Genomic DNA, 56,137 nt, shown 5'->3' with positions numbered 1-56,137 from the left:
GCACCTGCTGGTGGAGAAGTCCGACGACGGGACCGTCACCAGCAGCGGCGTCACCGCCCTCGACCGGGAGGGCCGGGTCCGGGAGCTGTCCCGGATGCTCGCCGGCCTGGAGGACTCCGAGCTCGGCCGCGCCCACGCCGAGGAGCTGCTGGAGATGGCGTCCGCCGAGCGCTGACCGCCGGTGCGGGCCCCGGCACGGCCCCACACCCCCCGGAAGATTACAGAGGGTGCCTGATCGGACACGCCTGGACGTTCGCCGGTTCCGATGTTTCGCTCCCGTGCTCTGGCAGGATGGCAGGCGATGAACGACCCGTCACCCACCACAGAGCCGCCCGGCGCCGAGCCCGCCGCCGCGCCCGGCCCGGAGCCCGGCGGCGAGCCCGTCGGCGACCCCGGAACGGAGCCCGGGGCGGCGGCCGGGACGGAGCCCGGGACGGAGTCTGGGACACGGCTCGGGACGGAGCCCGGCGTGGAGCCCCGGATGGAGCCCGGGGCGGAGCGGCGCGTCCGGCTGGCCCAGCGGCTGCCGCGGCGCGTGCTCACGCTCGGCCTGGCCCGCGACGACGGGCTGCCCGGCGTCACCGCGACGGCCCGACTCGACCGCCGCACCAAGGACCTGACCAAGCGGCTCCAGCCCGGCGAGGTCGCGGTGATCGACCACGTCGACCTAGACCGGGTCAGCGCCGAGGCGCTGGTGTCGTGCGGCGTCGGCGCGGTCGTCAACGTCGCGCCGAGCATCTCGGGCCGCTACCCGAACCTCGGCCCGCAGATCCTGCTGGACGCCGACATCCCCCTGCTGGACGACGTCGGCCCCGAGATCTTCACCCGGCTGCGGGAGGGCGACCAGGTCCGCGTGGCCGGGCGCGTCGTCTACAAGGGCGACGAGGTCGTCGCGAAGGGCACCGAGCAGACGCCCGAGACCGTCCTGGTGGCGCTGACCGAGGCGAAGGCGGGCCTCGCGACGCAGCTGGAGGCGTTCGTCGCCAACACGATGGAGTACGTCAAGCGCGAGCGCGACCTGCTCATCGACGGCGTCGGCGTCCCCGAGGTGACGACGAAGCTCGCCGGGCGGCACGCGCTGATCGTCGTCCGCGGCTACCACTACCGCGAGGACATCGCGACCCTGCGCCCCTACATCCGCGAGTACCGCCCGGTGCTCATCGGGGTGGACGGCGGCGCCGACGCGCTGCTGGAGGCCGGCTACCGGCCGGACATGATCGTCGGCGACATGGACTCGGTGTCCGACGACGCGCTGACCTGCGGCGCGGAGATCGTCGTGCACGCCTACCGGGACGGCCGGGCGCCCGGCCTGAAGCGCGTCCACGAGCTCGGCCGCGAGGCTGTCACGTTCCCGGCCACCGCCACCAGCGAGGACATCGCGATGCTGCTCGCCGACGACAAGGGCGCCACGCTCATCGTCGCGGTCGGCACGCACGCCAACATGGTGGAGTTCCTCGACAAGGGCCGCGCGGGGATGGCCAGCACGTTCCTCACCCGCCTGCGGGTCGGCAGCAAGCTCGTCGACGCCAAGGGCGTGAGCCGCCTCTACCGCAGCCGGATCTCGACCTGGTCGCTGCTGTTCCTCGTCCTCGGCGCGTTCATCGCCATCGTCACCGCCGTCGCCATGTCCCCGGCGGGGGACGTCATCAGTCCCCTGCTCGCCGACCGCTGGCACGCCTTCGTCTTCTGGCTGACCGGACTCTTCACGTGATCGATTTCCGCTACCACCTCGTCTCCATCGTCGCGATCTTCCTCGCGCTGGCGCTCGGCATCGTGCTGGGCTCCACCACGCTGTCCAACTCGGTGAGCGACACGCTCCGCCAGCAGGCCAACTCGGCGGCGAAGTCCGCCCAGCAGGCCCGCAACCAGCAGCGCGACCTGGAGCGCCAGGGCAAGGGCGAGGAGCAGTTCTCCCGCGGCCTCGGGCCCCAGCTCGTCACGGACCGGCTGAAGGGCCAGTCCGTGGTGCTGGTCGAGACGCCCGGCGCGGGCGACGACAGCATCGAGCAGCTCGGCGAGCTCGCGAAGAACGCGGGCGCGGCGGTGACCGGGCGCGTCACCGTCCAGAAGAAGCTGCTGGACGACGACCAGCGCGCCACCGTCGAGGAGCTCGCCACCCAGCTCAAGGGCGACGGCGTCGAGTTCGCCGCGGACGCCACCGCCTACGACAAGGCGGGCCTCGTCCTCGCGAGCGCGCTCGTCACCAAGGACGGCGCGAAGTCCGGCCGCGAGGACGCCGCCGGCGGCGCCGTGCTCAACGCCTTCAGGCAGGGCGGGTACATCACCACCAGCGGCAAGGTCGGCCAGCACGCCACCCTCGCGATCATGGTCGCGCCGGCGGGCCCCTACGCCTACGACGGCGGCGGCGACGACAACAAGGCGCTGATCTCGCTGGCCGCCGCACTCGACGGCGCCGGGCGCGGTACCGTCGTCGGTGGCCCGTCGACCTCCGCGCAGGAGGGCGGGCTGATCGCGGCGCTGCGCGACGCCGACGCCAAGGAAACGGTCTCCACGGTCGACGTGGTGGACACCGCCTCCGGGCAGGTCGTCACGATCCTGGCGCTGCAGAACGAGCTGGGCGGCAAGTCCGGGCAGTACGGGACGGGCGCCGGGGCGAGCGGCTACCTGCCCTCGCCCGCGCCCACGGCGGGGAAGAACGGGTGACCTCGATGAAGCGACGCAACGGCCCTGGTCGGACGGGCGCCCTGCGGCTGCTGGCGGGCGCGGGCCTCGGCGCCGTCGCCGCCCGCGCCGCCTACACCGCGCTGACCCGGCGCCCCCCGGGGCTGAACGGGCTGCCCGGCGAGGACGTGTGGGGACGCACCAACCACCGCGGCGAGCCGGTGACGCTGCTGGAGGGCCCCGCGTTCGTCGCGGGCGCCGCCGCGGCCGGGCTGCTCGCCCCCGGCGCGTCCGGCCGGGTCCGCGCCGCCGCGCTGCTCGCCGGGGCCGGATCGGGGCTGCTCGGCGGCTACGACGACCTCGCCGGGTCGGCGTCGTCGCGCGGCTTCAAGGGCCATCTGACCGCGCTCGCCCGCGGCGAGGTCACGAGCGGCGCGGTGAAGATCCTCGGGATCGGCGCGACCGGCCTCGCCGCCGCGGCGGTCGCCGGGTCGCCCGCGCCGTCGCGCGCCGGGCGGGGCTTCGACGTCCTGCTCAACGGCGCGATCGTCGCCGGGAGCGCCAACCTCATGAACCTGTTCGACCTGCGTCCCGGACGCGCGATCAAGGTCGGGCTGATCACCGGGACGCCGCTGGCGCTGACCCGGTCCGGGGCCGCGGTCGTGGCCGCGCCGCTCGGCGCCGCCGCCGCGCTCCTCCCGGAGGACCTCGGCGAGCGCGCGATGCTCGGCGACACCGGCTCCAACGCGCTCGGCGCGCTGCTCGGGCTCGCCGCGACCCGGCTCGGCCGGGGGCCGCGGCTCGCCGTCCTCGTCGGGCTCGTCGCGCTGAACGGGGCCAGCGAGTTCGTCAGCTTCACCAAGGTCATCGCGGGGAACCCGGTGCTGAACCGCGTCGACATGCTGGGCCGCCGCCCGGCCGCCGCGCCCGTCCCGCAGCCCGCCCCCGCCGCCGACAAGCCCGCCGCCGACAGGCCCGCCGACGACAAGCCCGGCTCGGACGACGCGTTCAGCCCCGGCGTCCCGCCGCAGGGCGGCGCGCCGGACGCCGCCCCGGGCGCCGCGGACGCGGGCCCGGCGGGCAACGGCGTCGCCGCCGGTCCGGCCTGACCGCGCGGCGGAACCGTCCCCCCGCGACCTCCACGAGCGTGCCTTCGTCAACCGTGCCACCCGAGCAGGGATCGCCGCCGGACCGGCGGCCGTCCGCGCTGCGCCGGCTCACCGGCGGGCTCGCGGGCGCCGCCGTCGTCATCGCCTTCATCACGGTCCTCGCGCGGCTCGCCGGGTTCGGGCGCACCTACGCGTTCTCCCAGACGGTCACCACGTCGTGCCTGAGCCAGGCGTACTTCACCTCGACGCAGTTCCCCAGCATCGTCTACGAGATCGTCGCGGGCGGCGCGCTCGCCAGCATGGTCGTGCCGGTGCTCGCCGGGCCCGCCGAGCGCGGCGACCGCGAGGAGGTCCGCCGGATCGGGTCCGCGCTGCTCACCTGGATCGTCGTGCTGATGGTCCCGCTGTCGGCGCTGATGGCGCTCGGGTCGCGGCCGATCATGGAGGTGCTGGTCGGCGCCGACCTCAAGGGCTGCTCCCGCGCCGACATCGTGGACGTCGGGTCGTTCATGCTCGCCATCCAGTCGGTGCAGATGGTGATGTACGGGATGGCGGTCGTCCTGTACGGGCTGCTCCAGTCGCACCGCCGGTTCGTCGCGCCCGCCCTGGCCCCGCTGATGTCGAGCCTGGTGGTCATCGCCGCCTACGTCGTGTACGCGCCGCTCGGCGCGGGCCATGAGAACGACCTCGCGGGCCTGCCGCTGGACGCCGAGCTGACCCTGTCGGTCGGGACGGCGCTCGGCGGCGTCGCGATGGCCGCGACCGCCGGGTTCGCGGCGTGGCGGCTGCGGCTCGGGCTGCGTCCGGCGCTGCGCTTCCCGGACGGCGTGGCGCGCCGCGTCCGCCGCCTCGCCCTCGCCGGGCTCGCCACGGTCGCCGCGCAGCAGTTGTCGGCGCTGCTCGTCGTCCGGCTGAGCTACGAGGGGACGGGCGGCGCGCTCGCCAACTACCAGTACGCGTGGGCGATCTACCTGCTGCCGTGGGCGATCCTCGCGGTGCCGATCGCGACCAGCGCGTTCCCGATGCTGTCGGCGCGGATGAGCGCGGGGGAGCTGGACAGGTTCGACCAGGTCACCGCGTCCACCACCCGCGCGGTGATCCTCGTGTCGTGCGCGGGCGCGGCGGCGCTCGCGGCCGTCGCGGTGCCGATCGGCGCGGTGTTCAACCCGGGGCACCCCGACCAGCAGGACGTCCTGACCCGCGCCGTGCTCGCGTTCGCGCCCGGGCTGCTCGGCTACGGGCTCGTCGCGCACCTCGGCCGCGTCCTGTTCGCCTGCCGCAAGGGGCGGATGGGCGCCGCCGCCGTCGTCACCGGCTGGGTCGTCGTGATGGTCGCCGACGTGGCGCTGGTCCTCGCCGCCGACCGGCAGTGGGTCGTCGCTGCCCTCGGCGCGGGGAACGCCGCCGGGATGACCGTCGCGGGCGCGCTGCTGCTCGGCACGCTCGCCCGCGCGCGGGGCGCCGCGGCCGTGGCCGGGATCCCGCGCGCGCTGGCCGCGGGCCTCGCGGGCGGCGCGGCGGGCGGCGCCGCCGGGTACGCCGCCGCCGCGCTCCTCCGGACCGGCGGCACCGGCCCGGCCGCCGAGCTCCGCAACGTCGGGACGGGCGCGCTCGCCGCGCTGGCCGCCGCCGCCGTGTTCGTCATCGTCGCGTTCGTGATCGACGGCCGGGACCTGCGGGCCGTCCTCAGCCGGAAGGTCACCCGCAATGCCTGACAGCCCCGCCGCCAAGGATCTTCAAGGACTGCGCGTCGCGCTCGTCCTCGGCACCAGCGCGGGCGGCGTCGGACGGCACGTCCGCTCCGTCGCCGAGGGCCTCGCCGAACGGGGCGCCCGCGTCCTCGTGTGCGGGCCCGCGCCGACCGAGGAGCTGTTCGGGTTCGCCGCGTTCGGCGCCCGCTTCACCGAGGTGGACCTCGCGGACCGGCCGCGCCCGCTGAGCGACGCGCGGGCCGTCGCGCGGCTCCGGACGCTGCTGCGCGACGCGGAGATCGTCCACGCGCACGGCCTGCGGGCGGGCGCGCTCGCGGCGACGGCGTGCGCCCGCGTCGCGCCGGGCCCGCTGCGGTTCGCGAAGGGCGGCCCGCCACTGGTCGTCACGCTGCACAACGCGGTGATCGCGGGCGGCCGGACCGCCGCCGTGTACGGGGCGCTGGAACGGGTCGTGGCGCGCGGCGCGGAGACCGTCCTCGGGGTGTCGCCCGACCTGGAGCAGCGGATGCGGACGCTCGGCGCCCGCTCGGTGGGCCACGCGATCGTCCCGGCGCCCGCGCCGCAGGCCCCGCCGGGCCCGGCCGCCCGCGCCGACCTGCGCGCCGAGCTCGACGTGGGGGAGCGCCCCCTGATCGTCACGGTGGGGCGGCTCGCCGACCAGAAGGGCCTGCCGACGCTGCTGGACGCGGCCCGCGACTGGGCCGGGCGCACTCCGCCGCCGCTCGTCGCGATCGCGGGCGACGGTCCCCTGGAGGACGAGCTGCGGGCCCGGATCGCCGCCGAGGAGCTGCCCGTCCGGCTGCTCGGCCGCCGCTCCGACGTCGCCGCCCTGCTCGCCGCCTGCGACGTCGCGGTCGTGCCGAGCGTGTGGGAGGGGCAGCCGCTGGTCGTCCAGGAGGTCCTGCGGGCCGGGCGGCCGCTCGTCGCGACCCGGGTCGGCGGCATCCCCGGCATGGTCGGCGCGGCGGACCGCCCGGCGGGCGGCGGCGCGGGCGGCCCGCTGCTGCACGGCCCGGAGAGCGAGGCGGCGCTGCTCGTCCCGGTAGGTGACGCGGACGCGCTGGAACGGGCGGTGAGCCGCGTCCTCGACGACCCGGCCCTCGCCGCCCGGCTCGGCTCGGCCGCCGCGCGGCGGTCGGCGGAGCTGCCGGACGAGTCCGACGCCGTCGACCAGCTCGCCGGGATCTACCTGCGGCTGGCGCGCGGCGAACGCGCATAGGCGCGGCGAACACGCATAGCACGAGGTCGGGAACTTCTGGCCGGGTGCCGGCGTTGGTTGAGGAATGGAGGGGAGTATCCCCCTACACGGTTCCCGTCAGTACGGTCGGCCCATGCCGGCCCGGGTTCCGCGGCCTGCGCTCGCGTAGGCGGGAGAGACCTCCAGCGCTCGTTCACGTCCGCTGGAGGTGTTCATCTTGTCCGTCTCTCCATTGGTGTGGGTGCTGACCATCGCGGGGATCCTCGCCGTCATCGCCGCCGACCTGTTCGTCATCCACCGCAACGACACGCGCGAGTTCACGACGCGCAGGGCCGCGTTCTGGTCCGTGATCTACATCGGCCTCGCCGTCCTGTTCGGCGTCGGCGTCTGGGCCTTCTCCGGTGGCCGGTACGCCGCCGAGTACTTCGGCGGCTTCGTCACCGAGAAGAGCCTCAGCGTCGACAACCTCTTCGTGTTCATGGTGATCCTGACGCGGTTCGCCGTCCCGAAGCAGGCCCAGCACACGGTGCTGATGGCGGGCATCGTGATCGCGCTGCTGCTGCGCGGCGCGTTCATCGCGGTCGGCGCGGCGGCGATCTCCACTTTCACGTGGGTGTTCTTCATCTTCGGCGCGTTCCTCGTCTGGACGGCGATCGGCCTCGTCCGCGGCGGGGACGAGGACGAGTTCAAGGAGAACGCGCTGCTGCGCTGGGCGAAGCGGGTCGTCCCGACGTCCGACGAGTACCACGGCACCCGGTTCCTCGCCCGCAGCGGCGGTCGCCGCGTGCTCACCCCGCTCGCCATCGTGATGATCGCGATCGGCTCCACCGACGTGCTGTTCGCGCTCGACTCCATCCCGGCGATCTTCGGGCTGACGACCGAGCCGTACCTGGTCTTCACCGCGAACGCGTTCGCGCTGATGGGCCTCGTCCAGCTGTTCTTCCTGCTCGGCGGGCTCACGGACCGGCTCGTGTACCTGGCGCACGGGCTCGCGTTCATCCTCGGCTTCATCGGCGTCAAGCTGATCCTGCACGCGCTGCACGAGTACGGCGTGGGCTGGGCGCCGGACGTCCCGATCTGGCTGTCCCTCGCCGTGATCGCCGGGACGCTCGTCGCCACCACGGTCGCGAGCCTCGCCGCCGGGCGCCGGTCGTCCGGCGGAGCCGCGCTCGAGCGGGCGGACGACGCGACGACACGCGCCGAATAAGCGCTCGGGTACCGCACCACTCGACCGAACCCTGTTCTAGAATCGTGGTCAAACAGGGTTCGGAGAGAGGTTCGACGCATGGCCATCGGGCTGACCGAGGAGCATGAGGCGCTCGCCGATTCGGTGCGCGGGTTCGCCGAGCGCAACATTCCGGCGACGGCCGTCCGCGCCGCGTTGGACGCGGACGACGAGGCGAGGCCCGGGTTCTGGCCCGCGCTGGCCGAACAGGGCCTGCTCGGCCTGCATCTGCCCGAGGAGCACGGCGGCCAGGGCTACGGCCTGCTGGAACTGGCCGTCGTGCTGGAGGAACTGGGCCGGGCCGCCGCGCCGGGCCCGTTCCTGCCGACCGTCCTCGCGAGCACGGTGATCGACGCGTCCGGGAACGCCGAAGCGCGGGCGGGGCTGCTGCCCGGCCTCGCGGACGGCTCGCGGACCGGCGCGGTCGCGCTGGACGGCGGGCTGACCGGCCGCGCCGACGGCGACTCCCTCGTCGTGTCCGGGACGTCCGGCACCGTGCTCGGCGCGGGCCTCGCCGACCTGCTCGTCCTGCCCGTCGCGCTGGACGACGGCGTCCGGTGGGTCGTGGTCGACGCCGCCGACGTGACCGTCGCCCCGGTCGCGAGCCTGGACCGGGTCCGCCGGGTCGCGGCCGTCGAGGCGTCCGGCGTCGCGGTGCCCGCGGGCCGCGTCCTGGACGGCGTCACCCCCGCCCGCGTCCGCGACCTCGCCGCCGCCCTGTTCGGCGCCGAGGCGGCGGGCCTCGCCGGGTGGCTCGTGTCGACCGCCGCCGAGTACGCGAAGGTCCGCGAGCAGTTCGGGCGCCCGATCGGGCAGTTCCAGGGCGTCAAGCACAAGGCGGCCCGCGCCCTGATCGCGCTGGAGCAGGGCCGCGCCGCCGCCTGGGACGCCGCCCGCGCGCTCGACGAGGACGCCCCCGACGCCGGTTTCGCCGCCGCCGTCTCCGCCGTCGTGGCGGTCGACGCGGGCGTCCGGACGGCCCGCGACGCCATCCAGATCCTCGGCGGCATCGGCTTCACCTGGGAGCACGACGCGCACGTCTACCTGCGCCGCGCCTCGACGCTGCGGGCCCTGCTCGGCCCCGCCGCGGGCTGGGCGGGCGAGGTCGCCCGGCTCGCCCTCGCGGGCGGCCGCCGCGAGGTCGTCCTCGAACTGGACGACGACGCGCGCCCCCTCCGCGAGCGGGTCCGCGCCGAGGTCGCCGAGCTGGCCGCGATCGAGGAGAAGTCCGCGCTGCACGCCCGGATGGGCGACGAGGGCTGGACCGCCCCGCACCTGCCGAGGCCGTGGGGCCGCGAGGCGGGGCCGGTCGAGCAGATCCTCATCCAGCAGGAGCTGCGGGCCGCCAAGGTCAAGGGCCCGAACCTCGGGATCGGCGCGTGGCTGACGCCGTCCCTCATCCGCTACGGGACCGACGAGCAGAAGGAGCGCTTCCTGCGCCCGACGCTGCGCGGCCAGATCGTGTGGTGCCAGCTGTTCTCCGAGCCGGGCGCCGGGTCCGACCTGGCGTCGCTGTCGATGAAGGCCGAGCGGGACGAGGGCGGCTGGCGGCTCACCGGCCAGAAGATCTGGACGTCCCTCGCCCAGCACGCCGAATGGGGCTTCTGCGTCGCCCGCACCGATCCCGACGCGCCCAAGCACGACGGCATCACCTACTTCATCGTGGACATGAAGGCCGAGGGCGTGGACGTCCGCCCGCTGCGCGAGCTGACCGGCGACGCCCTGTTCAACGAGGTGTTCCTGGACGGCGTGTTCGTCCCCGACGAGCACGTGGTCGGCGAGGTGAACCGGGGCTGGCAGGTCGCGCGGAACACGCTGTCCAACGAGCGGGTGTCGCTGGCGACCGGCGGCGGACTCGGCATGGGCGTCCCCGAGCTGCTGAAGTTCTACGCCGGGCGGGACGTCGACGAGGTCGGCGCCGCCGAGGTCGGACGGCTCGTCGCGCAGGGCCAGTCGATCGACCTGCTCGGCCTGCGCACGACGCTCAAGCAGCTGAACGGCGTGGAGCCGGGGGCGGAGGCGAGCGTCCGCAAGCTCCTCGGCGTCCAGTTCAACCAGGACGTCGCGGACCACTGCTGGGCGGCGCAGGGCGCGGCCGCCGCCACCGAGGTCCCGCTCGCGGAGAGCGGCATCATGGCCCGCGCGATGCTGTTCAGCCGCGCCATGACGATCTACGGCGGCACCACCGAGGTGCAGCTCAACATCATCGGCGAGCGCATCCTCGGCCTTCCCCGGGACCCGGAGCCCGGGAAGTGACGGTCAGCGCGGCCGGAAGGTGTAGCAGACGTAGATGACCACGATCGCGGTGAGCGTGACGAAGAGGCCCGCGAGGCCGCCGTTGACGACCGCGATGGCGCTCAGCGGGATCGCGGCGAGCAGCGACAGCACGGCCATGAGCAGCGCGTGGTCGCGCTCGCCGCGCCGCGGCTCCGGCGCCCGCCTCGGCCGGGCCCGGGGCGCCGCGCGCGAGTCGAAGACCTCCTCGATGCGGTCGACGACGGTCTCGATGAAGGCGTCGTCATAGTCCGGGCCGAGCTCGCGGCGGGCCGCCATCGCGGCGGCGAGGTCCTCGCGCGGCAGTCGTGGGATCGTCATGATCCGGTTATAGGAAACGGCGCGCCCCGCGCGCGTCACCCGGCGGGGCGAACCGCGGGCTACCCCGGAGGTAGCACGCGGGCCTCGCGTAAACTGCCGGTCCGCCCGAGATCGTCCCGGAGGTCCGTGTGAGCCGTCCGACCGACGGAGCGTTCGCCTCGCCCGCCGACGCGGGACGCAGGCTGGCCGAGGTCCGCTACCTCGCCGACGAGGCGATCGCGACGACCGTGTTCCTCGCGCAGGCGCTCGGCAAGCCGCTGCTCGTCGAGGGCCCGGCCGGGGTCGGCAAGACGGAGCTGGCGAAGGCGGTCGCGGCGGCGACCGGCGCCGAGCTGATCCGGCTCCAGTGCTACGAGGGCCTGGACGAGGCCCGCGCGCTCTACGAGTTCAACTACAAGAAGCAGCTCCTCGCCATCCAGGCCGCCCCGGCGGACCGGGCCTGGCAGGAGACCCACGACGACATCTTCTCCGAGGAGTTCCTGCTGGAGCGGCCCCTGCTCGCGGCGATCCGGCGGGCGGAGCCGACCGTGCTGCTGATCGACGAGGCGGACAAGGCCGACGTCGAGGTGGAGGGCATGCTCCTGGAGGTCCTGTCGGACTTCCAGGTCACGATCCCCGAGCTCGGGACGGTCGCCGCCGTCCGCCGCCCGTTCGTGGTCATCACGTCCAACGCGGCGCGGGAGCTGTCGGAGGCGCTCAAGCGCCGCTGCCTCTACCTGCACCTCGACTACCCGGCGGCGGAGCGGGAGCGCGACATCGTCCTCGCGCAGGTGCCGGGGATCGAGGCGGAGCTGGCCGAGCAGATCGTCCGGACCGTGGGGACGCTGCGCGACCTGGAGATCAAGAAGGCGCCGTCGATCGCGGAGACCGTCGACTGGGCGCGGACCCTGCTCGCCCTCGGCCTGGACGCGCTGGACGAGTCCGCCGTCGCCGGGACGCTCGGGGTCGTGCTGAAGCACGTCTCCGACCACGAGCGGGCGATCAAGGAACTGGGGCTGTGACCCTGTGACCGGCTCCCTCGTCGACCGGCACACCGGGTTCGTCGCGGAGCTGCGCCGCGCGGGGCTGCCGGTGTCGGTCGCCGAGGGACTGGACGCCGTGCGCGCCGTGCGGCTGGTCGACCTGCTCGACCGTGAGTCGCTCCGCGCCGCCTACGCCGCGACCGTGGTGAAGCGGCCGCAGCACCGCCCGACGTTCGACACGCTCTTCGACCTGTGGTTCCCGCTGGCGGTCGGCGACGGCGCGGGCACCGCGCCCGACCCCGAGCGCCCGGCGCGGACGCTGCGGGACGACGGCCGTCCCGTCCCGTCCGCGCTGGACCCGCGGGTGCGGGCGCGGCGCGACGAGCTGGCCGGCCTCCTCCTGTCCGGCGACGACGCGGGCCTGCGGCGGTTCGCCCGCCTCGCCGTCGCCGAATACGGGCGGACCCCGGGGCAGGAGTCGTGGTTCTCCGCCGGGGTGCTGCGCGCCATGTCGCCGGAGACGCTCATGGCGCGGCTCCTCGCCGCCGTCCTGGAGGGGCGCGAGCGGGGCGGCATGGCCGAGCGCGTTGCCCGCCGGACGTTCCGCGACCGCATGACCCGGTTCGAGGACCTCGTCGCGGGCGAGGTCCGCCGCCGTATCGCCGAGGACACCGGCGCCGAGCGGACGGCGCGGCTCGCCGTCCGGCCGCCGCTGGAGCGGCTCGACTTCGCCGCCGCCGGACGCGCCGAGCTGGCCGCGCTGCGCCGCGAGGTGTACCCGCTGGCGCGCAGGCTCGCGTCCCGGCTGGTGCAGAAGCAGCGGCGGGGCAGGCGCGGGCGGCTCGACTTCCGCCGGACGGTCCGCGCGTCCCTCGCCACCGGCGGCGTGCCGCTGACGACCCGGCACCGGCCGCCGCGCCCGCACAAGCCGGAGCTCGTGATCCTGTGCGACGCGAGCGACTCGGTGTCGGCGTTCGCGCACTTCACGCTGCTGCTGACGTTCGCGCTGCGGGAGCAGTTCAGCAGGGTCCGCGCGTTCGCGTTCATCGACGCCGCCGACGAGATCACCAGGTACTTCGCGCCGGGCGCGGACGTCGCGGACGCGATGGCGCGGATGGCAGCCGAGGCCGACCTCGTCTGGATCACCGGCCGCTCCAATTACGGTCACGCCTTCAAGGTGTTCGACGAGCGGTACCGGGACGCGATCACTCCGAAGACGTCCCTGCTCGTCCTCGGCGACGCCCGCTCCAACTACGGCGAGCTGTCGCTGCCCGTCCTGCGCGCCATGGCGGGCCGCGCCCGGCACGCGTACTGGCTCAACCCCGAGCCGCGCGCCCAGTGGGACACCGGCGACTCGGCCGCGTCCCCGTACGGGGAGATCGTCCCGATGTACGAGTGCCGCAACCTGGCACAGCTCACCGCCTTCATCGAAGAACTCGCCTAGCGTTCGCGAATCACCATCATGAGCGCCGCCCCGGCCAGGGCGACGGCGGCGGAGACGAGCATCGCGACGTTCGCGCCGTGGGCCAGGCCGGACGTGCCGCCGCCCTGCCCGGTGGCGATGGCGCCGACGACCGCGACGCCCACCGACGCGCCGACGTACCGGGCGGTGTTGTTGGCGCCCGAGCCCATGCTCGCGCGGTCGGCGGGGACGCTCCCGACGGCGAGCCGGGCGAGCATCGCGTTGGCGAGCCCGCTGCCGATCCCGGACACGGCCAGCCCGGGGGCGAGCCGCCACCAGTGCCCGTCCGGGCTCATCCCGAGCATGGCGAGCTCCCCGGCGGCGCTGAGCGCGAGGCCCGCGCCGAGCAGCCGCCCGGCGGGCAGCCGGGACGGGAGCCTGCGGGCCTGCAGCGCGGCGGCGAACGACAGCCCCGACCAGATCGCGAGGACCAGCGCCGACGCCAGCGCGGACAGCCCGAGGACGAGCGTCATCAGCGTCGCCAGGTAGCTCATGACCCCGATGACGGCGAGCCCGGTGACGAGCGCTCCGACGATCGACAGCTGGAACGCCGGGCGGCGGAACAGCCCGAGGTCGAGCATCGGTTCGCGGCGCCGCGCCTCCACGGCGGCGAACGCGGCGAGCAGCACGGCCGCCGCCGCGAACAGCCCGAGCACGGACGGGCGCGTCCAGCCGAGCCGTCCCATCGTGATCGCCGCGACGAGGGCGCCGATCCCGAGGACCATGGTGAGCAGGCCCGGCAGGTCGAGGCCGCGCGGCCGGGCGGCGCGGGACTCGGGCAGCCGCAGCGCCGCGAGGCCCACCGGCGCCGAGGCGGCGGCGCACACCCAGTACCAGAGCCGCCAGCCGCCGAGCTCGGCCAGCCCGGCGGACGCGATCGGGCCGAGCGCGATCCCGAGCCCGATCATCGCGCCCCACACCCCGGTGGCGTGCGCCCGGCGCGGGCCCGGCTCGAACGACGCGGCGACGATCCCGAGCCCGGTCGCGATGAGCGCCGCGCTCGCCGCGCCCTGGACGATCCGCGCGCCGACGAAGAGCGGGGCGTCCGTCGCGAGCGCGCAGACCACGCTGGAGACGGCGAGCGCCGCCGCGCCGAGCACGAACACGCGCCTGCGGCCGTGGTCGTCGGCGAGGCTCCCGACGGCGAGCAGCGCCGCCGCGAGGCCGAGGCTGATCGAGCTCATCAGCCAGATCTGGGCCGTCCCGCCCGCGCGCAGGCCCCGCGCGGTGTCGGCCAGCGTCGCCATCGGCGCCGTGTAGTTCATCAGGGCGAGCAGCGTCGCGGCGGCGGGCACGGCCAGCGCGGCGGACGGGCCGGGCGCGCGGCGCGCGGCCCGGGTCGGCGCCAGAGTCGTCATACGGAACTCCAAGTTCAGTGAACGAACCGAATGAAGCGACCGTAGCACGATCGGTTCGTTCACTGAACTTGCGATTGGATACTGTGGTGCACATGGCACTCGGCAAGGACTACGCCGCCCAGGACTGCTCGCTCGCCCGCGCCCTTGAGGCCGTGGGGGAGCGCTGGACGCTGCTGATCGTCCGCGACGCCTTCTACGGCGTGCGCCGCTTCAGCGACTTCCACGTCCACCTGGACATCCCGCGCGCCGTGCTGTCCGCGCGGCTGCAGTCGCTCGTCGACACCGGCATCCTCGTCAAGGACGGCCACGACTACGTGCTCACGGACATGGGCAAGGAGCTGTGGCCCGTCGTCCACACGCTGGCCCGGTGGGCCGAGCGGCACCTGTCCGCCGAGCCGAGCCGCGTGTTCGTGCACGTCGCCTGCGGCGCCCGCGTCGGACCGGACGGGACGTGCGCCGCCTGCGGGCGCGCCGCCCCGCCGGAGGAGCTGGAGATCCACGCCGGGCCCGGCGTCCGGCGGCGCACCGACCCGGTCAGCCTGGTCCTCCGGACGCCGCACCGGATGCTCGACCCGATCCGCACCTGAGCCGATCGGCACGGCCGTGACCCTCCGTGACGGAGTGAGCAAGACCTCGCCGGGGCGGCGTCCCCGGAGGGAAAGACGGGCGATATGACCGGCTAATCTGCACGCTCATGGAGAACGGCCAGGCTGAACCCGCCTTCGATTCGCCCCCGCGGCGGAGGCGGACCGTGTTCGGCCCCCTGTGGCGGTTCATCGACGGCGCCCCGGACGACTCGCGCGCCAGGATCGCCCGCCGCGCCCGGATCCTCGTCACCGCCGCCACCGGCCTCGCCAACCTCGTCGGCGCGCTCGTCGTGCTGGCCTTCGCCGTCGTCGTGCCCGATCCGGTCGGCCCCGTCTCCGACCGGCTCCAGCTCTTCAACCTGGCCGTCTTCACCGCCTACGTCGCCGCCGCGCTGCCGGTCGGGCTCGTCCTCGGCGAGCGGTTCTTCCGCCGCGTGCGGCGGCTGGTCGAGCGGCACGACGAGCCGGACCGGCACGAGCGGTCCCTGCTGCTGTACGGGCCGCTCCGGCTGATGGCCGTCCACCTGACGCTCTGGGGCATCGGGACGGTCGGCTGGGTCGCCGTCAACGCGCCGTTCTCCGGCCTCCTCGCGATCAAGCTCGGCCTGACGAGCCTGCTCGGCGGCCTCACCACCTGCACCGTCGTGTACCTGCTGACCGAGCGGCTGCTGCGGCGCGCGGTGACCACGGCGCTGCGCAGTGAGACGCCGCGCCGGACCGGGCTGCCCGGCGTCGTCGCCCGCTCGGTGCTCGCCTGGGCGCTCGGTACCGGCGTCCCGATCCTCGGGCTGATCACCCTCGCGGTCGGCTCGTTCCTGATCGCGCGCATCACCGTCCGGGACTTCGCGTTCGCCGTCCTCGCGCTCGGCGGCATCGCCCTGGTCGTCGGGTTCGGCGTCACCTACGGCGCGGCCCGCGCCATCGCCGACCCGGTCGAGTCGGTGCGGGTCGGGCTGGCCCGGGTGCGGCGCGGCGACCTGGACGTCGAGGTCCCCGTCTACGACGGCAGCGAGGTCGGGCTGCTCCAGGCCGGGTTCAACCACATGGCCGCCGGGCTGCGCGAGCACGAGCGGCTCCAGGACCTGTTCGGCCGCCAGGTCGGCGAGGACGTCGCCCGCGTCGCCGTCGAGCGCGGCATCGACCTCGGCGGCGAGCTGCGCGAGGTCGCGGTGCTGTTCGTGGACCTGATCGGCTCCACCCGGCTCGCCGCCGAGCGCCCGCCCGCCGAGGTCGTCCGGCTGCTGAACGCCTTCTTCGCCGTGGTCGTCGAGGTGGTCGGCGCGCACGGCGGCTGGATCAACAAGTTCGAGGGCGACGCCGCGCTCGCCGTCTTCGGCGCGCCCCTCGACCTGCCCGGCGCGCCCGGCCGCGCGCTCGCCGCGGCCCGGGAACTGGCCGGGCGGCTGCGCGCGGACGTCCCCGAGCTGCGCGCCGCGGTCGGCGTCTCGGCGGGCGAGGCCGTCGCCGGGCACATCGGCGCCGAGGAGCGCTTCGAGTACACCGTGATCGGGGACCCGGTGAACGAGGCCGCGCGGCTCACCGACATGGCCAAGACCACGGAGAAGCGGGTGCTGGCGTCCGGGACGCTCGTCGCCCGCGCCGACCCGGACGAGGCCGCCCGCTGGGCCCTCGACGGCGAGGTCACCCTGCGGGGACGCACCGAGCCCACGCGGCTGGCCTCTCCGCGCGGTTGCGGAACGGTCCCGCCGGACGGGGGCTAGGACGTTCCGAGGGTGGCGCCGTTCAGCGTCGTGTAGAACGGCGAGTCGGCGAACCGGGAGCCGTGCTCCTCGCCGATGTAGACGTCCGCGTGGTTCCGACCCCCGTAGCCGGGACGGAACAGGTCGGTGACCGTCCAGCGGGCCTTCTGGAACCTCTCGCACACCTCGCGCTCGACGGCGCGTCCGCCGCCCTCCTTGCCGCACGCGACGATCGCGAACCGCTGGTCGCGCGCGAGCACCGACTTGTCGGCCGCCGCCGACGACCACGCCTTCAGCGGACGTCCCCGCGAGTCGCGGGTGGTGTCGTCCAGCCAGTAGCCGACGCTGTGCGACCAGTTCAGGTACCGGCCGCGCTGCGGGCCCGCGGTGATGCGCCCGCTGCCCTCCGTCTGGATCACCTTCAGGAAGTCGGCCGGGTACGAGCCGAGCGGGGTCTTGCCGTGCGAGCAGTGGAACTCGGCGCAGCCGCGCACCGCCTTGCGTTTCCCCTGATAGAGGCTCTCCAGCGCCGTGTAGTACGTGGTGATCCGCCAGCCGCCGGGGCGTCCGAGCGGCACCGGCGCCACCCGCTCCGGCAACGGCGACTCCGGGGTCTCCGGCGATGGGACGGCGACGGGCGGAGACGCGACGGGCGGAGACGCGACGGGCGGAGACGCGACGGGCGGAGACGCGACGGGCGGAGACGCGACGGGCGGAGACGCGACGGGCGGAGACGCGACGGGCGCGGTCGGCGGCGGGGCGTCCGCGCCCTCGGCGTCGCGTCCGCAGCCCGCCGCGACCGCGCACGCCGCGCACAGTAAGAGCGCGAGCGGTGCCCTGCGCCGCATCGCACCCCCTCGATCAGGCTCGGTCAGGCTCGGTCAGGCTCGGTCAGGCTCGGTCGGGACGGCCGTTCCGCCAGGGGGAGACTAACCCGTCCGGGTCAGTGGCCGCGGGCGATCCACTCGTCCAGATGCGGGGCCTCGGCGCCGATGGTGGTCGCGTCGCCGTGGCCCGTCCGGACCTCGGTGGCGGCCGGGAGCGTCAGGAGCCGGTCGCGGATCGAGGCGATGATCGTCGGGAAGTCGGAGAACGAGCGGCCGGTCGCGCCCGGCCCGCCGTTGAACAGCGTGTCGCCGGAGAACACGGCGCCGAGCCCCGGGGCGTGCAGGCACACCGCGCCGGGGGAGTGGCCCGGCGTGTGCAGGACGGTCAGCTCCGTCCCCGCCACCGGGATCACCTGGCCGTCGGACAGCTCGCCGTCCGGGTCGGTGCCGGGATGGCGCTGCTTCCACAGCATCAGGTCGTCCGGGTGGAGCAGGACGGGCGCGCCCGTGCGGGACCGGAGCCCGGGCGCCGCGTCGATGTGGTCGTCATGCCCGTGCGTGGACACGATCGCGAGCAGCCGCCGACCGCCGACCGCCGCCGCGATCGCGTCCGCGTCGTGCGCCGCGTCGATGACGATCGCCTCGGCGTCGTCGCCGACGATCCAGACGTTGTTGTCGACCTCCCACGTCCCGCCGTCGAGGGAGAACGTCCCGGACGTGACGACCCGGTCGACGCGCGCCGCCGTCATCAGAGCACCACCACCGAGCGGAGGACGTCGCCGTGGTTCATCTTCTCGAACGCGGCCTCGACGTCGTCCAGCCCGATCGTCTCGGACACGAAGGCGTCCAGGTCGAGGCGCCCTTGCAGGTAGAGGTCGATGAGCATGGGGAAGTCGCGGGACGGCAGGCAGTCGCCGTACCAGGACGACTTCAGCGACCCGCCGCGCCCGAACACGTCCAGCAGCGGGAGCTCCAGCCTCATCTCCGGGGTGGGGACGCCGACGAGCACGACCGTCCCGGCGAGGTCGCGGGCGTAGAACGCCTGCTCGTAGGTCTCCGGACGGCCGACCGCGTCGATCACGACGTCCGCGCCGAACCCGCCGGTCAGCTCCCGCACGGTCGCGACGACGTCCCGGTCCCGGGCGTCAACGACGTGGGTCGCGCCGAGCGCGGACGCGGTGGTGAGCTTCCGCTCGTCGAGGTCGACCGCGATGATCGTCGCGGCCCCGGCGAGCCGCGCGCCGAGCACCGCCGCCGCGCCGACGCCGCCGCAGCCGATGACCGCGACCGAGTCGCCCCGGCCGACCCCGCCGGTGTTGAGCGCCGCGCCGAGCCCGGCCATCACGCCGCAGCCGAGCAGCCCGGCGACCTCGGCCTTCGCCGCCGGGTCGACCTTCGTGCACTGCCCGGCGGCGACGAGCGTCTTGTCGGCGAACGCGCCGATGCCGAGCGCGGGCGACAGCCCGGTGCCGTCCTCCAGGGTCATCTTCTGCGTCGCGTTGTGGGTGTCGAAGCAGTACCAGGGGCGTCCGCGCAGGCAGGCGCGGCACTGCCCGCACACCGCCCGCCAGTTCAGGACGACGAAGTCGCCGGGCGCCACCTCGGTCACGCCGTCGCCCACGGACTCGACCGTCCCGGCGGCCTCGTGCCCGAGCAGGAACGGGAACTCGTCGTTGATGCCGCCCTCGCGGTAGTGGAGGTCGGTGTGGCAGACCCCGCACGCCCGGACCCGGACGACCGCCTCGCCCGGTCCCGGGTCCGGGACGACGACCGTCTCGATCCGCACCGGCTGCCCCTTGCCCGGTGCGACCACCCCGCGTACCCGCTGCGCCATGCTCCCGCCTCTCCGCTCGACCTGCCACTCCGCTCGACCTGCCACGACCCTACAGAGGAACTACGCGCCGGCCGCCCATCCCATGCCTGGGTAGCGGTGCGGAGATCACCGTCCGGCGCGATGCGGGTCCGGCGCGTCCGGCGAAACGCTGGAGCCCATGACACGCACCGCAACCCGCCTGACCGCGGGGCTCGTGGCCGCCGCCGCGGTCCTGGCCGCCGGGGCCGCGCCCGCGAACGCCCTGCCCCGGCCCGCCGCCGTCGGCCACCACGCCGAGCGCGGCCGGCTCGTCTCCGCGACGCACCTGAAGACGATGACCGCGGCCGAGGTCCGCACGTGGCTGGCGTCGGAGAAGTTCGACGCCGCGTCCGTCCGGTACGGCGTGGACACATACCGCCTCGTCTGCCGGACGATCGACACCCGAGGCCGCGCCACCACCGCCAGCGGCCTGCTCGTCCTGCCCCGGAGCGGCGAGCGCCGCCTGCGCACGGTCTCCTACACGCACGGGACGGAGATCTACAAGGGCGACGCCCCCTCGACGTCCGACGACGTCTGGGGCCCCGGCCCGGCCGTCACCTACGCCGCCGCCGGGTTCGCGGCCGTGGCGCCCGACTACCTCGGCCTCGGCGAGGGGCCCGGCGCGCATCCGTGGAAGCACGTGCCGTCCGAGACGTCCGCCGCGCTCGACATGCTCCGCGCGGCCCGCCAGTACGCGCCGCGCCGGGGACGCGCGCTGGACGGCGACGTCCTCGTCACCGGGTTCTCGCAGGGCGCGTCGTCCGCCCTCGGGCTGGCCCGCGCGCTCCAGGGCGGCGCCGACCCGCGCTTCCGGCTCCGCGCGGTCGCCCCGGTCAGCGGCGCCTACGACTTCGGGGGCGCCGAGCGGCGCGCCGTCCTGGACGGCGGCATGCCCGAGGAGTACGCCGTCGTCTACGTGTCGTACATGTTCGTCTCGTGGAACCGCGTCCACGGCGGCATGTACCGGACGCCGTCGGACGTGTTCCGCGAGCCCTACGCGAGCCGCGTCGAGAAGCTCTTCGACTCCACCACGCCCGGATCGGTCGTGGTGGAGAGCCTGCCGCGCAGCCTCGGCGAGCTGCTCACCGAGGACGGCATGGACGCGCTGCGCCACCCGTCCGGCACGTTCGCGGCGGCGCTGCGCGAGGACGCGGAGGTCTGCACGGCCTGGACGCCGCGCGTCCCGATCCGCCTCTACAAGATCAGCGAGGACGAGCAGGCCGTGACCGCGAACGCCGACCGGTGCGCCGCCTGGTTCGCCGAGCGCGGCGTGCGCGTCCCGATCATCGACGTGGGCGACACGGTCCACGAGGGGTCGCGCCACCTCGGGTCGAACATCGCGGGCACCGCGCGGATCGTCCGGTGGTTCAGCGCCCTGCGGTGAAGTGGATGGCCCGGAGCCTGTCGGCGGCGTCGCGGTCGAGGACGGTGACGCCCGCCGCGGGCGGGGGCGGGTCGCCGTCCCGGGCCCGGTCGACGATCGGGCCCCAGCGGCGGCAGTGCCGGGCGAACGCGGCGGACGTGACCGCCCGCCCCCGCGCGACCTGGCCCGCCCGCGCCGTCTCCGGGTCGACGTCGATGAGGATGAGGTGCAGCCGGTTCCCGCGCCGCCGCGCCAGCCACGCGAAGCAGTACAGGACGTGCGGCCAGGTCCCGCGCGTGTGCGCGACGACGCCGTGCCCCGCGAGGATCGCGCGGCCGATGCGCCAGACGTGCGTCGCGTGGACGAGCGGCGTCCGCAGCCGGACGGGCAGCGGCCGCAGGAACCGCGCCCACCAGTTCCGCGACTGGCGCGAGTCGATCACCCGGACGTCGCCGTCCGGCACCGGCGACGTCTCGTCGCCGCGCAGCCCGTACAGGCGGTCGAGCAGCGTGCTCTTGCCGGCCCCCGGAAGCCCGGCGACGAGCACCAGTGAGCCCGCGGGGTAGCGCAGCGCGGGGCCCGGAGCGGGCTCGTGGCGTTCGCGGATGGTCGTCTCCCGGTGTCGGCCCCCGTGTCGAGTGCTTTGGCAAACGAACGCCCCGGTCCGCTTGTTCCGGCGGCCCGGGTGGGATTGTTCCGGTGGTCCGGGCGGTGACCCGCGGTGTCACCAGCCCCGGTCGCGCCACTGGGGGAGCGAGGGGCGCTCGCGGCCGAGCGTCGAGTCCTTGCCGTGGCCGGGGTAGAACCAGGTGGCGTCCGGGAGCCGGTCGAACACGCGCCCCTCGACGTCGGCGAGGAGCCGCCTGAAGCGCGTCGGGTCGCCCCAGGTGTTGCCGACGCCGCCGGGGAACAGGCTGTCGCCGGTGAACAGGTGCGGGCGGTCGGCCAGCTCGCCGCCCGCGTCGTACAGCAGCGCGATCGAACCGGGCGTGTGCCCGCGCAGGTGGATGACGTCGAGCGTCGCCCGCCCCACGCGGACCGTCGCGCCGTGCTCGACGGGCTCGGCGACCGGCTCGGGCAGCGGCTCGGCGTCCCGGGGATGGGCGACGACGGGCGCGCCGGTCGCCCGCGCCACCTCGCTCAGCGCCTGCCAGTGGTCCTGGTGGCGGTGGGTGGTGACGATGCGCGCCAGCGGGCCGTCGCCGATCAGCTCAAGCAGCCGGGACGCCTCGTTCGCCGCGTCGATCAGCAGCTGCTCCCCGGTCGCGGTGCAGCGCAGGATGTAGGCGTTGTTGTCGTACGGCCCGACCGCCACCTTCGTGACCCGCAGGCCGGGCAGCTCCCGGACGTCGGGCCTGCCGCCGACTTCGACGTTCCCGGTGTAGGTCATGGGTCCTCCCCGTCGCTGGTGCGGAGACCATCTTCCATCATCGGCCGCCGCGCCCGGCCCGCCGCCCGGTGCCTCAGGCTGAATGCGTCACCAGACGCAACCGAACCGTGCGCCCGGGGACGGAAATCCTTTTCCCACCGGCGCACCATGGACGTGGAAAGATCAGGACATGCGGGAGGACGGTGAAAGGTTTGGTGATCACGTTCCGTCCCGGCCCGGACCGGGACAAGCCGGACAAAGAGGGTGCGAGCGAGGAGCGGGCCGCCGGGGAGCGGCCGGAGGAGCTGCTCCAGCACGCCTGCACGCTGGTCCGGCTCTGCGGCCGGGACTCCGCCGTCGCCGCGGTCTTCCTCGCGCTGGTGCTGGCCGGGACCGCGTCCCGGCTCGCGGCCGGCTCGCCGGGCCCGGCCGCGCTGGCGCTGCTGCCCGTCCTCGCCGCCTCGTTCGCCGTGTCCGCGGGCTATGCGGTCCGGTCCCGGCGGACGCTGCTGACCGTGCTCGCCGGGGTCCGCGGCCGGACCGGCGCGCCGCTCGACCCGTCCGCGCCGTGGACGCCGTTCGGCTCCGCCACCGCGCTGGACGCCCGCGTCCGCGACGCCGAGCTGCGCCGGCTGCTGTCGGCGGCGCACCGCTGCGGCGAGCTGTCCTGGCAGGCCGTCGCGTGGTCGGTGGCGACGTCGGTGCTGTTCCTGTTCTGGACGCTGGCGGCGTCGATGACGTGACGGGAGGGTCGATGACGTGACGGGAGGGATGACCGGGTGATCGGCCACGGCCTCGACCACGGGCTCGACGACGGCCGGGACGGCGGCGCGGCCCCGCGCTTCAGCCTGGACGTCCGGCCGGGCAGCTTCTGGGCGCGGCTCGCCCCCACCGACCGGCAGGCGCTGCGCGCGATGGGGCGGCGCACCGACATCCCGCCCGGCGGCATGCTGTGCCACCAGGGGTCGGTCGCGCCCGCCGTGTACGTGGTGTTCAAGGCGTCGCCGCGGGCGGCGAGCAACGCGGTCGCCAAGGAGTTCGTCGACTCCAGCGACGGCGACGAGTCGATCATCGACCTGTTCGGCGCGGGGGACCTCGTCGGCGTCCTCGGCCCGTGGGGGCATCCGCAGCGCGGCACGGTCGCCGCGCTCGACCACGTCGCGGCGCTGCGCGTGGACCGCCGCAAGTTCCGCAGCCTGCTCGCCGCGAGCCCGCAGGTCGCCGAGGCGATGATGCACGCGCTCGCGGAGAGCGTGACGTTCGGCGGGCGGCGGCACGCGGTGCGGGCCGCCGACCATCCGCAGCGGCTCGCCTACCACCTGCTGGAGCTCGTCCACCGGTTCGGCGAGCCTGCGCCGGGGCAGGGCGTCCGGATCCCGCTGCGGCTGAGCCAGGCGGAGCTGGCGAACTGGGCGGGGATCTCGCGCGAGACGCTCGTCCGCTGGTTCCGGCTGTGGCGCACACGGGGCATCCTCGACCGGCGGCCGCGGCCGCTGACCGTCCTCGACGTCGAGCGCCTGCGCCTCGCCGCGAGCCCGTGGGGGGACGAGTGGCCCGCCGCCGAGGCGGAGGCGGTCGCGGCGCGTCCCGGGCCGGAGGGGGACGCGGGGATCGCCGCGCGCCAGCCGGTCCGGCTCGAGGACGGCCGGGCCGGCGGCCGGCCGGGCGGCCGCGCGGGCGGCCGGGCCGCGGAACGTCCGGCGCGGGTCGTCCGGCTGCCCGCCGACAACCCCTACTTCGCGGGCCGGACGATCAGCCTCGGCAAGCTCGACCTGCTGGTCGGCCAGTCGCAGTGGCCGCGCGCGGTGATCGTCCAGGGGATGGCCGGGGTCGGCAAGACGACGCTCGCTGTGCACTGGGCGCACCGGGTCGTCGACCGGTTCCCGGACGGCGTCCTGTTCGCCGACCTGCGCGGCACGGCCCGCGGCTCGGTCACCCCGGCGGAGGCGATGGGCCAGGTGCTGCGCGCCGCGGGCGTGCCCGGCGACCAGCTCCCGCGCGCCGAGGCCGAGCTCGCCGCGCAGTGCCGGTCGCTGCTCGCCGACCGGCGGATGCTGCTGATCCTCGACAACGCGGCCCGGCCGGAGCAGATCAGGCCGCTGCTGGCGGCGGCGACGTCCGGGCTGGTCGTGGTGACGAGCCGGCGGCGGCTGCCCGCGCTGCTGGAGGGCGCCGACGTCCGGACGCTGGAGCTGCGCGAGATGGCGACGCAGGAGGCCGTCGACCTGATCTCCAACGTGCTCGGGCCGGGGGACGCCCGCGTCCGCGACGAGGACCGCGCCGTCGTCCGGCTGGCCCGGGAGTGCGGGCACCTGCCGCTGGCGCTCGGCGTCATGGCGGGCCGGCTGGCGGAGAACCCGGGCGAGTCGATCGCGGCGACCGTCCGGGAGCTGGCCGCGCGGGACGGCGGCGACGCCCCGCCCTACGGCGAGGGCCTCGCGGGGACGGGCCTCGCCGAGAGCACCGCGCACGGCGCGTCCGGACCGGGCCTGCACGCGGTGCTCAGCCCGACGTTCGACGTCGCCTACCGGAGCCTGCGCCGCGACCAGCGGGAGGCGTTCCGCCGCCTCGGCCTGGTCGCGGGCCCGGACTTCACCGCGTCCGCGCTCGCCGCCCTCCAGGACCGCACCGTCGCGGAGGCGAGCGAGTGCCTGGAGGGCCTGCGGCAGGCGTACCTGGTCCACGACGTCGGGCCCGGCCGCTACCGGATGCACGACCTGCTCCGCGACTTCGCCCGCCAGCGCGGCCTGCGCGAGGACTCCGACGGCGAGCTCCAGGCGGCGCAGCGGCGGCTGCTCGCGGGCTACCTCGCCGAGGCGCGCGCGGCGGGCGCGGCGCTCGCCGGACGGCCCCGCCCGGCCGTGCACCGGGGCGAGCGGCGGGAGCGGCCGCCCGCCGGGGACGAGCGCGCCGCCGCGCTCGCCTGGTTCGAGGCCGAGCGGCGGAACCTGGTCGCCGCCGTCCACCAGGCCGCCCGGCTCGGCCTGCACCGGACGTGCTGGGAGCTCGCCGACGCCCTGTTCGACTTCCAGGAGTTCCGCCGCTACAGCGAGGACAACATCGCCGTCCACCAGGCGGGCCTGCACGCTGCCCGCACCGAGGAGGACTGGGCGGCCGCCGCCGTCATGCTGCACAACCTGGCGATCGCGCACTTTGAGCTGGGCGACTCCGTCCAGGCCATCGGGTACGGGGAGGACGCGCGCCGCGGGTTCCGCGCCGTCGACCCGCCGAACCGGTACGGGCAGGCGGCGGCGCTCGCCACCCTCGCCGACGTGCACGTGGCGCTCGGCCGCTACCTGACTGGCATCGAGCACGCGCGCCGCTCCCTCGCCATCCACGAGGAGCTGCGGGAGGGGGAAGGCGGGGGCGGCGAGGCGGGCGTCGCGCGGGCCCACGACACCCTCGCCCGCGCCTGCCTCGGGCTCGGCGACTACGAGGCCGCGCTCGCGCACGCCGCCGAGGCGCTCGGCGCGCGGCGGCTGATCGGCGACGAGCCGGGCGTGGCCGAGACGCTGCTCACCGTCGCGCAGGTCCACCGGCGGCAGGGGAACGTCCACGAGGCGGTGTCGCACGCGCTGGAGGCCCTCTACATCCGGCAGGAGCTCGCCGACATGCACGGCGCGGCGCAGGCGCTGACGGAGCTGGCCCGCATGAACGCCGCGCTCGGCCTCCGCGACATGGCCCAGCAGGACGCCGAGCAGGCCCTGCGCACCTACCGCGCCGTGGGCGCGCGGCACGGCGAGGCCCGCGCGCTGACCACGCTCGGCATGCTGATGTGCGACGCCGCGAAGTTCGCCGAGGCGTTCACCTACTGCGGGCAGGCGCTGCGGCTGCACCGCGAGACCAGCGACCGGCACGGCGAGGCGGAGGCGCTGTCGCAGATCGGGATCGTCCACTGGCGGCTCGGCCGGTACCGGGAGGCGCGCGAGCACCTGCTGCGCGCCCTGGAGATCCGCCGCGAGATCGGCGACCAGCACGGCGAGGCCAACGACCTGGAGCACCTGTCGGTCGCCATGCGGCGGCTCGGCCGGCACCGGGAGGCGTTCGTCCTCGGCCTGGAGGCCCTCGACCTGTGGCACCGGCTGGGCGCGCAGGGCGGCATGGCCGGGACGCTCGGCAGCCTCGCCCGCACCTACTCGCGGCTCGGCCTGCCCGAGGACGCCGAGCGCGCCGCCCGGCAGGCGCTGAAGATCCGCCGGGAGGGCGGCGACTGGTACGGCCTCGGCGTCGGCATGGACACCCTCGCCGCCGTGCTGCGCCGCGCGGGACGTCCCGAGGAGGCCCTCGAACGCGAGTTGGAGGCGCTGCAATACCTGGGGGAGGTCGGCGACCGGCACAGCGAGGGGACGGCGCTGGTCCACCTCGCCGCGATCCACCTCGACCTCGGCCGCGCCGACGACGCCCTGGACGCCGGGCGCCGCGCCCTCGACCTCGCCACCGAGCTCGGCGACACCCGCGAGCAGGCGTACTCGCTGCACACCATGGCCCGCGCGTGCCGGCTGCTCGGCAAGCACGCCCGCGCGGTCGAGCACGTCAACGCCGAGATCGTCGTCCGCCGCGACATGGACGACCAGCGCGGCCTGCGGCGGGCGCTGGAGCTGCTGCGCGACTCCCACCTCGCGCTCGGCGACCACGTCGCGGCGGCCGACTGCGTCCGCCGCGTCCGCGCCCTCGACAGCTGGCTCGAATCGGACGGCTCCCTCGACATGTGACGCCCCGACTTGTGACGAAAGACGTAGTCCGCCGGCCCGGCGCCGCGTTCACTGGACCACGGGGCACGAGATCATCGAACGGATCTGCGGGACCGTGCCCCCGCCCGCGGCGGAGGAGGCCGGATGGAGACCACCCCCTTCTGGGACGCGCTGCCCCCGCGCGCACGGGAGGCGCTGCGGGACGCGGGCGCCCCGGTGGTGATCAGGCCGGGCGCGTTCCTGACGCGCGAGCACACCCGCGCGTCCCAGGTGTTCGTGCTGCGCGCCGGGGCGGTCAAGGTGTGGGCGGACCGGGACGGCGAGACCGCGATCCTGGACGTCCTCGGCCCCGGCGACCTGGTCGGCGAGGTCGAGGCCGCGGACGGCGGCGTCCGGCACGCCAACGCCGAGGCGCTCACCCGGGTGGAGGCCCTCGTGCTGCCCGCCGCGCGGTTCCGCCGCGTCCTCGACGCGCATCCCGGCGCGGTGTGGGCCGTCGCCGCCGTCCTCGCCGGGCGGCTCCGCGACTCCGACGAGCTGCGCCTCGCGCACTTTCCCGACGCCCCGGAGCGCCGCCTCGCCGGGCGGTTGCTCCGCCTCGTCGCCCGCTTCGGCGCGCCCGTCAAGGAGGACCGCCCCGACGGGGTGGCCGAGCGGCCGGCCGCGGCGGACGGCGGCGTCGAGGTCCGCGTCCCGCTGTCCCAGCAGGACCTCGGCCGCTGGGCCGGGATGGGCCGCCGGAAGGTCGCGCAGATCCTCGCCGCCGAGCCGGTCCGCGGCGGGCTCACCGTGGCGCGCGGCTCGATCGTCGTCCGCTCGGTGGACGCCCTGCACCGCCTCGCGGGCCACGACGCCGACTGACCGCGCCGCGCCGGTTCAGAGGCGCGCGGCCGAGAAACCCGAGGGCTCGTGCGGCCAGGGCGGCGGGACGGGCAGCGGGCCGTCCGGGCGCAGGCTCACCCCGGCGCCGTCCGAGCGGCCGGACAGCCAGCCGAGCACCGCCCGCCCCGACCCGGACGCCTCCGGCCCGCCCGGCGGCCTGCCGAGGTCGGCGGACTCGCCGTAGTCGGTCGCGGTGATCCGGTGCCCCTCCAGCTCGCCGCGCAGCTTCGGCGACAGCGCGGCGATGTCGGCGAGCGTCGCGCCGAGCGCCCACCGGACGTACGGCTCGGGCCAGTCGGCGGGGCCGTACCCGGCGGCGAGGTCGACGTGGTGGGCCTCCACCTCGTGCCACCGCCGGTACAGCGTGTACCAGGCCGGATGCGCGTAGCCCGCCATCGCCTTGACGGTCGCGTCCCAGGCGGCGTCGGGCAGCGTCCGCGCCTGCTCCGACAGCCGCGCCGCCGTCGCCCGGACGTCCTCGACCAGCGCGTCCCGGTCGCGTCCGGCGCCCGCCTCGACGTCGGCGTTGCGGGCGTCCACGCTCGGGTACTGCGGGACCTCGACGCCCGTCCGCGCCCATTCGAGCAGGTTCCAGAGCGAGTCGGCGTTGCGCGCGAGGTGCGTGGCGACGTGGCCGCGGCTCCAGCCGGGCAGCGCGGACGGGGCGCGCATGTCCTGGTCGCCGAGTCCGGACAGCGTGGCGACGACGCGCGCCGCGCCCGCGTCCAGCCGATCGATCATCTCTTCCCAGGCCATGGCGCCCCCAACTTCATCGAACGGGCCTCCATCCTGTCGCACCGGCCGCGCCCGATGCCACAGAATGGCGATCATGGACCTACCCATCTGCGTGACCTGCGGCGTCCAGTACGGCGAGGCCCGTCCGGACTGCCCGATCTGCGAGGACGAGCGGCAGTACGTCGGCTGGGACGGCCAGCGCTGGACGACCCTGGAGGCCCTGCGCGCCGACCACCGCGGCCGGATCGCCGAGGAGGGCCCGGACGTCGTCGGGATCGGCGTCGAGCCGCCCACCGCGATCGGCCAGCGGGCCCTGCTCGTGCGGGCGCCGTCCGGCAACGTCCTCTGGGACTCGACCACGCACCTGGACGACGACATGATCCGGGAGGTGAACGAGCTGGGCGGGGTCTCCGCCATCGCGATCAGCCATCCGCACTTCTACGGCAGCATGATCGAGTGGGCGCACGCGTTCGACGCGCCCGTCTACATCCACGCGGCCGACCGGCGGTGGGTGGCCCGTCCCGACGACGCGGTCGTCTACTGGGAGGGCGACACCCACGAGCTGGCCGAGGGCCTCACGCTGATCAACGCGGGCGTCCACTTCGCGGGCGGGCAGGTGCTGCACTGGCGGGACGGACGCGCCGTGTTCTCCGGCGACATCCTCCAGGTCGTCAACGACCGCGACTGGCTGAGCTTCATGTACTCGTACCCGAACTTCATCCCGGAGCGCCCGCGGACGGTGCGCCGCGCCCTGCGGCTGCTGGAGCCCTACGACTTCGACCGCGTGTACGGCGCCTGGTGGAGGAAGATCGTCTACACGGACGGGAAGGAGGCCGTCCGCCGCTCCGCCGACCGCTACCTGTCCTTCGCGCTCGACGACGGGTGACTTACGCCACCGCCGCGGCGATCGCCGCGTGGTCCTGGTACTCGCGCCAGTGGACGACCCGCCCGCCCCTGGCCCGGACCACCGCGACGAAGTTCGCCGACGCCCGCCTGCCCGTCGCCGGGACCGAGGCCACGATCTCGTACTCCGCGACGATCACCTCCGGGTCGGCGGTCTCGTGGATCACCACGTCCCGGAACTCCTCGAACACGACGGGCAGCGCCGCGCGGCCCTCGCGCAGCCGGGCCGCGATGGCCGCGCGTCCCTCCGCGCGACGCCCTTCGCCGCCGGGCGCGAACGGCATCTCGACCACGACGTCCTCGGCCAGCATCCCCTCGTCCAGCCCGGCCCGCCCTTCGAGCGCGTTGCGCTGGAACCGCTCGAACAGCTCCCGAGGACCCGGCATGGACGTAGACGTGGACGGGGACGTGGACATGGCGTACCTCCGGTCGCGACTAAGATGAGCTGGGACTCATCTTGCAAAATATGAGTCGGGACTCATCTTGTCAACGGACGGACCAATGACACCGAGCAGGCCCATGCGCGCCGACGCCCGCCGCAACCGCGCCCGCATCCTCGCCGCCGCCGAGGAGGTCTTCGCCGAGCGCGGCGCCGCCGCGTCCACCGAGGAGGTCGCCTCCCGCGCGGGCGTCGCGATCGGGACGGTCTTCCGCCACTTCCCGACCAAGCGGGACCTGCTGGCCGCGATCATGAAGCTGCTCCGGCGGCGCCTCGTCGACCGGGCGGACGCCCTCATCGCGGACGGCGACCCGGCCACCGCCTTCTTCGACTACTTCACCTATCTGGTGGAGAGCTCGGCCGAGATCGGGACCGTCGTCGGCGCCCTCGCCGAGGAGGGCACGGCCGTCGAGCCGGGCGAGCAGATCAAGGCCCTCACCCAGGCGTTCGGCGCCCTCCTGGCCGCCGCCCAGGAAGCCGGCGCGGTCCGCCCGGACGCCCGGCTGGACGAGGTCATGGCCCTGGTCACGGCCACCGCCCACGGCGCGCTGGCCGCCGGCTGGTCCGCCGACCTGCGCCGTCGCACGCTGGGCCTCGTCCTCGACGGCCTCCGCCCGCGCTGACCGGAGCCCGTCCGGAGCGGGGTTTCGGTGGCGGGCAGTGTTCGAACACGTGTACGGTGCGGTAGTGCCGCCCGGACCTCCGGGGACGGGCGGGGAGCATCGTGAAATGCGCCGGGGGCCGGCGCTGTTACTCACTCGGGGGATTCTGTCGTACCCCCTGGCTAGCCTTGAGACCGACATGTCTCCACCCGCCGTCGCGCCAGAAGAGGAACCGGAACAACGCCGTGCATGACCGACTCATCGTGCGTGGAGCACGCGAGCACAACCTGAAGGACGTCTCGCTCGACCTGCCGCGGGACGCCATGATCGTGTTCACCGGTCTGTCCGGTTCCGGGAAGTCGAGCCTGGCCTTCGACACGATCTTCGCGGAGGGCCAGCGCCGGTACGTGGAGTCGCTGTCGGCCTACGCCCGGCAGTTCCTCGGGCAGATGGACAAGCCCGACGTCGACTTCATCGAGGGCCTGTCCCCGGCGGTGTCGATCGACCAGAAGTCGACCAGCAAGAACCCGCGCTCGACGGTCGGCACGATCACCGAGGTCTACGACTACCTGCGGCTGCTCTACGCCCGGATCGGCCACCCGCACTGTCCCGAGTGCGGCCGCCCGATCAGCAGGCAGGCGCCGCAGCAGATCGTCGACCGGGTGCTGGAGCTGGAGCCCGGCACCCGCTTCCAGGTGCTCGCGCCCGTCATCCGCGGGCGCAAGGGCGAATACCTGGAGCTGTTCCGCGAGCTGCAGTCGAAGGGCTACTCGCGGGCGCTGGTCGACGGGCGGACCGTCCGCCTCGACGACCCGCCCAAGCTCAAGAAGCAGGAGAAGCACGACATCTCCGTCGTGGTCGACCGGCTCTCCGTGAAGGACTCGGCGCGGCAGCGGCTCGCCGACTCGGTGGAGACGGCGCTCGGCCTCGCGGGCGGGACGATCGTCCTCGACTTCGTCGACCTGCCCGAAGACGACGAGCAGCGCACCCGGATGTACTCCGAGCACCTCTACTGCCCCTACGACGACCTGTCGTTCGAGGAGCTCGAGCCCAGGTCGTTCTCGTTCAACTCGCCCTACGGCGCCTGCCCCGACTGCACCGGTCTCGGCACGCGCATGGAGGTCGACCCGGAGCTCGTCGTGCCGGACGTCGAGCTCAGCCTCGGCGAGGGCGCGATCCAGCCGTGGTCGAACGGGCACGTGAGCGACTACTTCCTGCGCCTGCTGTCCGCGCTGGGCGACGCGATGGGCTTCGACCTGAACACCCCGTGGGAGAAGCTGCCCGCCAAGGCGCGCAAGGCCATCCTGAACGGGCACGAGACGCAGGTCCACGTCCGCTACAAGAACCGCTACGGCCGGACGAGGTCCTACTACACCGCCTACGAAGGCGTCATCCCCTACATCCAGCGGAGGCACGCCGAGTCCGAGAGCGACACCAGCCGGGAGAAGTTCGAGGGCTACATGCGCGAGATCCCGTGCCCGACGTGCGAGGGCGCCCGGCTCAAGCCGGTCGTGCTCGCCGTCACCATGGGCGGGATGTCGATCGCCGAGGTCGCCGCGCTGCCGATCGGGGAGGCCGCGAAGTTCTTGCTCGCCCTCGACCTGAACGAGCGCGAGACGCACATCGCCGAGCGCGTCCTCAAGGAGATCAACGCCCGGCTCGGGTTCCTGCTCGACGTCGGCCTCGACTACCTCACGCTCGACCGCGCGTCCGCCACGCTGGCGGGCGGCGAGGCGCAGCGCATCCGGCTCGCCACGCAGATCGGCTCCGGGCTGGTCGGCGTCCTCTACGTGCTGGACGAGCCGTCCATCGGCCTGCACCAGCGCGACAACCACCGCCTGCTGGAGACGCTGCTCCGGCTCCGCGACATGGGCAACACGCTGATCGTCGTCGAGCACGACGAGGACACCATCGCCGCCGCCGACTGGGTCGTCGACATCGGCCCGCGCGCGGGCGAGCACGGCGGCGAGATCGTCGTGTCCGGCACCGTCGACGACCTGAAGAGCTCCGAGCGGTCGCTGACCGGGGCGTACCTGGCCGGGCGGCGCGAGATCGCCGTCCCGGAGATCCGGCGGCCGCGCACCAAGGGCCGCGAGGTCACCGTCAAGGGCGCCCAGCAGAACAACCTGCGCGACGTCGACGTGGCGTTCCCGCTCGGCGTGCTCACCGCCGTCACCGGCGTGTCGGGCTCCGGCAAGTCCACGCTGGTCAACGACATCCTGTACAGCTCGCTGGCGAAGAAGCTGAACGGCGCGCGGACGGTCCCCGGCAAGCACAAGCGGGTCAACGGCGTCGACCAGCTCGACAAGGTCGTCCACGTCGACCAGTCGCCGATCGGCCGCACCCCGCGGTCCAACCCGGCGACCTACACCGGCGTGTTCGACCACATCCGCAAGCTGTTCGCGCAGACCACCGAGGCGAAGGTGCGCGGCTACCAGCCGGGCCGGTTCTCCTTCAACGTCAAGGGCGGCCGCTGCGAGAACTGCTCCGGCGACGGCACCATCAAGATCGAGATGAACTTCCTGCCGGACGTCTACGTCCCGTGCGAGGTCTGCCACGGCGCCCGCTACAACCGGGAGACCCTGGAGGTCCACTACAAGGGCAAGACGATCTCCGAGGTGCTCGACATGCCGATCGAGCAGGCCACGGAGTTCTTCGAGCCCGTCACCGCGATCCACCGGCACCTGAAGACGCTCAACGACGTCGGGCTCGGGTACGTCCGGCTGGGGCAGCCCGCGCCGACCCTGTCCGGCGGCGAGGCGCAGCGTGTCAAGCTGGCGTCCGAACTGCAGAAGCGCTCGACCGGACGCACCATCTACGTCCTGGACGAGCCGACCACCGGCCTCCACTTCGAGGACATCAACAAGCTCCTCGGCGTCCTTAACGGCCTGGTCGACAAGGGCAACACGGTGATCGTCATCGAGCACAACCTCGACGTCATCAAGACCGCCGACTGGATCATCGACATGGGCCCCGAGGGCGGCTCCCGCGGCGGCACCGTGGTCGCCACCGGCACCCCCGAGGACATCGCCGAAGTCGAAGCCAGCCACACGGGCCAATTCCTCAAAAAGATCTTGTGTTAGCCCAGGGGGGCTGTGTTTGCCCAGGGGGGCGACCCCCTGGAACCCCCGTTGGTCGCGAGGGGCCGTTTCCCGAATCGCGGTCGCTCTCGGGAAACGGCCCCTCGCTCCGCGGTTCGTGCGGCCTCCGGCGCTGGGGCGCCTCCGGCCGCACGAACCGTGGCCCCGGCTCAGCTTCCGTCCGGTAGGGGTGGAGTCGGTCTACGCGGATGTTGCGTGTGAGCACGGGCGGGTCGGTGTGGCGTGTGGGGCGGGGTCCAGGATCATGGGGAGCATGAGTGATGAAGTTGTGCCTGGCGGCGGGGGAGTCGGGCGGCGGGGGTTGTTGTGCGGGGGTGCGATCGTGGGGGTCGCCGTGCTCGCCGGGTGCGGGGGCGGGGACGGGGAGAAGTCCGCGGCCGACCTCAAGGGCAAGGAGGTCGCCAAGGTCGCGGACGTCCCGGTCGGCGGCGGCAAGATCAACGGCGCCGAGAAGGTCGTCGTGACGCAGCCGACCCAGGGGTCGTTCAAGGCGTTCACGGCGGTGTGCACGCACCAGGGGTGCACGGTCGGGAGCGTCTCCGGCGGCCTGATCAAATGCCCCTGCCACGGCAGCGAGTTCAAGATCGCCGATGGATCGGTGCGGCGCGGCCCGGCCGACCGGGCGCTGACCGAGTACCCGGTGCAGGTCAAGGACGGCGCGATCGTCGTCACCTGAGCGTCCCGCCCCGCCGATGTGGTTCCGAATTGAACCATCTCCGCAGGGCGTACGTTCTTACGGTGACCGACGGGAACCGAGATGTCACCGGGAGGACGGCAATGCCACAGGAGTCCGAGACGCAGGTTGACGAGCCGGTACGGGCGTCGGAGGACGCGCCGGCCGGGGGCGGCACGCGCAGAGGGCTTCTCATCGGGGCGGGGCTCGCGGGGATCGCCGGGCTCGCCGCCGCGTGCGGCGGGTCGGGGGACGACGAGGCGGGCGGCTCCGGCGGCGGGGGCGCGGGCGGCGGACGGCAGGGCGGCGGGGGCACGGCGCTCGGGTCGGCGGCCGAGATCCCGGTCGGCGGTGGCAAGGTGTTCAAGGACGCGAAGGTCGTCGTCTGCCAGCCGACGCAGGGCGAGTTCAAGGCGTACTCGTCCAAGTGCACCCACCGGGGCTGCGACGTCGGCTCGGTGTCGGGCGGCACGATCAACTGCCCCTGCCACGGCAGCAAGTTCAAGATCGCGGACGGTTCGGTGGCGAACCCGCCCGCGGACGAGCCGCTGGAGGAGAAGCGGATCACCGTCGAGGGCGGGAAGATCACGCTCGCCTGAGCGCCGCGGGACGGCGGGCCGGGCCTCGCCGACGGTCCGGCCCGCCGTCCGGCGCGGTGTGTCGGTGGCGGCTACTAGGCTTCTGAACGTGGCAGATCCGGCGACCTACCGACCCGCACCCGGCTCCATCCCCGAGTCCCCAGGGGTGTACCGGTTCCGCGACGAGCACGGCCGGGTCATCTACGTGGGGAAGGCCAAGAGCCTGCGGCAGCGGCTCAACTCCTACTTCGCCGACTTCTCCGCGCTGCATCCCCGCACGCAGACGATGGTGCAGACCGCCGCCCGCGTCGACTGGACGGTCGTCTCCACCGAGGTCGAGGCCCTCCAACTGGAGTACTCCTGGATCAAGGAGTTCGACCCCCGGTTCAACGTCCGTTACCGGGACGACAAGTCGTATCCCTACCTCGCCGTCACCCTGAACGAGGATTTTCCGAGGGTGATGGTGATGCGGGGCGCGAAGCGGAGGGGCGTGCGCTATTTCGGGCCGTACTCCCACGCGTGGGCGATCCGCGAGACGGTCGACCAGCTCCTGCGCGTGTTCCCGGTCCGGACGTGCAGCGCGGGCGTGTTCAAGCGGCAGCACCAGCTCGACCGCCCCTGCCTGCTCGGCTACATCGGCAAGTGCTCGGCGCCCTGCGTCGGCCGCGTCTCCCCGGACGAGCACCGCCTCCTCGCCGAGGACTTCTGCGACTTCATGGCGGGCAACACGTCCCGGTTCATCAAGCGCCTCGAACGCGACATGCGCGATGCCGCCGCGTCGCAGGAGTACGAGCGCGCCGCCCGGCTCCGCGACGACGTCCGCGCGCTGGAGCGGGCGCTGGAGAAGCAGGCCGTCGTCCTGCCCGACCGCACCGACTGCGACATGATCGCCTTCGCGGAGGACGAGCTGGAGGCCGCCGTCCAGGTGTTCTACGTGCGCGCCGGGCGCATCCGCGGGCAGCGCGGCTGGGTCGTCGACAAGGTCGAGGACGTCACCACCGCCGACCTCGTCGAGAACTTCCTCATCCAGATCTACAGCGAGAGCGAATCGGTGCCGCGGGAGGTGCTCGTCCCGGCCCTGCCGCCGGAGGAGGGCGCGATGACCGAGCTGCTGGAGGAGCAGCGGGGCGGGCCGGTCCGGCTGCGCGTCCCGCAGCGCGGCGACAAGAAGGCCCTGCTGGAGACGGTGGCGCGCAACGCGCACGAGGCGCTCAAGCAGCACAAGACGCGCCGCGCGTCCGACCTGACGACCCGCAGCCGCGCCCTCCAGGAGATCCAGGACGCCCTCGAACTCGACGACGCGCCGCTGCGCATCGAGTGCTACGACGTGTCCAACCTCCAGGGCAACGACGTGGTCGCGTCGATGGTCGTGTTCGAGGACGGCCTCGCCCGCAAGAGCGAGTACCGCCGGTTCACGATCAAGGCCGTCCAGGGGCAGGACGACGTCCGCTCCATCCACGAGGTCATCACCCGCAGGTTCAAGCGCTACCTCGCCGAGAGCGAGAAGATGGGGGAGCTCGACCACCTCGGGGATCCGGACGAAGAGGGTGCGCACCAGCCGATCGACCCGGAGACCGGCAGGCCGCGCAAGTTCGCCTACCCGCCCAACCTGGTGATCGTCGACGGCGGCCCGCCGCAGGTCGCCGCCGCGCAGCGCGCCTTGGACGAGCTCGGCGTCGACGACATCGCCGTCTGCGGCATCGCCAAGCGGCTGGAGGAGATCTGGCTGCCCGGCGACGCCGACCCGGTGATCCTGCCGCGCAACAGCGAGGGCATGTTCCTCGTCCAGCGGGTGCGGGACGAGGCGCACCGGTTCGCCATCACCTTCCACCGGCAGCGGCGGTCGAGGTCCATGACGGTGAGCGAACTCGATAACGTTCCGGGTCTGGGCCCGGCGCGGCGCGCGGCGCTGCTGAAGCACTTCGGCTCGCTGAAGCGGCTGAAGGACGCGACGCCCGAGCAGGTCGCCGAGGTCCCGGGGATCGGCATGCGCAGCGCGGAGAGCATCGTCGCCGCGCTGCACGGCGCCCCGCCGCGCGGCGGCGCGGGCGGCGGCACGGGGAATGGCGGCGACGGGGAGCACACGGGGAGACGGTCATGACCAGCGAGACGAAGATCCCGGACATCGTGATAGTCACCGGTATGTCCGGGGCCGGCCGCAGCACCGCGGCCAAGTCACTCGAAGACCTCGACTGGTTCGTGGTCGACAACCTGCCGCCGGGGCTGCTGGCGACGATGGCCGACCTCGGCGGCCGGGTGAAGGACGCGGTGCCCCGCATCGCCGTCGTCGTCGACGTGCGCAGCCGCGCGTTCACCGAGGACCTGCACTCCTCCATCGCCGAGCTCGAAGCGCGCGGCGTCCACCCGCGGGTGGTGTTCCTGGAGGCGAACGACGCCGACCTGGTGCGCCGGTTCGAGAGCGTCCGGCGGCCGCACCCGCTGCAGGGCGACGGCCGCCTCGTCGACGGCATCGCGCGGGAGCGGGAGCTCGTCCGCGAGGTCCGCGCCGAGGCCGACCTCGTGATCGACACGAGCGGGCTCAACGTGCACGAGCTGCGCAACAAGATCATCGGGTTCTTCGGCAACGACACCGGCGAGTCGAGCCTTCGCGCCACCGTCGTGTCGTTCGGATACAAGTACGGCTTGCCGGTCGATGCCGACCTCGTCGTCGACTGCCGGTTCCTGCCGAACCCGCACTGGGTGCCGGAGCTGCGCCCGAAGACGGGCCGCGACGCCGCCGTCCGCGACTACGTGCTCGGACAGCGCGGCGCGAAGGAGTTCCTGGACTCCTACACCGACGTCCTGCGGCTCCTCGCCGACGGCTACGAGCGGGAGGGCAAGCACTACGTGACCCTCGCCGTGGGATGTACCGGCGGCAAACACCGTAGTGTGGCCATGGCGGAACAGATCGCCGCGCGGCTGCGGGACGAGGGCATCGAGGTGCAGGTCGCCCACCGTGACCTCGGCCGCGAGTGACCTTCCCGGCGGGGCTCCGCGCGGGACCCCGGACGAGGAGGCGATCGGCACGGTGGAGACCGGCGGACCGAAGGTCGTCGCGCTCGGCGGCGGCCACGGCCTGTACGCCTCGCTGTCGGCGCTGCGCCGCGTCACCGACCGGCTGACCGCCATCGTCACGGTCGCCGACGACGGCGGGTCCAGCGGCCGGCTGCGCCGTGAGCTCGGCGTGCTGCCGCCCGGCGACCTGCGCATGGCGCTCGCCGCCCTGTGCGGCGACGACGAGTGGGGCCAGACATGGCGCGACGTCGTCCAGCACCGGTTCCGCAGCGAGGGCGACCTGCAGGGGCACGCCGTCGGCAACCTCCTCATCGTCGCGCTGTGGGAGCTGCTCGGCGGCGACGCGCCCGGCTCGACCGTCGCCGGGCTCGACTGGGTCGGACGGCTGCTCGGCGCGCACGGCCGGGTGCTGCCGATGGCGGCCGTCCCGATGGACATCGTCGCCGAGGTGCGCGGCGCCGACCCGTGCCGCCCCGACGAGATCACGCACGTCAAAGGGCAGGTCGCGTGCGCGAAGACGCCCGGCAGCGTGCTCGGGGTGTCGCTCGTGCCCGCCGACCCGCCCGCCTGCCCCGAGGCGCTCGCCGCGGTCGAGGACGCCGACTGGATCGTGTTCGGCCCCGGGTCCTGGTTCACCAGCGTGCTGCCGCACCTGAAGGTCCCGGCGCTGGCCCGCGCCCTCGTCTCCTGCCGCGCGCGCCGCGTCGTCGCGCTGAACCTCGCGCCGCAGCCCGGCGAGACCGACGACTTCTCCCCGCAGACCCACCTGGAGGTCCTGCGCGCCCACGCCCCCGACCTGACCGTGGACGTCGTCCTCGCCGACGGCGGCATCGTGGACGACCCGGCCGCCCTCGACAAGGCGGCGCAGGAGATCGGCGGGCGGCTCGTCCTCGCCGACGTCGCCGCCGACGACGGGTCGCCGCGTCATGAACCGGCTCGACTGGCCCAAGCCTTCGTACAAGTTTTCAGCCAGTGACGACCGGCGCGGCCGGGATCGGCCAGACTGCTGGGAGTCCGATAGGGGGAGGGGTCAACAGATGGCGATGACCGGTGTGGTCAAGGACGAGCTGAGCAGGCTCACGATCATGAAGCCGTGCTGCCGCAAGGCCGAGGTCTCGACGCTGCTGCGGTTCGCGGGGGGGCTGCACCTGGTCAGCGGGCGGATCGTGATCGAGGCCGAGATCGACACCGGGGTCGCGGCACGGCGCCTGATCAAGGACATCGCGGAGGTGTTCGGGCACACCTCCGAGGTCGTCGTGCTCGCGCCGAGCGGACTGCGTAAAGGCAACCGGTACGTCGTCCGCGTCTTCCGGGACGGCGAGTCGCTCGCCCGGCAGACCGGCCTGATCGACAACAACGGGCGGCCCGTCCGCGGGCTGCCCCGGCACGTCGTCGCGGGCGCCGCCTGCGACGCCGAGTCCGCGTGGCGCGGCGCGTTCCTCGCGCACGGCTCCCTCACCGAGCCCGGCCGGTCCATGTCGATGGAGGTGACCTGCCCCGGCCCCGAGGCGGCGCTCGCCCTCGTCGGCGCCGCCCGTCGCCTCAAGATCCACGCCAAGGCCCGCGAGGTCCGCGGCGTCGACCGCGTCGTCGTCCGGGACGGCGACGCCATCAGCGCCCTCCTCACCCGGCTCGGCGCCCACGACAGCGTCCTCGCCTGGGAGGAGCGCCGGATGCGCCGCGAGGTCCGCGCCACCGCCAACCGGCTCGCGAACTTCGACGACGCCAACCTCCGCCGCTCCGCCCGCGCCGCCGTCGCCGCCGGCGCCCGCGTCGCCCGCGCCCTGGAGATCCTCGGCGACGACGCCCCCGAGCACCTCGTCAACGCCGGACGGCTCCGCCTTGAGCACAAGCAGGCGTCCCTGGAGGAACTCGGCCAGCTCGCCGACCCGCCCCTCACCAAGGACGCCATCGCCGGACGAATCCGCCGCCTCCTCGCCATGGCCGACAAACGCGCCGGAGACCAGGGAATTCCGGGAACCGAGGCGAATCTGACGGCGGAAATGCTGGCGCCGTAGTCTACTGGGGGGCGACCCCCCAATCCCCCCGTTGCGACGCAGGCGATCCTCGCGGCGCCGTTTCGGGTTTCGTGCCTGTTGCGGTCTCTGTGGCGTCGCTGCGGTCGCCTGCGTCGTCGGGCAGGGCCGCTGCGCTCGCTGGCGCTCGCTCCGCGGCCCTGCCCGTGGCCCCGGCTGAGGTCTTGTCCAAGAAAGCCCGGGGGCTACTGATCGCCTCTTTGGATTCTTTCGATTAGGTCTTCGCGTAGTTGGCCGTAGCCGGTTTGGGACCAGACGCTTTTGGTGGGGTCTTTTTCGTAGTAGGGGACTTCGCGGCCGTTCTCCGTGTCCATGAGGACGTCGGGGAGTTTCTTGTCGCGGGTCTTCTGGGCGCAGGGGCGGCAGGTGCGGACGCGGAGGCGGTCGCGGGAGCCCAGGGGGCGCCAGTCGATTCTCGTCGTGGCGTCGCCGTGGAGCGGGTTGAAGAAGCAGAGGGGGACCGGCGGGATCTCCGGGCCGCCCTTCGCGACGGACTCGGCGGAGGCCAGCGCGTCGCGGCCCTGGTCCAGGAGGACCAGGACGCCTGCCAGGTCGGGGACGCCCTGGGCGGCGTCCAGGGTCTTCCCCGCGGCCTGGTAGGCGTCCAGTGCTCTGGTCATCAGGGTTCGGGTGCGCTCGTCCTTCGTCGGGACGGTCGTCTCGTCCAGGAGTTCGCCGAACGCGACCACCTCGCGGGTCGCCTGCTCGCGGAGCTGGTCCTCGTTCGCGCGGTTCGCGGTCGTGAACACCGTGCGGGGCAGGAGGAGGCCGTTGCCCTCGCGGCGGACGGACCTTATCCGGCGGTGTCGCCAGACCACGAAACCGACGGCGCCCGCGACGGCTGCACCTGCTACTGCCGCGGTGAGGGGGACCTTCAGGTCGCCGTCGTCCGAGTGGCGGGGCTCGCTGAGGGCGGCGCGCTTGTCGATCTCGGCGCTGACGCGGTCGTACTCGCGGACGGCGGTGCCCGAGACGATCAGGTCGACCACGCGGGACAGGCGGGACGCCAGCGGCTGGTCGTCCATCGCGCGGTCCAGGGTGACCGCCCAGGCGGCCTTGCGGGCCTGATGGTCGCCGCCCCACTCGCGGGCGGTGAGGTCCTCGGTGGCGTCGTGGAAGGTGATGAAGATTCCATCCCGGCCCATGCGGTCGTGGACGACCGTGGCCAGTTGGTCGGAGTCCGTCCAGGTGCCGCCCTTCACGAGTGGGACGAGCACCACGTAGATCGGCGCGGGGGCCGTCCGGAACTTGGCGGCGAGCCTGCGCCGCTCGGCTGTGGGGAGTGCCGACGCCAGGGACGGGTCCACGTGGATCGGGAAGCGGCGCAGGGCCGCGGCGAGCCGTTCGCCGGGGGAGGGTTCAGTCGACACCGAGGTACCTCATCACACGGGGGAGGACGTTGCCGTCGCGGGCGCCCCACGCCGTGTCCCGCCAGACGCCGGGGATCGCGGTGTGGCGGCGCGGGGCGTCCGGGCCGGGCACCCGGAGGAGGTCCCGCTCCTTCAGCCTGTTCCGGGAGTGGAGGTCGCGGCACGGGCCGCAGAGGGGGCATCGGGCGGGCAGGACGCGGTCGACGTCCAGGGCCTTCGCCTTCCGGCGGACGACCGAGTCCCCGTGCAGCGGGTTGACCAGGCACGGCGGCGGCGGGGTCGTGAAGCGCCCGGCGAGCGCGGCTCTTCCTTGGCGGGCCAGGACGATCACGCCGACCAGGTCGACGGCGCGCCCCTCGTCGTCCTCGGCGTCGTCGTAGAGGATCTGCGCGGCGTCGAAGGCGGACACGGCGTAGGTCCGTCCTTGATCGGAGTCCTCGGCGAGCTGGTCGCGCAGGCGGGCGAGCTCCGCGGCCGCGTGGCGGCGCAGGTCGCGCATGCCGGGCGCCGTCGGCGCCCAGAGGCGCTCCGCGGCCCGTCTCCGGCGGCGGACCAGGGCAAGCACGCCGAGCACGGCGCAGTAGAGCGTTCCGGCGGTGATCGGCCCGGCGAGGATCAGGCCGGTGACGAACGGCGCCGCGCGGTCGGCCCCGCGCGGTCTGAGCGTGTCCTCCTGGCCGAACGGGTCCGGGCTGGAGTACAGCCTCGGCATGGTCGGGGACGCCGAGCGCGCGGCCGCGTAGCCGTCCATGCGCTTGACCAGCCGCTCGGTGAGCCCGTCGAACGGGCGGTCGCGGTCGGCCGGACGCGACCCGCCGAGGCCCTCCGCGTCGAACGGGTCGTAGTCGCGGGGGACGCCGAACGCCTCCGACTCCAGGTGCCCGTACGCCCCGGCCATCAGGTAGAGGCCGTCGCGGTGCGAGCGGTCGTGCAGCGCGAACAGGAAGGCGTCGTCGCGGCCCTGCGACTCCGAGTCGATCGGGTTCGGGATCACGACGACGTACACGGGCGTGCCGAGCCGCGCCGACGTCCCGCGCAGCGCCGTGCGGACCTCGGCCCGTTCGTGCTCGTCGAGGGCGGCGGCGAGGTCGGGGTCGACGAACAGCGGGTCGCGGGCGAGGGCGGCGGCTACGCGGTCCAGGCGGTGGCGGGCGTATGGAGGCATGTCCGCGGCGGCGGGCGTCGGCGGCCAGGCGACCAGGAACGCGATCAGCGCGAGGACGGCTCGTCTCACCGGCGTGCCCTCCGCGCGCGGCGGACGCGGAATCCGACCAGCAGGGCGAGGATCGGGAGGCCGCTGAGGGCCGCGCCGCCGCCGAACGCGGCCTTCTCGGCGCGGTCGGCGCGGCGGTCGGCGGCGTCGTAGGCGTCCAGCGCGACGCGGGTCTTCGACCTCGGGGCGGGACGCGGATGCCTGCGCCGCTCCTCGGCCCGGCCGGAGAGCGCGATGTCGACGAACCGCGCGATCACGTCGGGGGCGCTCGCGTCGGACGCGGACTCGAACTCGGCGGCCAGCCAGGCGTCCTTCAGCGGGAGCCGCCGCCCGGCGCCGAACTGGCGGGCCTCGCCGTCCCCGCCCCTCGGGGCGACCACGATGTAGACGCCGTCCCGGCGCATCCGGTCGTGCAGCAGCGCCGCCAGGGAGTCGCCGGGGTTCCACGGGCCGACGCCGGTCGTCGGCGTCACCGCGACGTAGACCGGGCCGCCGAGCCGGGCGGCGGACGCCCTGATCCGCGCCGCCGCGTCAGGGGGCAGCGACCGCGGCGAATGGTCGGTGACGTAGACGGGGTCGCGGCGCAGCGCGGCGGCGAGGTGGTCCGCGCGGGACGGCGCTTCCGCGGGCGCCGCGGCGGCGGGCGCGGACGGGATCGCGCACAGCAGCGCCGATATCACGAAAACCGACCATCCGCGCCGCATGGACCGGGAGTGTAGTGATCTCCGCCGGGACGTCCCCGACCGGGGCGAGCACTGCCGCGCGCGCGATTTCCCGCGCCGCCCGTGTCCGGCTACCGGCCGGTCATTGGATAGGGTCGAAGGCGGGGGAGAACCCCGGATGACCGTTGCCGACAGTCCGGCTGACACCGGGCGACACCACGTGCGAGGAGAGCCGTTCCGTGACCATCCGAGTAGGCATCAACGGGTTCGGCCGGATCGGCCGCAACTTCTACCGGGCCGTGAAGGCGTCGGGGGCCGACATCGAGATCGTGGCGGTCAACGACCTGACCGACAACGCCACGCTCGCCCAGTTGCTGAAGTACGACAGCATCCTCGGCCGTTTCCCCGAAGAGGTGCGCGCCACCGAAAGCGAGATCGTGGTCGGCGGCAAGTCGATCAAGGCGTTCGAGGAGCGCGACCCCGCCAACCTGAAGTGGAGCGACGTCGGCGCCGACATCGTCGTCGAGTCCACCGGTTTCTTCACCGACGCCACCAAGGCGAAGGTGCACGCCGACAACGGCGCGAAGAAGGTGATCATCTCCGCGCCGGCCAAGAACGAGGACCTCACCGTCGTCCTCGGGGTCAACGAGGACAAGTACGACCCCGCGAACCACACGGTGATCTCCAACGCGTCCTGCACCACGAACTGCCTGGCCCCCCTCGCGAAGGTGCTGCACGACAGCTTCGTCATCGAGAAGGGCCTGATGACGACGATCCACGCCTACACGCAGGACCAGAACCTCCAGGACGCCCCGCACAAGGACCTGCGCCGCGCCCGCGCCGCCGCGATCAACGTCGTGCCGACCTCGACCGGCGCCGCGAAGGCGATCGGCCTGGTGCTGCCCGAGCTGAACGGCAAGCTCGACGGGTACGCGCTGCGCGTCCCGGTGCCGACCGGCTCCGCCACCGACCTCACCGCCACGCTGTCCCGCGAGGTGACGGCCGAGGAGGTCAACGAGGCGTTCAAGGCCGCCGCCGAGGGACCGCTCAAGGGCTACCTCACCTACACCGAGGACCCGATCGTCTCCAGCGACATCGTCACCGACCCGGCGTCCTGCATCTTCGACTCGGGGCTCACCAAGGTCATCGGCGACCAGGTGAAGGTCGTCGGCTGGTACGACAACGAGTGGGGCTACTCCAACCGGCTCGTCGACCTCGTCAAGCTCGTCGGCTCGCAGCTCTGACCGACCCTCGTCCCGCCGTGGCCGCGCCCGCGCCGACACGCGCCGCGCGGCCACGGCGCGCCCGTGTACGGAAGGACACCGCATCCCGATGCGCACCATTGACGACCTCGACGTCGCCGGACGGCGCGTCCTCGTCCGCTCGGACCTGAACGTCCCGCTGGAGGACGGCCGGATCACCGACGACGGGCGGATCAGGGCCAGCCTGCCGACGATCGAGGCGCTCCGGACGCGCGGCGCCAAGGTCGTCGTCTGCGCCCACCTCGGCCGCCCGAAGGGGCAGGTCAAGCCGGAGCTTTCGCTCGCGCCCGTCGCGGCGCGGCTCGGCGAGCTGCTGCGCGCCGACGTGGCGTTCGCGACCGACGTCGTCGGCGACTCCGCCCGGGCCGTCGCCGCCGCGCTCCCGGACGGCGGCGTCGCCCTGCTGGAGAACCTGCGCTTCGAGCCCGGCGAGACCAGCAAGGACGACGCCGAGCGCGGCGCCCTCGCCGACCGGCTCGCCGCCCTCGCCGACCTCTACGTCGGGGACGGGTTCGGCGCGGTGCACCGCAAGCACGCCTCCGTGTACGACGTGCCGCGGCTGCTCCCGCACGCGGCGGGCGGGCTGATCGCCGCCGAGGTCGAGGTGCTGAAGCGGCTCACCGAGGACGTCGAGCGGCCCTACGCGGTCGCGCTCGGCGGGTCGAAGGTGTCCGACAAGCTCGGCGTGATCGACAGCCTGCTCGGCAAGGCCGACCGCATCCTGGTCGGCGGGGGCATGGTGTTCACGTTCCTGAAGGCGCAGGGCCACGAGGTCGGCAAGAGCCTCCTGGAGGAGGACCAGCTCGACACCGTCCGCGGCTACCTGCGGCGGGCCGAGGAGACGGGCGTCGAGTTCGTCCTGCCCGTCGACGTGGTCGCGGCCACCGCGTTCAGCGCCGACGCCGACCACGGCGTCGTCGCCGCGGACGCGATCCCCGCCGACCGGCTCGGCCTCGACATCGGTCCCGAGTCCGGCAAGCTGTTCGCCGCGCGCCTCGCCGACGCGCGGACGGTCTTCTGGAACGGCCCCATGGGCGTGTTCGAGATGGAGCCCTACGCGAACGGCACCCGCGCCGTCGCGCAGGGCCTGATCGACTCGGGCGCGTTCACCGTGGTCGGCGGCGGCGACTCGGCCGCGGCCGTCCGGCGGCTCGGCTTCGACGAGGCCGCCTTCTCGCACATCTCGACCGGCGGCGGCGCCAGCCTCGAATACCTCGAAGGCAAGACGCTGCCCGGCCTGCAGGCCCTGGAGGACTGACCGATGGCCCCCGCGACCCCTTCCCGCAAGCCGCTCATGGCCGGCAACTGGAAGATGAACAACAACCACCTCGAGGCGATCGCGCTCGTCCAGAAGATGGCGTTCGCCCTCAAGGAGGCCGACTACGACGCCGTCGACGTCGCCGTGCTCCCGCCGTTCACCGCGATCCGCTCCGTGCAGACGCTCGTGGACGCCGACCGCCTCGGCATCCAGTACGGCGCGCAGGACGTCTCCCAGCACGCCTCCGGCGCCTACACCGGCGAGATCTCCGCGTCGATGCTCGCCAAGCTGAAATGCTCCTACGCGGTCGTCGGGCACTCCGAGCGCCGCCAGTACCACGCCGAGACCGACGAGATCGTCAACGCCAAGGCGCGGGCCGCGCTGGCCGCCGACATCTCGCCGATCCTGTGCGTGGGCGAGGGGCTCGACGTGCGGAAGGCGGGCGGGCAGGTGGCCCACGTCCTGGCGCAGCTCGACGGCGGGCTGGCGAAGATCCCCGCCGACCAGGTGCGCCGCACGGTGATCGCCTACGAGCCGGTCTGGGCGATCGGCACGGGCGAGACCGCCACCCCGAAGGACGCCCAGGAGGTCTGCGCCGCGATCAGGACGCGGCTCGCCGAGCTCTACGACGGCGGACCGGCCGACGAGGTGCGTATCCTGTACGGCGGTTCGGTCAAGGGCGGCAACATCGCCGGGATCATGGCGCAGGACGACGTGGACGGCGCACTGGTCGGTGGTGCCAGCCTGGATCCGGGAGAATTCGTCAAGATCTGCCGGTACCGGGATCTCCCCGTCTGAGCAAAACTGATCAATTCCGCGTGAACTGGGGGTTCTTGCCGAACCAGCGGGCCATCCGTCGTACCCTTCGTAGCTGACGGGTAAACCGCCCGGCCAGACCCTCGGTCCTTACCTACGAGACAAGGCGCTGAAGAACCGTGATCATCGCAACGTCGATCGTGCTCATTCTCGCGAGCCTGCTGATGGTCGTCCTCGTCCTTATGCACAAGGGCAAGGGCGGGGGACTGTCCGACATGTTCGGCGGCGGCATCTCGTCGTCGCTCGGCGGGTCGTCGGTCGTGGAACGGAACCTCGACCGGCTGACGATCGGCGTCGGGGTGGTCTGGTTCGCCTCGATCGCCGTGCTCGCCCTGCTTTTCAAGCACAAGGGCGTCGGCTGAGCCACCCGTTCGACCAACAATGCGAGCGCCGCGCCGTCCCAGGAGGTCACGGGCGGCGGCGGAAGACAGACGAGGGAGTACTCCGTGGGTAGTGGCAACGCGATCCGGGGCAGCCGTGTCGGGGCCGGTCCGATGGGAGAGGCGGAACGCGGCGACGCCGCCCCCCGCGTATGGGTGACCTTCTACTGCGCCAACCGGCACGAGACCCGCCCGAGCTTCGCGACGGACGTCGCCGTCCCGGAGACCTGGGACTGCCCGCGCTGCGGCTTCCCGGCCGGGCAGGACTCGGAGAACCCGCCGGCCCCGCCGAAGACCGAGCCGTACAAGACGCACCTCGCGTACGTGAAGGAGCGGCGCAGCGACGAGGACGGCGAGGCCATCCTGGAGGAGGCGCTCGCCAAGCTCCGCCAGAAGCGCGCCGCCGTCAAGAAGGCTCTGGAGGCCGCGGGCCGCTGACCGCCCGCACCTGCCCGACCGCATGGCCCGACCCCGCGAGGGGGTTGGGCCATACGTGTCTCCGGGGGCGATGCGCGTCAGCGCCCGCTAGGACGTCCACAGTTCGGCGAGCGCCGCGTTCACGGCCTCGGGACGCTCCACGTGCGGGTAGTGCGCCGTGCCGGGGACGCGCACGAGCCGCGCCCCGATCCGCTCGGCGGTGACCCGCGCGCACGCCATCAGCGGCTCCCCGCCGCGCTCCCGGTAGGGGGCGGGCGCCGTCTCCCACGTCCCGGACAGGACGAGCTTCGGCCACGTCCCGGCGGCCAGTTCCGCCACCGGGATCGGCGCCTCCCAGCACACCCGCTCGCGCAGCGCCGTTCGCACGGCGCGCAGGCGGCGGGGCGTCGGCTCCAGCGGCGGCAGCCCGGCCGCGTCCGCCGCGGCCCTGAGGTGGACGTCGGCGGGCAGGTCCGCCGGGACGTTCGCGATCGCCTCCCGGTTGGCGCGGAGCGCGGCCGCGACGACCGGGTCGTCCGCCGCCGCCTGGTAGCAGCCCGGTTCGATCAGCGCCAGCGACAGGACCGCCTCGGGACGCCGCGCCGCCGCGAGCATGGCGCCGACCGCGCCGTAGGAGTGGCCGACGAGGTGCGCCCCGTCGCCCATCAGCGCCGCGATGTCGGCGGCGTCGGCCTCGTAGTCGCCTGCGTACTCGGCCGAGCCCGTCTCACCGCTGGCGCCGTGGCCGCGCCGGTCCATGGCGAGGACGCGGAACCGGTCCGCCAGCGGGCGCTGCGCCGCGAACCCGAGGACCGGGTCGTCGCCCCAGGCCGTCGAGCCGTGGACGAGGATCGCGGGCGGTCCCGTCCCGCCCGTCTCGTCCCAGACGGTCACGTGCACGTCGCCTCCGGACATCTCCGCCTCCTTGAACATCGTTCAGCTTGCTTGAACAATGTATAAGAGAGTGAACGGCGTATGACAAGGGGGCTAGGGTGGGGGCGTGCCCACGCCTTCGCCTTCCGTCTGGCTGCGTCCCGAACGTCCGTCCCGCGACCGGCGGCTGAGCCGCGCCCGGATCGTCGCCCGCGCCGTCGCCGTCCTCGACGCGGAGGGGGCGCGAGGCCTGTCCATGCGGCGGATCGCGTCCGACCTCGGCGTCACGGCGGGGTCGCTGTACTGGTACGTGACCACGAAGGACGAACTGCTCGAACTCGCGCTGGACGACGTGCTGGGCGAGGTCGTCGGGGACGGGACGGCATCCGCCGACGGCTGGCGCGACGCGCTCGGCGGTCTGGCCCGGCGGCACCGCGCGATGCTGCTGCGCCACCCGTGGGTGCTGTCCGGTCTCGCGGGGCGGCCCAACCTCGGGCCGAACGCGCTCGCCCTCGCCGAGGCCGGGCTGACGATCCTGTCCCGGGCCGGGTTCGCGGACGGCGACCTGGACGCCGCCCTGGCCGCCGTCAACGACCACGTCGTCGGCGCGGTGACGGCCGAGACGTCCTGGCGCGCGGCCCTCGACCGGACGGGCGGCGCGGAGTGGCGCGAGCAGGCCGCCGAGCACCTGCGCCGGATCGCCGAGGAGCATCCGCTGCTCGGCGCGCGGATGTCCGCCGCAGCCGGAGCGGAGATCGACGTCGACCGCGAGTGCGAGCGCCGGTTCGCGTTCGCGCTCGACTGCCTCCTGGACGGACTGGAGGCCCGGCGCCCGTCCGCGCGCGGGGATGTCGAATAATCTTCGGAGGACGGGACGCCGACCCGCGGGCTGGTCGTGGTGTCGGTGGTGCCCATGAAGAGACGTTCCGCGGAACGGGGCGCCGGCGGAGTGGAGGGAGCCGTGCCGGTCGGGGGCGTGCGGGTCGCCCCCCGGAAACGAGTGGGCCGGTATGATGGCGCGCACGCGACTGGCGCAGTCAAGGTGGAGACGACCACCGGGGAGCGAGACTAGTCCGCACACCGCGCGCCTGGGTGTACGGGCCCCCTTCGCCGGGGCGCCCGATCCCCGGCGCGAGCAGCGCGGAGGCTCCGATGCACGAACCCGCCGTCCCCCATCTGAAGGACCAGGACCCCGAGATCGCCGGGCTGGTCGAGGACGAGGCCCGCCGCCAGTACGAGAAGCTGCGGCTGATCGCCTCGGAGAACTACGTGTCGGAGGCCGTGCTGGAGGCCACCGGCACGGTGCTGACCAACAAGTACTCCGAGGGCTACGCGGGCAAGCGGTACTACGAGGGCCAGCAGAACGTCGACCCGATCGAGACTCTCGCCGTCGAGCGCGCGAAGTCGCTGTTCGGGGCCGAGCACGCGAACGTCCAGCCGTACTCGGGGTCGCCCGCGAACCTCGCCGTCTACATGGCGTTCCTGGAGCCGGGCGACCCGGTGATGGGCCTGTCGCTGCCGATGGGCGGGCACCTCACGCACGGCTGGTCGGTGTCGGCGACGGGGAAGTGGTTCCGGCCCGTCCGGTACGACGTGCGCGCCGACACCGGGCGCGTCGACATGGACCAGGTGCGCGACCTGGCGCTCAAGGAGCGTCCGAAGGTGATCTGGTGCGGCGGCACCGCCATCCCGCGCACGATCGACTTCCCCGCGTTCGCCGAGATCGCGCGGGAGGCGGGCGCGGTGCTCGCCGCCGACGTCGCGCACATCGCGGGCCTGATCGCGGGCGGCGCGCACCCGTCCCCGGTCGGCCACGCGGACGTGATCACCACGACCACGCACAAGACGCTGCGCGGCCCGCGCGGCGCGATGATCCTGTCCACCGTCGAGCACGCGAAGACGGTCGACAAGGCCGTCTTCCCGGGCCTGCAGGGCGGTCCGCACGACCACACGACGGCCGCCATCGCCGTCGCGCTGAAGGAGGCGGCGCGGCCGGAGTTCGCCGCGTACGCGCGGCAGATCGTCGCGAACGCGAAGGTGCTCGCCGCCGCGCTGACGGACCGCGGCTACGACCTGATCTCCGGCGGCACCGACAACCACCTCATCCTGATCGACCTGACGAACAAGGGCGTCGCGGGCAAGCCCGCCGCGCAGGCCCTCGACCGGGCCGGGATCGAGCTGAACTACAACGCCGTCCCGTTCGACCCGCGCAAGCCGTTCGACCCGTCCGGGCTGCGGATCGGCACCGCCGCGATCACCACCCGCGGGCTGGACGAGGCGCGGATGCCGCAGGTCGCGGCGTGGATCGACGAGGTCGTGCAGGCCGCCGCCAAGCAGGACGAGGCGGTCGTCGAGCGGGTCGCCTCGGAGGTCCGCGAGCTGCTCGCGGGCTACCCGATGCCGGGCTGGGCGCCGACGCCCTGACCCGGCGCGGCGGCCGGCCGCAGCACGGTGATCATGCGCCAGGCGCCGGGGTCGGCGAGGGGCACCGCGTCCTCGCCGACCCCGAAGTCGCCGTACTGCGCGACGGCGTCCAGGCCGCCCGCGAGGCGGATCGCGGCGTCCAGCTCGGTCGCCGTCCAGAACCGGTAGGGGACGACGTCGCGGACGACCCGCGTCCCGCCGTCCGCGGTGATCGTCACCGTGACGTGGTCGGCGGACACCTGCGTGATCGGGTCGAGCCGGTCGCCGGGCTCGCCCCACCGGACGCCCGCGTGGACGCCGTCGCGCTCGACCGTCCAGCCGGTGCTGACGCTCGGGTCGTCGGTGAGCCGGTCGCGCGGGTGCGACATCTCCACGATGTAGAGGCCGCCGGGGGAGAGGTGCGCCGCCACCCCGCGCAGGTGCGCGACGAGCGCGTCCAGCGTCATCAGGTGGGACGTCGAGTCCAGCATGGTCACGGCGAGGTCGAACCGGCGGCCGAGGTCGAGCCGCGTCATGTCGCCCTCGACGACGTCCACGGCGACGCCCTCGCGCGCCGCCTCGCGGGACGCGTAGGCGCACATCCGCGGGTTCAGGTCGAGCGCGGTCGCGGCGACCCCGCGGCGGGCGAACTCGCGGGCGTGCTCGGCGGGCCCGGCGGCGAGCTCCAGCACCGTCGCAGGGCCCGCCCCGGACGGAGCGGCGCCCCCGGCGTCCGCGCCATGCCCGATGTCCGCGGCGCGCCCGGCGCCAGTGGCGGGCCCCGTTTCCGCGGCGTGCCCGGCGTCGGTGGCGGGCCCCGTGCCCGTCGCGCGCCCGGCGTCGGTGGCGTGCTCGGCGTACCAGCCGAGCAGGGCGTCCACCTCGGCGGGGACGTCGCGGAACGCGCACGCCAGCTCGTACGCCCAGGGGTCGTCGTAGATGCCGCTCATCCGGGACATCCTGCCAGCGCGCGGGGCCCGCGGGGCGCCGGTTCGGCCGGGTTACGCGACCGCCACCTCATCCTGCGCGCGAGGTTTCACATTCCGGACGGGGCTTGAGCCGCCCCGGCGGACCGCCTAGCGTGCGGTAAGTGATCGACCCCGTGAGCGGTGAGCGCGTCAACGATCGACCCCGGCCCGGTCCGGTCCCCGGCCCGTCCTCGGCGCGGCTCCCCCTGCTGCTCCCCGGCTCGCTCAGCGACGAGCAGCGCGCCGTGTACGAGGCGGTGACCGGCGGCCCGCGCACGTCGGGCGGGCCCCCGCCCTACGGCCTGGCCGACGAGTCCGGACGCCTCCTCGGCCCCTTCAACGCCATGCTGTACAGCCCGTCGGTGGGGCTGCCGCTGCAGGACCTCGGCGCCGCGCTGCGCTTCCGCACCGCGTTCACCAAGCGCGAACGGGAGATCGCGACGCTGGTCGTCGCCGCGCACGTCCGGTCCGACTACGAGTGGTACGCGCACGAGCGGATCGGCCGCCGGCACGGCCTCACCGACGCCGAGCTGGACGCGCTCCGCGAGGGCCGCGCGCCGATGCTCGGCGACGTCCGCGAGCGCGTCGTGCACGAGGCGGCCCGGCAGCTCGCCGCCGAGGGCGACCTCGCCGACGCCGTGTTCACCGAGGCGGCGGCGACGCTCGGCCGCACCGCCCTCGTGGAGCTGGTCACGCTCGTCGGCTACTACAAGGCGCTGGCGGTGCAGCTCCGCGTGTTCCGGGTGGGCGTCCCGGACGGCGAGGCCCCGCCCGCGTGGCCACCGGTACCGGAGGACGGGCATGAGTGAGGTGCTGCGCACGGTGCGGCTCGTCCTGCACCCGGTGACGGCCGACGACCGCGCCGCGCTGCTCACGCACTGGACGGGCCCGCTCGTCCGGCGCCACCTGTTCGACGACCGGATGGTCTCCGCCGTCCAGGTCGCGGAGATCATCGACGCCAGCGAGCGGGACTTCGCCACCGAGGGCTACGGGCTGTGGGCGCTGCGCCCGGCCCGCTGGGACGGCGGCATCGACGCGGTCTCTCCGGGCGACCCGCTGATCGGGGTCGCCGGGCTCAGCCACCACGACGGCCCGCTCGGCAACGGCGCGGACGTCGAGATCCTCTACAGCCTGGAGCCGGACCGGTGGGGGCAGGGCCTCGCCGCCGAGGCGTCCCGCGCGGTGCTCGACTACGCGTTCGGGGTGGTCGGCGTGCACCGCGTCACCGCCGAGATCGACACGGCGAACCCGTCGTCGGCGGAGATCGCGCTGCAGCTCGGCATGCGCCGCAGGCCGGACGGCCCGCGCGGCCCGGACGGCGCCGCCTACTACGCCGCCGACCGCTCCCGCTGGATCGGATCCCGCCGCATCGTCGACGCCGTTCCCTAGCGTCCGCCGCCCTGGAGGAGCGCCTGCACGTCCGCGTACGAGGGGACGGGACGGTCGGCGCCCTCGCCTCCGGCGACGCCGAGCGCGGTGACCACCGCCGTCCGCAGCGCCGTCCGGAACAGCAGCGATCCCGTGCTGACCCGGTGCACGCCGAGCCGGGCCAGGCGCTCGTACTCCGTCCTGCCCGGGAGGAGGAGGACGTTCAGCGGCACCGGGGCCGCGTCCAGCACGGCGGTGATGTCGGCGTCGTCCGCGATGCCGGGGACGAAGACCCCGTCCGCGCCCGCCTCCGCGTAGGCGCGCGTCCGGCGGAGCGTCTCGCCGCGGTCGGGCCCGCCGAGCCAGAGCGTGTCGGTGCGGGCGTTGAGGAAGACGTGCGGCGCGGCCCGCTTCACGGCGGCGATGACGGCGGTCTGGTGGTCGAGCGGGGCGAGCGTCCCGTCGGCGCGGCCGTCCTCCAGGTTGATCCCGGCGACGCCGAACGAGGCCAGTTCGGCGACGAGGTCGGCGACGTCCGGGGCCCGGGTGGAGAACCCGCCCTCGACGTCGACGCTGACCGGCACCGGGAGCCGGGACAGGGCGCGGGCCAGCGCGACCGTCTCCGCCCGCGTGCGCCCGGCGGCGTCGGGCTTCCCGGCCGCCGCCGCGACCCCGAGGCTGGTGGTGCCGATCGCGGCGAACCCGGCGTCGGCCAGCGCGGCGCCGCTCGCGAAGTCCCAGGCGTTCGGCAGCAGCAGCGGACGATCACCGTGGTGCAGGTCGTGGAAGCCCATTGGTCGTCCCCCCTTTTCGGCACCCTCCCGACCCTAGGCGCGGCTCGTTTCGACGCCGGACGAATCGTCCACCGGGCCGCCGCGCCAGGCGGGGAGCGGACGCGCGCCGACCGCCGTCTCGAACGCGGCGCGGGCGAGCAGGCGGGTGGAGTCGAGCGTCGGCAGCGGCGACTCGTCCGGGGCGACGAGCAGCGGGATCTCGGTGCAGACGAGCGCGACGGCGTCGCAGCCGCGCTCGGCGAGCCGCTCGATGACGCCAGCGTAGGCGCGCCGCGACTCGGCCGTGAAGACCCCGTTGACCAGCTCGTCGAAGATGATCCGGTGGACGGTCTTCCGGTCGTCCGCGTCCGGGACCTCGGCGGCGATGCCGCGCGCGGCCAGCTCGCGGGGGTAGACGGGGCCGTCCATGGTGTAGCTCGTGCCGAGGACGCCGACGCGGGTGCGGCCGTCGCGCGCGGCCTGGTCGGCGACGACCCGCGCGATGTGCAGGCCGGGCAGGGCAAGGTCGGGGCCGGGACGTTCGAGCGCCATGTGCGCGGTGTTGTCCGGGCAGGCGAAGAAGCCCGCGCCCGCCGCCGCGAGCCGCCGGACGCTCTCGGCGAGCGTCGTCCGGATCGCGTCGTGGTCGCCCGCGTCCCAGGCGGGCATGCTCCGGGCGAGCGCGATGAGGTCGAGCGTCACGTCCGGGTGGTCGTCGGGGCCGAGCTCGCGGAACCCCTCCTGGCAGAAGGTCCGGAGGCACAGCGTGGCGCCCTCCATGCTGTGGCCGAGGATGCCGAGATGCTCCATGCCGAGTCCTCCGTTCGGTGTGGCGAACATTCGTCCACTAGCATGAACAGTGGAACGCTTGTTCGTCAAACCGAACCTCCGGACGTCTGGAGCGAACACATGGGGAACGCCGACCTGATCGGACGGATCGCCGCCGCCATCCGCCGGGAGCGGGAGCGCGCCGGGCTTTCGCAGACCGACCTCGCCCGGCGCGCAGGTCTCGCCAAGTCGACGCTGTCCCAGTTGGAGGCGGGCGGCGGCAACCCGAGCGTCGAGACGCTGTGGGCGCTCGGGACGGCGCTGGAAGTCCCGTTCAGCCGCCTGGTCGAGCCGCCGCGCACCGCCGTCCGGGTGGTCCGCGCGGGGGAGGGCCCGGCCGCGCGCGCCGAGCGGGCCGACTACGCCGCCGCGCTGCTGGCGGCCTGCCCGCCGCACGCCCGCCGCGACCTGTACCGCGTGACCGCCGGGCCCGGCGAGCCCCGCGTCTCGGACCCGCACCCGCCGGGGACGGTCGAGCACGTCGTCCTCGCCTCGGGACGCGCCCGCGTCGGCCCGCCCGGCGAAGCGGCGGAGCTGGCGCCGGGCGACTACGTGACCTACCCCGGCGACGCGCCCCACGTGTTCGAGGCGCTGGAACCCGGGACGTCGGCGGTGTTCCTCATGGAGTACGTCTAGACGGTCCGGAAGTGGGTGGTCAGGCGGCCGTCGTCGTCCAGGACGTGGAGCGCGAAGCCGGGCGGGGCCGTCTCGTCGGCCACGGCCCCGGCCTCGCCGGGCAGCCGCAGCGTGGACACGACGCCGGGCGCGACGAGCAGCGGGCGTCCGGCGAACGTCGTGGCCGCCGCCGTGTGCGCGTGCCCGCACAGGAGGGCCACCACCTGCGGATGCCGCTCGACCACCGCCGCGAGCCGCTCCTCGCCGGACTGGCGGATCTCGTCCACGTAGGGGATGCCCACCGGCACCGGCGGGTGGTGGAAGCAGACGAACGCGGGCGCGTCGGGATCGGCCGCCAGGCGCTCGTCGAGCCAGGCGAGGGTCTCGTCCGCGAGGAATCCATCACCCCGGCCGGGGATCGTGGAGTCGCACATCGCGAACACCGTCCCCGCCACGGTGTGGGCCCGGTCGATCGGATCGTCGGAAGGGGGCTCGCCGAGCAGGCCCGTCCGGTACGGGGCTCGGGCGTCGTGGTTGCCGGGGCACGCCAGCACCCGGTGCCTGGACGCCAGCGCCTCCACGGCCTGCTCGTACTCGGCGGCCTCGCCGTGGTCGGCGACGTCCCCGGTGACGAGGACGGCGTCGAGCGGCAGCCCGTCCAGGTGCGCCATGACCCGGGCGGCGCGCTCGGCCCGGTGGTCGCCGCCGTCGAGGTGCGTGTCGCTGATCTGCGCGAAAACAAGCATGCCCATGAATTTAGGCGGCGACCGGCCCATGAATAAGATCCAGTTCCATGCCGCAAGATTGGACCGGTTCGGGCGTCGACCTGCACTTGGACCTCGATCCGTCGCGAGGCCGCCGGGCGGGGCTCGAACACGCGCTCCGCGCGGCGATCGCGACCGGCCGCCTCGCGCCCGGCGCCGCGCTGCCCTCCACCCGCGCGCTGTCCGCCGAGCTGGGCCTCGCGCGCGGGACGGTCACCGCCGCCTACGACCAGCTCGCGGCCGAGGGGTACCTCACGGCGACGCCCGGCTCGCGGACCCGCGTCGCGGAGACCGCCGGGCCCGCCCCGGCGCCCGCCGCCGGACGCCTCGCGCCGCCCGCCGAACCCGCGCACGACCTGCTGCCCGGACGCCCCGACCTCAGCGCGTTCCCGGCGGAGGCGTGGCTGCGCTCGACGCGGCGCGTCCTCGCCGCCGCCCCGCCGGGGGCGCACGCGCTCGGCGACCCGCGCGGCCGTCCCGAGCTGCGCGAGGCCCTCGCCGCGTACCTCGGACGCGCCCGCGGCGTCCACGCGACTCCGGACCGGATCGTCGTCACCTCCGGGTACGCGCA

The 56,137-nt window shown here is 74.3% G+C and carries 53 protein-coding genes and 1 riboswitch (2 of these 54 only partly in view); of the genes, 36 read left to right on the top strand and 17 right to left on the bottom strand.

From position 1 onward, the window contains the following. From recN to FXF68_RS32765, 8 genes are all read left to right on the top strand, one after another. Nucleotides 1–175 carry the final stretch of a DNA repair protein RecN gene (gene recN / locus FXF68_RS32800; RefSeq protein ID WP_148766059.1) on the top strand. Its footprint begins 1,532 nt before the window's first position, so the window shows 175 of its 1,707 coding nt (coding positions 1,533–1,707); its start codon lies beyond the left edge, outside the window; its stop codon occupies nt 173–175. Nucleotides 176–481: 306 nt separating this feature from the next. After that, complete coding sequence (steA, locus tag FXF68_RS32795) at nt 482–1,711, top strand: putative cytokinetic ring protein SteA (protein ID WP_148766202.1); 1,230 nt, start codon at nt 482–484, stop codon at nt 1,709–1,711. Further along, nucleotides 1,708–2,664, top strand: coding sequence for a copper transporter (locus FXF68_RS32790; RefSeq protein ID WP_148766057.1), 957 nt, complete (start codon nt 1,708–1,710; stop codon nt 2,662–2,664). The genes steA and FXF68_RS32790 overlap by 4 nt, the downstream gene beginning before the upstream one ends. A 5-nt stretch (nt 2,665–2,669) precedes the next feature. After that, the gene (locus FXF68_RS32785) at nt 2,670–3,731 is read left to right on the top strand and encodes a hypothetical protein (RefSeq protein WP_246179071.1); all 1,062 of its coding nucleotides are present in this window, start codon (nt 2,670–2,672) and stop codon (nt 3,729–3,731) included. Nucleotides 3,732–3,784: 53 nt separating this feature from the next. Then, nucleotides 3,785–5,446 (top strand): murein biosynthesis integral membrane protein MurJ, encoded by a 1,662-nt coding sequence (gene murJ, locus FXF68_RS32780; protein ID WP_246179070.1) that lies wholly within the window; start codon nt 3,785–3,787, stop codon nt 5,444–5,446. Then, nucleotides 5,439–6,662, top strand: a complete 1,224-nt coding sequence (locus FXF68_RS32775; protein WP_187438206.1) for a glycosyltransferase family 4 protein — start codon at nt 5,439–5,441, stop codon at nt 6,660–6,662. Before murJ ends, FXF68_RS32775 begins: the two co-directional genes overlap by 8 nt. Before the next feature lie 196 nt (nt 6,663–6,858). After that, on the top strand, nt 6,859–7,848 hold the full coding sequence (locus tag FXF68_RS32770) for a TerC family protein (RefSeq protein WP_148766055.1): 990 nt from the start codon (nt 6,859–6,861) through the stop codon (nt 7,846–7,848). 78 nt (nt 7,849–7,926) lie between these two features. Then, nucleotides 7,927–10,122, top strand: a complete 2,196-nt coding sequence (locus FXF68_RS32765; RefSeq protein WP_148766052.1) for an acyl-CoA dehydrogenase family protein — start codon at nt 7,927–7,929, stop codon at nt 10,120–10,122. A gap of 3 nt (nt 10,123–10,125) precedes the next feature. On the opposite strand, the gene FXF68_RS32760 is transcribed toward FXF68_RS32765, so the two are convergent. Then, the gene (locus FXF68_RS32760; RefSeq protein ID WP_148766050.1) at nt 10,126–10,461 is read right to left on the bottom strand and encodes a hypothetical protein; all 336 of its coding nucleotides are present in this window, start codon (nt 10,459–10,461) and stop codon (nt 10,126–10,128) included. A 128-nt stretch (nt 10,462–10,589) separates the two neighbouring features. Here FXF68_RS32760 and FXF68_RS32755 point away from each other — a divergent pair, with 128 nt between their 5' ends. Both FXF68_RS32755 and FXF68_RS32750 read left to right on the top strand, forming a co-directional pair. Then, entirely contained in the window at nt 10,590–11,462 is an 873-nt protein-coding gene (locus FXF68_RS32755; RefSeq protein ID WP_148766048.1) for an AAA family ATPase, read from the top strand. Between the two features lie 4 nt (nt 11,463–11,466). Then, a complete protein-coding gene (locus tag FXF68_RS32750) occupies nt 11,467–12,867 on the top strand; it encodes a VWA domain-containing protein (RefSeq protein WP_148766046.1) in 1,401 nt (466 codons plus the stop codon). On the opposite strand, the gene FXF68_RS32745 is transcribed toward FXF68_RS32750, so the two are convergent. Continuing rightward, the gene (locus FXF68_RS32745; protein WP_148766044.1) at nt 12,864–14,243 is read right to left on the bottom strand and encodes an MFS transporter; all 1,380 of its coding nucleotides are present in this window, start codon (nt 14,241–14,243) and stop codon (nt 12,864–12,866) included. The two genes, FXF68_RS32750 and FXF68_RS32745, sit on opposite strands and share 4 nt — an antisense overlap. A gap of 92 nt (nt 14,244–14,335) precedes the next feature. Here FXF68_RS32745 and FXF68_RS32740 point away from each other — a divergent pair, with 92 nt between their 5' ends. Beyond that, nucleotides 14,336–14,830: a winged helix-turn-helix transcriptional regulator gene (locus FXF68_RS32740; RefSeq protein ID WP_148766042.1), complete on the top strand. Its 495-nt coding sequence runs from the start codon at nt 14,336–14,338 to the stop codon at nt 14,828–14,830. A gap of 164 nt (nt 14,831–14,994) precedes the next feature. Next, the gene (locus FXF68_RS32735; protein WP_246179069.1) at nt 14,995–16,551 is read left to right on the top strand and encodes an adenylate/guanylate cyclase domain-containing protein; all 1,557 of its coding nucleotides are present in this window, start codon (nt 14,995–14,997) and stop codon (nt 16,549–16,551) included. On the opposite strand, the gene FXF68_RS32730 is transcribed toward FXF68_RS32735, so the two are convergent. The 3 genes from FXF68_RS32730 to FXF68_RS32715 form a co-directional block, all read right to left on the bottom strand. Then, on the bottom strand, nt 16,548–17,378 hold the full coding sequence (locus FXF68_RS32730; RefSeq protein ID WP_246179068.1) for a hypothetical protein: 831 nt from the start codon (nt 17,376–17,378) through the stop codon (nt 16,548–16,550). The two genes, FXF68_RS32735 and FXF68_RS32730, sit on opposite strands and share 4 nt — an antisense overlap. Before the next feature lie 95 nt (nt 17,379–17,473). Beyond that, the gene (locus tag FXF68_RS32720; protein ID WP_148766035.1) at nt 17,474–18,106 is read right to left on the bottom strand and encodes an MBL fold metallo-hydrolase; all 633 of its coding nucleotides are present in this window, start codon (nt 18,104–18,106) and stop codon (nt 17,474–17,476) included. Beyond that, nucleotides 18,106–19,191, bottom strand: a complete 1,086-nt coding sequence (locus FXF68_RS32715) for an S-(hydroxymethyl)mycothiol dehydrogenase (RefSeq protein WP_148766033.1) — start codon at nt 19,189–19,191, stop codon at nt 18,106–18,108. Before FXF68_RS32715 ends, FXF68_RS32720 begins: the two co-directional genes overlap by 1 nt. Nucleotides 19,192–19,348: 157 nt before the next feature. On the opposite strand from FXF68_RS32715, the gene FXF68_RS32710 reads away from it, so the two are divergent. Continuing rightward, nucleotides 19,349–20,593 (top strand): alpha/beta hydrolase, encoded by a 1,245-nt coding sequence (locus tag FXF68_RS32710; RefSeq protein WP_148766031.1) that lies wholly within the window; start codon nt 19,349–19,351, stop codon nt 20,591–20,593. Here FXF68_RS32710 and FXF68_RS32705 read toward each other — a convergent pair. Together FXF68_RS32705 and FXF68_RS32700 are read right to left on the bottom strand one after the other, a co-directional pair. Continuing rightward, entirely contained in the window at nt 20,577–21,119 is a 543-nt protein-coding gene (locus FXF68_RS32705) for an ATP-binding protein (RefSeq protein WP_246179067.1), read from the bottom strand. The genes FXF68_RS32710 and FXF68_RS32705 overlap by 17 nt on opposite strands. 177 nt (nt 21,120–21,296) lie before the next feature. Further along, nucleotides 21,297–21,962, bottom strand: a complete 666-nt coding sequence (locus FXF68_RS32700) for an MBL fold metallo-hydrolase (RefSeq protein WP_148766027.1) — start codon at nt 21,960–21,962, stop codon at nt 21,297–21,299. A gap of 182 nt (nt 21,963–22,144) precedes the next feature. Here FXF68_RS32700 and FXF68_RS32695 point away from each other — a divergent pair, with 182 nt between their 5' ends. The 3 genes from FXF68_RS32695 to FXF68_RS32685 all read left to right on the top strand — a co-directional run bounded on the left by FXF68_RS32695 (nt 22,145) and on the right by FXF68_RS32685 (nt 27,493). After that, nucleotides 22,145–22,684, top strand: a complete 540-nt coding sequence (locus FXF68_RS32695) for a hypothetical protein (protein ID WP_148766025.1) — start codon at nt 22,145–22,147, stop codon at nt 22,682–22,684. Between the two features lie 36 nt (nt 22,685–22,720). Beyond that, a complete protein-coding gene (locus FXF68_RS32690) occupies nt 22,721–26,653 on the top strand; it encodes a tetratricopeptide repeat protein (protein ID WP_148766023.1) in 3,933 nt (1,310 codons plus the stop codon). A 123-nt stretch (nt 26,654–26,776) separates the two neighbouring features. Next, complete coding sequence (locus FXF68_RS32685; RefSeq protein WP_148766021.1) at nt 26,777–27,493, top strand: Crp/Fnr family transcriptional regulator; 717 nt, start codon at nt 26,777–26,779, stop codon at nt 27,491–27,493. Nucleotides 27,494–27,508: 15 nt separating this feature from the next. Here the strand turns inward: FXF68_RS32685 and FXF68_RS32680 are convergent, their stop codons facing one another. After that, entirely contained in the window at nt 27,509–28,270 is a 762-nt protein-coding gene (locus tag FXF68_RS32680; RefSeq protein ID WP_187438205.1) for a maleylpyruvate isomerase family mycothiol-dependent enzyme, read from the bottom strand. Between the two features lie 73 nt (nt 28,271–28,343). On the opposite strand from FXF68_RS32680, the gene FXF68_RS32675 reads away from it, so the two are divergent. Further along, nucleotides 28,344–29,135 carry an MBL fold metallo-hydrolase gene (locus tag FXF68_RS32675; protein ID WP_222870172.1) on the top strand — a complete coding sequence of 264 codons (792 nt, stop codon included), beginning with the start codon at nt 28,344–28,346 and terminating at the stop codon, nt 29,133–29,135. A 1-nt stretch (nt 29,136) separates the two neighbouring features. Here FXF68_RS32675 and FXF68_RS32670 read toward each other — a convergent pair whose 3' ends face one another. Beyond that, entirely contained in the window at nt 29,137–29,568 is a 432-nt protein-coding gene (locus FXF68_RS32670) for a nuclear transport factor 2 family protein (protein WP_187438204.1), read from the bottom strand. 85 nt (nt 29,569–29,653) lie between these two features. On the opposite strand from FXF68_RS32670, the gene FXF68_RS32665 reads away from it, so the two are divergent. The 8 genes from FXF68_RS32665 (at nt 29,654) to whiA (ending at nt 39,578) form a co-directional block, all read left to right on the top strand. Further along, a complete protein-coding gene (locus tag FXF68_RS32665; protein ID WP_148766014.1) occupies nt 29,654–30,214 on the top strand; it encodes a TetR/AcrR family transcriptional regulator in 561 nt (186 codons plus the stop codon). 224 nt (nt 30,215–30,438) lie between these two features. Further along, the gene (gene uvrA / locus FXF68_RS32660) at nt 30,439–33,276 is read left to right on the top strand and encodes an excinuclease ABC subunit UvrA (protein WP_148766012.1); all 2,838 of its coding nucleotides are present in this window, start codon (nt 30,439–30,441) and stop codon (nt 33,274–33,276) included. A gap of 271 nt (nt 33,277–33,547) precedes the next feature. Next, nucleotides 33,548–33,970 carry a Rieske (2Fe-2S) protein gene (locus FXF68_RS32655; protein WP_342787204.1) on the top strand — a complete coding sequence of 141 codons (423 nt, stop codon included), beginning with the start codon at nt 33,548–33,550 and terminating at the stop codon, nt 33,968–33,970. A gap of 101 nt (nt 33,971–34,071) precedes the next feature. Continuing rightward, a complete protein-coding gene (locus FXF68_RS32650; RefSeq protein WP_148766008.1) occupies nt 34,072–34,566 on the top strand; it encodes a Rieske (2Fe-2S) protein in 495 nt (164 codons plus the stop codon). Between the two features lie 88 nt (nt 34,567–34,654). Continuing rightward, nucleotides 34,655–36,646 (top strand): excinuclease ABC subunit UvrC, encoded by a 1,992-nt coding sequence (gene uvrC, locus FXF68_RS32645; RefSeq protein WP_148766006.1) that lies wholly within the window; start codon nt 34,655–34,657, stop codon nt 36,644–36,646. Next, on the top strand, nt 36,643–37,521 hold the full coding sequence (gene rapZ, locus FXF68_RS32640) for an RNase adapter RapZ (protein ID WP_067887154.1): 879 nt from the start codon (nt 36,643–36,645) through the stop codon (nt 37,519–37,521). Before uvrC ends, rapZ begins: the two co-directional genes overlap by 4 nt. Nucleotides 37,522–37,564: 43 nt before the next feature. Next, nucleotides 37,565–38,536 (top strand): gluconeogenesis factor YvcK family protein, encoded by a 972-nt coding sequence (locus FXF68_RS32635; RefSeq protein ID WP_187438213.1) that lies wholly within the window; start codon nt 37,565–37,567, stop codon nt 38,534–38,536. 61 nt (nt 38,537–38,597) lie between these two features. Then, nucleotides 38,598–39,578 (top strand): DNA-binding protein WhiA, encoded by a 981-nt coding sequence (gene whiA / locus FXF68_RS32630; RefSeq protein ID WP_148766004.1) that lies wholly within the window; start codon nt 38,598–38,600, stop codon nt 39,576–39,578. A 203-nt stretch (nt 39,579–39,781) separates the two neighbouring features. Here whiA and FXF68_RS32625 read toward each other — a convergent pair whose 3' ends face one another. Genes FXF68_RS32625 through FXF68_RS32615 form a run of 3 tightly spaced genes read right to left on the bottom strand, consistent with a single transcriptional unit; the run spans nt 39,782 to nt 42,883 of the window. Then, on the bottom strand, nt 39,782–40,966 hold the full coding sequence (locus FXF68_RS32625) for a hypothetical protein (RefSeq protein WP_148766002.1): 1,185 nt from the start codon (nt 40,964–40,966) through the stop codon (nt 39,782–39,784). Then, nucleotides 40,956–42,200: a hypothetical protein gene (locus tag FXF68_RS42705; protein WP_187438203.1), complete on the bottom strand. Its 1,245-nt coding sequence runs from the start codon at nt 42,198–42,200 to the stop codon at nt 40,956–40,958. The genes FXF68_RS32625 and FXF68_RS42705 overlap by 11 nt, the downstream gene beginning before the upstream one ends. Next, entirely contained in the window at nt 42,197–42,883 is a 687-nt protein-coding gene (locus FXF68_RS32615) for a hypothetical protein (protein WP_148766000.1), read from the bottom strand. The genes FXF68_RS42705 and FXF68_RS32615 overlap by 4 nt, the downstream gene beginning before the upstream one ends. Nucleotides 42,884–43,080: 197 nt before the next feature. Between FXF68_RS32615 and gap the strand changes: the two genes are divergently transcribed. The 5 genes from gap to FXF68_RS32590 all read left to right on the top strand — a co-directional run bounded on the left by gap (nt 43,081) and on the right by FXF68_RS32590 (nt 46,995). Beyond that, entirely contained in the window at nt 43,081–44,085 is a 1,005-nt protein-coding gene (gene gap, locus FXF68_RS32610) for a type I glyceraldehyde-3-phosphate dehydrogenase (RefSeq protein ID WP_148765998.1), read from the top strand. 88 nt (nt 44,086–44,173) lie between these two features. Next, nucleotides 44,174–45,361, top strand: a complete 1,188-nt coding sequence (locus tag FXF68_RS43285) for a phosphoglycerate kinase (protein ID WP_148765996.1) — start codon at nt 44,174–44,176, stop codon at nt 45,359–45,361. 3 nt (nt 45,362–45,364) lie between these two features. After that, nucleotides 45,365–46,159: a triose-phosphate isomerase gene (gene tpiA, locus FXF68_RS43280; RefSeq protein WP_148765994.1), complete on the top strand. Its 795-nt coding sequence runs from the start codon at nt 45,365–45,367 to the stop codon at nt 46,157–46,159. A gap of 137 nt (nt 46,160–46,296) precedes the next feature. Beyond that, nucleotides 46,297–46,539 (top strand): preprotein translocase subunit SecG, encoded by a 243-nt coding sequence (gene secG, locus FXF68_RS32595; protein ID WP_148349394.1) that lies wholly within the window; start codon nt 46,297–46,299, stop codon nt 46,537–46,539. Between the two features lie 84 nt (nt 46,540–46,623). Next, complete coding sequence (locus FXF68_RS32590) at nt 46,624–46,995, top strand: RNA polymerase-binding protein RbpA (protein ID WP_148765992.1); 372 nt, start codon at nt 46,624–46,626, stop codon at nt 46,993–46,995. Between the two features lie 87 nt (nt 46,996–47,082). Here the strand turns inward: FXF68_RS32590 and FXF68_RS32585 are convergent, their stop codons facing one another. Continuing rightward, the gene (locus FXF68_RS32585) at nt 47,083–47,889 is read right to left on the bottom strand and encodes an alpha/beta fold hydrolase (protein WP_148765989.1); all 807 of its coding nucleotides are present in this window, start codon (nt 47,887–47,889) and stop codon (nt 47,083–47,085) included. Between the two features lie 85 nt (nt 47,890–47,974). Here FXF68_RS32585 and FXF68_RS32580 point away from each other — a divergent pair, with 85 nt between their 5' ends. Both FXF68_RS32580 and FXF68_RS32575 read left to right on the top strand, forming a co-directional pair. Next, nucleotides 47,975–48,706 carry a TetR/AcrR family transcriptional regulator gene (locus FXF68_RS32580; RefSeq protein WP_148765987.1) on the top strand — a complete coding sequence of 244 codons (732 nt, stop codon included), beginning with the start codon at nt 47,975–47,977 and terminating at the stop codon, nt 48,704–48,706. Nucleotides 48,707–48,861: 155 nt separating this feature from the next. Beyond that, nucleotides 48,862–48,948: riboswitch (ZMP/ZTP riboswitch) on the top strand. Nucleotides 48,949–48,999: 51 nt separating this feature from the next. Continuing rightward, nucleotides 49,000–50,271 carry a serine hydroxymethyltransferase gene (locus FXF68_RS32575; RefSeq protein WP_148765985.1) on the top strand — a complete coding sequence of 424 codons (1,272 nt, stop codon included), beginning with the start codon at nt 49,000–49,002 and terminating at the stop codon, nt 50,269–50,271. Here FXF68_RS32575 and FXF68_RS32570 read toward each other — a convergent pair. Then, nucleotides 50,238–51,200: a class I SAM-dependent methyltransferase gene (locus FXF68_RS32570; RefSeq protein WP_148765983.1), complete on the bottom strand. Its 963-nt coding sequence runs from the start codon at nt 51,198–51,200 to the stop codon at nt 50,238–50,240. The two genes, FXF68_RS32575 and FXF68_RS32570, sit on opposite strands and share 34 nt — an antisense overlap. A 140-nt stretch (nt 51,201–51,340) precedes the next feature. On the opposite strand from FXF68_RS32570, the gene FXF68_RS32565 reads away from it, so the two are divergent. Then, a complete protein-coding gene (locus FXF68_RS32565) occupies nt 51,341–52,027 on the top strand; it encodes a carboxymuconolactone decarboxylase family protein (protein ID WP_246179066.1) in 687 nt (228 codons plus the stop codon). After that, the gene (locus FXF68_RS32560; protein WP_148765981.1) at nt 52,020–52,607 is read left to right on the top strand and encodes a GNAT family N-acetyltransferase; all 588 of its coding nucleotides are present in this window, start codon (nt 52,020–52,022) and stop codon (nt 52,605–52,607) included. Before FXF68_RS32565 ends, FXF68_RS32560 begins: the two co-directional genes overlap by 8 nt. Here the strand turns inward: FXF68_RS32560 and FXF68_RS32555 are convergent. Together FXF68_RS32555 and FXF68_RS32550 are read right to left on the bottom strand one after the other, a co-directional pair. After that, nucleotides 52,604–53,380 carry an isocitrate lyase/PEP mutase family protein gene (locus FXF68_RS32555; protein WP_148765979.1) on the bottom strand — a complete coding sequence of 259 codons (777 nt, stop codon included), beginning with the start codon at nt 53,378–53,380 and terminating at the stop codon, nt 52,604–52,606. The two genes, FXF68_RS32560 and FXF68_RS32555, sit on opposite strands and share 4 nt — an antisense overlap. Nucleotides 53,381–53,413: 33 nt before the next feature. Next, nucleotides 53,414–54,169 carry an aspartate/glutamate racemase family protein gene (locus tag FXF68_RS32550; RefSeq protein ID WP_148765977.1) on the bottom strand — a complete coding sequence of 252 codons (756 nt, stop codon included), beginning with the start codon at nt 54,167–54,169 and terminating at the stop codon, nt 53,414–53,416. Nucleotides 54,170–54,268: 99 nt separating this feature from the next. Between FXF68_RS32550 and FXF68_RS32545 the strand changes: the two genes are divergently transcribed. Then, nucleotides 54,269–54,823, top strand: a complete 555-nt coding sequence (locus tag FXF68_RS32545; RefSeq protein WP_187438202.1) for a helix-turn-helix domain-containing protein — start codon at nt 54,269–54,271, stop codon at nt 54,821–54,823. On the opposite strand, the gene FXF68_RS32540 is transcribed toward FXF68_RS32545, so the two are convergent. Next, a complete protein-coding gene (locus tag FXF68_RS32540; RefSeq protein ID WP_148765973.1) occupies nt 54,820–55,548 on the bottom strand; it encodes a metallophosphoesterase in 729 nt (242 codons plus the stop codon). The genes FXF68_RS32545 and FXF68_RS32540 overlap by 4 nt on opposite strands. 47 nt (nt 55,549–55,595) lie before the next feature. On the opposite strand from FXF68_RS32540, the gene pdxR reads away from it, so the two are divergent. Then, nucleotides 55,596–56,137, top strand: partial view of a MocR-like pyridoxine biosynthesis transcription factor PdxR gene (gene pdxR, locus FXF68_RS32535; RefSeq protein ID WP_148765971.1) — the 5' end (the start) only. 853 nt of this gene lie beyond the right edge of the window; 542 of the gene's 1,395 nt are visible here — the first part of the coding sequence; it begins with the start codon at nt 55,596–55,598; the stop codon falls past the right edge of the window.

The organism is Actinomadura decatromicini, from assembly GCF_008121305.1.
Lineage (GTDB): Bacteria > Actinomycetota > Actinomycetes > Streptosporangiales > Streptosporangiaceae > Spirillospora > Spirillospora syzygii.
Note: the sequence above shows the minus strand (reverse complement) of the source record. Positions and strands in the feature narration are given on the sequence as shown.

Excerpts from the sequence above, each read along its gene's own strand:
- steA (WP_148766202.1), top strand. The coding sequence starts at position 482 with ATGGAGCCCGGGGCGGAGCGGCGCGTCCGGCTGGCCCAGCGGCTGCCG.
- FXF68_RS32785 (WP_246179071.1), top strand. The coding sequence starts at position 2,670 with ATGAAGCGACGCAACGGCCCTGGTCGGACGGGCGCCCTGCGGCTGCTG.
- FXF68_RS32775 (WP_187438206.1), top strand. The coding sequence starts at position 5,439 with ATGCCTGACAGCCCCGCCGCCAAGGATCTTCAAGGACTGCGCGTCGCG.
- FXF68_RS32765 (WP_148766052.1), top strand. The coding sequence starts at position 7,927 with ATGGCCATCGGGCTGACCGAGGAGCATGAGGCGCTCGCCGATTCGGTG.
- FXF68_RS32760 (WP_148766050.1), bottom strand. The coding sequence starts at position 10,461 with ATGACGATCCCACGACTGCCGCGCGAGGACCTCGCCGCCGCGATGGCG.
- FXF68_RS32745 (WP_148766044.1), bottom strand. The coding sequence starts at position 14,243 with ATGACGACTCTGGCGCCGACCCGGGCCGCGCGCCGCGCGCCCGGCCCG.
- FXF68_RS32740 (WP_148766042.1), top strand. The coding sequence starts at position 14,336 with ATGGCACTCGGCAAGGACTACGCCGCCCAGGACTGCTCGCTCGCCCGC.
- FXF68_RS32730 (WP_246179068.1), bottom strand. The coding sequence starts at position 17,378 with ATGCGGCGCAGGGCACCGCTCGCGCTCTTACTGTGCGCGGCGTGCGCG.
- FXF68_RS32720 (WP_148766035.1), bottom strand. The coding sequence starts at position 18,106 with ATGACGGCGGCGCGCGTCGACCGGGTCGTCACGTCCGGGACGTTCTCC.
- FXF68_RS32715 (WP_148766033.1), bottom strand. The coding sequence starts at position 19,191 with ATGGCGCAGCGGGTACGCGGGGTGGTCGCACCGGGCAAGGGGCAGCCG.
- FXF68_RS32710 (WP_148766031.1), top strand. The coding sequence starts at position 19,349 with ATGACACGCACCGCAACCCGCCTGACCGCGGGGCTCGTGGCCGCCGCC.
- FXF68_RS32700 (WP_148766027.1), bottom strand. The coding sequence starts at position 21,962 with ATGACCTACACCGGGAACGTCGAAGTCGGCGGCAGGCCCGACGTCCGG.
- FXF68_RS32685 (WP_148766021.1), top strand. The coding sequence starts at position 26,777 with ATGGAGACCACCCCCTTCTGGGACGCGCTGCCCCCGCGCGCACGGGAG.
- FXF68_RS32680 (WP_187438205.1), bottom strand. The coding sequence starts at position 28,270 with ATGGCCTGGGAAGAGATGATCGATCGGCTGGACGCGGGCGCGGCGCGC.
- FXF68_RS32675 (WP_222870172.1), top strand. The coding sequence starts at position 28,344 with ATGGACCTACCCATCTGCGTGACCTGCGGCGTCCAGTACGGCGAGGCC.
- FXF68_RS32670 (WP_187438204.1), bottom strand. The coding sequence starts at position 29,568 with ATGTCCACGTCCCCGTCCACGTCTACGTCCATGCCGGGTCCTCGGGAG.
- FXF68_RS32665 (WP_148766014.1), top strand. The coding sequence starts at position 29,654 with ATGACACCGAGCAGGCCCATGCGCGCCGACGCCCGCCGCAACCGCGCC.
- FXF68_RS32655 (WP_342787204.1), top strand. The coding sequence starts at position 33,548 with ATGAGTGATGAAGTTGTGCCTGGCGGCGGGGGAGTCGGGCGGCGGGGG.
- FXF68_RS32650 (WP_148766008.1), top strand. The coding sequence starts at position 34,072 with ATGCCACAGGAGTCCGAGACGCAGGTTGACGAGCCGGTACGGGCGTCG.
- rapZ (WP_067887154.1), top strand. The coding sequence starts at position 36,643 with ATGACCAGCGAGACGAAGATCCCGGACATCGTGATAGTCACCGGTATG.
- whiA (WP_148766004.1), top strand. The coding sequence starts at position 38,598 with ATGGCGATGACCGGTGTGGTCAAGGACGAGCTGAGCAGGCTCACGATC.
- FXF68_RS32615 (WP_148766000.1), bottom strand. The coding sequence starts at position 42,883 with ATGCGGCGCGGATGGTCGGTTTTCGTGATATCGGCGCTGCTGTGCGCG.
- FXF68_RS43285 (WP_148765996.1), top strand. The coding sequence starts at position 44,174 with ATGCGCACCATTGACGACCTCGACGTCGCCGGACGGCGCGTCCTCGTC.
- tpiA (WP_148765994.1), top strand. The coding sequence starts at position 45,365 with ATGGCCCCCGCGACCCCTTCCCGCAAGCCGCTCATGGCCGGCAACTGG.
- FXF68_RS32585 (WP_148765989.1), bottom strand. The coding sequence starts at position 47,889 with ATGTCCGGAGGCGACGTGCACGTGACCGTCTGGGACGAGACGGGCGGG.
- FXF68_RS32575 (WP_148765985.1), top strand. The coding sequence starts at position 49,000 with ATGCACGAACCCGCCGTCCCCCATCTGAAGGACCAGGACCCCGAGATC.
- FXF68_RS32570 (WP_148765983.1), bottom strand. The coding sequence starts at position 51,200 with ATGAGCGGCATCTACGACGACCCCTGGGCGTACGAGCTGGCGTGCGCG.
- FXF68_RS32560 (WP_148765981.1), top strand. The coding sequence starts at position 52,020 with ATGAGTGAGGTGCTGCGCACGGTGCGGCTCGTCCTGCACCCGGTGACG.
- FXF68_RS32555 (WP_148765979.1), bottom strand. The coding sequence starts at position 53,380 with ATGGGCTTCCACGACCTGCACCACGGTGATCGTCCGCTGCTGCTGCCG.
- FXF68_RS32550 (WP_148765977.1), bottom strand. The coding sequence starts at position 54,169 with ATGGAGCATCTCGGCATCCTCGGCCACAGCATGGAGGGCGCCACGCTG.
- FXF68_RS32545 (WP_187438202.1), top strand. The coding sequence starts at position 54,269 with ATGGGGAACGCCGACCTGATCGGACGGATCGCCGCCGCCATCCGCCGG.
- FXF68_RS32540 (WP_148765973.1), bottom strand. The coding sequence starts at position 55,548 with ATGCTTGTTTTCGCGCAGATCAGCGACACGCACCTCGACGGCGGCGAC.